44 protein-coding genes (2 of these 44 cut by a window edge) are annotated in these 57,671 nt (G+C 43.3%); 27 read left to right on the top strand and 17 right to left on the bottom strand.

Going from position 1 to position 57,671, the window contains the following annotated elements:
- Together PQO05_RS12020 and PQO05_RS12015 are read right to left on the bottom strand one after the other, a co-directional pair.
- Positions 1–260 carry the 5' portion of a hypothetical protein gene (locus tag PQO05_RS12020; RefSeq protein WP_273633159.1) on the bottom strand. Its footprint begins 847 nt before the window's first position, so 260 of the gene's 1,107 nt are visible here — the first part of the coding sequence; its start codon is at positions 258–260; the stop codon falls past the left edge of the window.
- 260 nt (positions 261–520) lie between these two features.
- Complete coding sequence (locus tag PQO05_RS12015) at positions 521–1,063, bottom strand: hypothetical protein (protein ID WP_273633158.1); 543 nt, start codon at positions 1,061–1,063, stop codon at positions 521–523.
- Positions 1,064–1,164: 101 nt separating this feature from the next.
- Here PQO05_RS12015 and PQO05_RS12010 point away from each other — a divergent pair, with 101 nt between their 5' ends.
- Positions 1,165–1,569 (top strand): DUF1761 domain-containing protein, encoded by a 405-nt coding sequence (locus PQO05_RS12010; RefSeq protein WP_273633157.1) that lies wholly within the window; start codon positions 1,165–1,167, stop codon positions 1,567–1,569.
- 67 nt (positions 1,570–1,636) lie between these two features.
- On the opposite strand, the gene PQO05_RS12005 is transcribed toward PQO05_RS12010, so the two are convergent.
- Complete coding sequence (locus tag PQO05_RS12005; protein ID WP_273633156.1) at positions 1,637–2,491, bottom strand: aldo/keto reductase; 855 nt, start codon at positions 2,489–2,491, stop codon at positions 1,637–1,639.
- A gap of 116 nt (positions 2,492–2,607) precedes the next feature.
- Positions 2,608–2,898 carry a YciI family protein gene (locus PQO05_RS12000; RefSeq protein ID WP_273633155.1) on the bottom strand — a complete coding sequence of 97 codons (291 nt, stop codon included), beginning with the start codon at positions 2,896–2,898 and terminating at the stop codon, positions 2,608–2,610.
- Between the two features lie 147 nt (positions 2,899–3,045).
- Here PQO05_RS12000 and PQO05_RS11995 point away from each other — a divergent pair, with 147 nt between their 5' ends.
- The 4 genes from PQO05_RS11995 (at position 3,046) to PQO05_RS11980 (ending at position 6,257) form a co-directional block, all read left to right on the top strand.
- A complete protein-coding gene (locus PQO05_RS11995) occupies positions 3,046–4,203 on the top strand; it encodes a galactokinase (protein WP_273633154.1) in 1,158 nt (385 codons plus the stop codon).
- A gap of 2 nt (positions 4,204–4,205) precedes the next feature.
- Positions 4,206–4,739, top strand: coding sequence for an RNA methyltransferase (locus PQO05_RS11990; RefSeq protein ID WP_273633153.1), 534 nt, complete (start codon positions 4,206–4,208; stop codon positions 4,737–4,739).
- A gap of 12 nt (positions 4,740–4,751) precedes the next feature.
- Positions 4,752–5,411 (top strand): YdeI/OmpD-associated family protein, encoded by a 660-nt coding sequence (locus tag PQO05_RS11985; protein ID WP_273633152.1) that lies wholly within the window; start codon positions 4,752–4,754, stop codon positions 5,409–5,411.
- A 636-nt stretch (positions 5,412–6,047) separates the two neighbouring features.
- Positions 6,048–6,257, top strand: a complete 210-nt coding sequence (locus PQO05_RS11980; RefSeq protein ID WP_273633151.1) for a hypothetical protein — start codon at positions 6,048–6,050, stop codon at positions 6,255–6,257.
- 56 nt (positions 6,258–6,313) lie between these two features.
- Here PQO05_RS11980 and PQO05_RS11975 read toward each other — a convergent pair whose 3' ends face one another.
- Both PQO05_RS11975 and gltB read right to left on the bottom strand, forming a co-directional pair.
- The gene (locus tag PQO05_RS11975; RefSeq protein WP_273633150.1) at positions 6,314–7,792 is read right to left on the bottom strand and encodes a glutamate synthase subunit beta; all 1,479 of its coding nucleotides are present in this window, start codon (positions 7,790–7,792) and stop codon (positions 6,314–6,316) included.
- A gap of 2 nt (positions 7,793–7,794) precedes the next feature.
- Positions 7,795–12,321, bottom strand: a complete 4,527-nt coding sequence (gltB, locus tag PQO05_RS11970; protein WP_273633149.1) for a glutamate synthase large subunit — start codon at positions 12,319–12,321, stop codon at positions 7,795–7,797.
- A 501-nt stretch (positions 12,322–12,822) separates the two neighbouring features.
- On the opposite strand from gltB, the gene PQO05_RS11965 reads away from it, so the two are divergent.
- The 12 genes from PQO05_RS11965 to PQO05_RS11910 all read left to right on the top strand — a co-directional run bounded on the left by PQO05_RS11965 (position 12,823) and on the right by PQO05_RS11910 (position 24,478).
- A complete protein-coding gene (locus PQO05_RS11965) occupies positions 12,823–13,317 on the top strand; it encodes a D-glycero-alpha-D-manno-heptose-1,7-bisphosphate 7-phosphatase (protein ID WP_273633148.1) in 495 nt (164 codons plus the stop codon).
- A 14-nt stretch (positions 13,318–13,331) separates the two neighbouring features.
- A complete protein-coding gene (locus PQO05_RS11960) occupies positions 13,332–14,852 on the top strand; it encodes a hypothetical protein (RefSeq protein WP_273633147.1) in 1,521 nt (506 codons plus the stop codon).
- A 210-nt stretch (positions 14,853–15,062) separates the two neighbouring features.
- Entirely contained in the window at positions 15,063–15,914 is an 852-nt protein-coding gene (gene hisG, locus PQO05_RS11955) for an ATP phosphoribosyltransferase (protein WP_273633146.1), read from the top strand.
- Positions 15,915–16,023: 109 nt separating this feature from the next.
- The gene (gene hisD, locus PQO05_RS11950; protein ID WP_273633145.1) at positions 16,024–17,313 is read left to right on the top strand and encodes a histidinol dehydrogenase; all 1,290 of its coding nucleotides are present in this window, start codon (positions 16,024–16,026) and stop codon (positions 17,311–17,313) included.
- A 160-nt stretch (positions 17,314–17,473) separates the two neighbouring features.
- On the top strand, positions 17,474–18,520 hold the full coding sequence (gene hisC, locus PQO05_RS11945; RefSeq protein ID WP_273633144.1) for a histidinol-phosphate transaminase: 1,047 nt from the start codon (positions 17,474–17,476) through the stop codon (positions 18,518–18,520).
- Positions 18,520–19,668 (top strand): bifunctional histidinol-phosphatase/imidazoleglycerol-phosphate dehydratase HisB, encoded by a 1,149-nt coding sequence (hisB, locus tag PQO05_RS11940; protein ID WP_273633143.1) that lies wholly within the window; start codon positions 18,520–18,522, stop codon positions 19,666–19,668. The genes hisC and hisB overlap by 1 nt, the downstream gene beginning before the upstream one ends.
- Before the next feature lie 98 nt (positions 19,669–19,766).
- Positions 19,767–20,357: an imidazole glycerol phosphate synthase subunit HisH gene (gene hisH / locus PQO05_RS11935; RefSeq protein WP_273633142.1), complete on the top strand. Its 591-nt coding sequence runs from the start codon at positions 19,767–19,769 to the stop codon at positions 20,355–20,357.
- 3 nt (positions 20,358–20,360) lie between these two features.
- On the top strand, positions 20,361–21,110 hold the full coding sequence (locus PQO05_RS11930) for a 1-(5-phosphoribosyl)-5-[(5-phosphoribosylamino)methylideneamino]imidazole-4-carboxamide isomerase (RefSeq protein ID WP_273633141.1): 750 nt from the start codon (positions 20,361–20,363) through the stop codon (positions 21,108–21,110).
- A 139-nt stretch (positions 21,111–21,249) separates the two neighbouring features.
- Positions 21,250–22,002 (top strand): imidazole glycerol phosphate synthase subunit HisF, encoded by a 753-nt coding sequence (gene hisF / locus PQO05_RS11925; protein WP_273633140.1) that lies wholly within the window; start codon positions 21,250–21,252, stop codon positions 22,000–22,002.
- 64 nt (positions 22,003–22,066) lie between these two features.
- Positions 22,067–22,654 carry a bifunctional phosphoribosyl-AMP cyclohydrolase/phosphoribosyl-ATP diphosphatase HisIE gene (hisIE, locus tag PQO05_RS11920; protein WP_273633139.1) on the top strand — a complete coding sequence of 196 codons (588 nt, stop codon included), beginning with the start codon at positions 22,067–22,069 and terminating at the stop codon, positions 22,652–22,654.
- A gap of 15 nt (positions 22,655–22,669) precedes the next feature.
- Positions 22,670–23,560, top strand: a complete 891-nt coding sequence (gene bla, locus PQO05_RS11915) for a class A beta-lactamase, subclass A2 (RefSeq protein ID WP_273633138.1) — start codon at positions 22,670–22,672, stop codon at positions 23,558–23,560.
- Positions 23,561–23,575: 15 nt separating this feature from the next.
- Complete coding sequence (locus PQO05_RS11910) at positions 23,576–24,478, top strand: WD40 repeat domain-containing protein (RefSeq protein WP_273633137.1); 903 nt, start codon at positions 23,576–23,578, stop codon at positions 24,476–24,478.
- Here PQO05_RS11910 and PQO05_RS11905 read toward each other — a convergent pair.
- Positions 24,475–25,233: a C40 family peptidase gene (locus PQO05_RS11905; RefSeq protein ID WP_273633136.1), complete on the bottom strand. Its 759-nt coding sequence runs from the start codon at positions 25,231–25,233 to the stop codon at positions 24,475–24,477. The two genes, PQO05_RS11910 and PQO05_RS11905, sit on opposite strands and share 4 nt — an antisense overlap.
- A 241-nt stretch (positions 25,234–25,474) precedes the next feature.
- Between PQO05_RS11905 and PQO05_RS11900 the strand changes: the two genes are divergently transcribed.
- The 8 genes from PQO05_RS11900 (at position 25,475) to PQO05_RS11865 (ending at position 40,059) form a co-directional block, all read left to right on the top strand.
- Positions 25,475–27,112 (top strand): M28 family peptidase, encoded by a 1,638-nt coding sequence (locus PQO05_RS11900; protein ID WP_273633135.1) that lies wholly within the window; start codon positions 25,475–25,477, stop codon positions 27,110–27,112.
- A 63-nt stretch (positions 27,113–27,175) separates the two neighbouring features.
- Complete coding sequence (locus PQO05_RS11895; protein ID WP_273633134.1) at positions 27,176–28,372, top strand: threonine synthase; 1,197 nt, start codon at positions 27,176–27,178, stop codon at positions 28,370–28,372.
- A 348-nt stretch (positions 28,373–28,720) separates the two neighbouring features.
- Complete coding sequence (locus PQO05_RS11890) at positions 28,721–31,531, top strand: TonB-dependent receptor (protein WP_273633133.1); 2,811 nt, start codon at positions 28,721–28,723, stop codon at positions 31,529–31,531.
- A gap of 11 nt (positions 31,532–31,542) precedes the next feature.
- Entirely contained in the window at positions 31,543–32,949 is a 1,407-nt protein-coding gene (locus PQO05_RS11885; RefSeq protein ID WP_273633132.1) for a hypothetical protein, read from the top strand.
- Positions 32,950–33,034: 85 nt separating this feature from the next.
- On the top strand, positions 33,035–34,378 hold the full coding sequence (locus PQO05_RS11880; RefSeq protein ID WP_273633131.1) for a histidine-type phosphatase: 1,344 nt from the start codon (positions 33,035–33,037) through the stop codon (positions 34,376–34,378).
- A 235-nt stretch (positions 34,379–34,613) separates the two neighbouring features.
- Complete coding sequence (pta, locus tag PQO05_RS11875; RefSeq protein ID WP_273633130.1) at positions 34,614–36,707, top strand: phosphate acetyltransferase; 2,094 nt, start codon at positions 34,614–34,616, stop codon at positions 36,705–36,707.
- A gap of 21 nt (positions 36,708–36,728) precedes the next feature.
- Positions 36,729–37,928, top strand: coding sequence for an acetate/propionate family kinase (locus PQO05_RS11870; RefSeq protein ID WP_273633129.1), 1,200 nt, complete (start codon positions 36,729–36,731; stop codon positions 37,926–37,928).
- Positions 37,929–38,154: 226 nt separating this feature from the next.
- A complete protein-coding gene (locus tag PQO05_RS11865; RefSeq protein ID WP_273633128.1) occupies positions 38,155–40,059 on the top strand; it encodes an AAA domain-containing protein in 1,905 nt (634 codons plus the stop codon).
- A gap of 197 nt (positions 40,060–40,256) precedes the next feature.
- Here the strand turns inward: PQO05_RS11865 and PQO05_RS11860 are convergent, their stop codons facing one another.
- The 4 genes from PQO05_RS11860 to PQO05_RS11845 form a co-directional block, all read right to left on the bottom strand.
- On the bottom strand, positions 40,257–40,952 hold the full coding sequence (locus PQO05_RS11860; protein WP_273633127.1) for an arylesterase: 696 nt from the start codon (positions 40,950–40,952) through the stop codon (positions 40,257–40,259).
- 10 nt (positions 40,953–40,962) lie between these two features.
- Positions 40,963–43,521 (bottom strand): ABC transporter permease, encoded by a 2,559-nt coding sequence (locus PQO05_RS11855; protein ID WP_273633126.1) that lies wholly within the window; start codon positions 43,519–43,521, stop codon positions 40,963–40,965.
- Positions 43,514–44,206, bottom strand: a complete 693-nt coding sequence (locus tag PQO05_RS11850) for an ABC transporter ATP-binding protein (RefSeq protein WP_273633125.1) — start codon at positions 44,204–44,206, stop codon at positions 43,514–43,516. Before PQO05_RS11850 ends, PQO05_RS11855 begins: the two co-directional genes overlap by 8 nt.
- Before the next feature lie 261 nt (positions 44,207–44,467).
- The gene (locus PQO05_RS11845) at positions 44,468–45,865 is read right to left on the bottom strand and encodes an alkaline phosphatase (RefSeq protein WP_273633124.1); all 1,398 of its coding nucleotides are present in this window, start codon (positions 45,863–45,865) and stop codon (positions 44,468–44,470) included.
- 387 nt (positions 45,866–46,252) lie between these two features.
- Between PQO05_RS11845 and PQO05_RS11840 the strand changes: the two genes are divergently transcribed.
- Together PQO05_RS11840 and PQO05_RS11835 are read left to right on the top strand one after the other, a co-directional pair.
- Positions 46,253–47,569 (top strand): DUF5690 family protein, encoded by a 1,317-nt coding sequence (locus tag PQO05_RS11840; RefSeq protein WP_273633123.1) that lies wholly within the window; start codon positions 46,253–46,255, stop codon positions 47,567–47,569.
- Positions 47,570–47,589: 20 nt separating this feature from the next.
- Complete coding sequence (locus PQO05_RS11835) at positions 47,590–50,157, top strand: phosphocholine-specific phospholipase C (protein ID WP_273633122.1); 2,568 nt, start codon at positions 47,590–47,592, stop codon at positions 50,155–50,157.
- On the opposite strand, the gene PQO05_RS11830 is transcribed toward PQO05_RS11835, so the two are convergent.
- The 6 genes from PQO05_RS11830 to PQO05_RS11805 all read right to left on the bottom strand — a co-directional run.
- Positions 50,154–50,594, bottom strand: coding sequence for a GNAT family N-acetyltransferase (locus tag PQO05_RS11830; RefSeq protein ID WP_273633121.1), 441 nt, complete (start codon positions 50,592–50,594; stop codon positions 50,154–50,156). The two genes, PQO05_RS11835 and PQO05_RS11830, sit on opposite strands and share 4 nt — an antisense overlap.
- 53 nt (positions 50,595–50,647) lie before the next feature.
- On the bottom strand, positions 50,648–51,472 hold the full coding sequence (locus tag PQO05_RS11825) for a tyrosine-protein phosphatase (protein WP_273633120.1): 825 nt from the start codon (positions 51,470–51,472) through the stop codon (positions 50,648–50,650).
- 73 nt (positions 51,473–51,545) lie between these two features.
- Positions 51,546–53,153 carry a SusD/RagB family nutrient-binding outer membrane lipoprotein gene (locus tag PQO05_RS11820; RefSeq protein WP_273633119.1) on the bottom strand — a complete coding sequence of 536 codons (1,608 nt, stop codon included), beginning with the start codon at positions 53,151–53,153 and terminating at the stop codon, positions 51,546–51,548.
- Positions 53,154–53,178: 25 nt separating this feature from the next.
- Positions 53,179–56,517, bottom strand: coding sequence for a SusC/RagA family TonB-linked outer membrane protein (locus PQO05_RS11815; protein ID WP_273633118.1), 3,339 nt, complete (start codon positions 56,515–56,517; stop codon positions 53,179–53,181).
- Positions 56,518–56,855: 338 nt separating this feature from the next.
- The gene (locus PQO05_RS11810) at positions 56,856–57,608 is read right to left on the bottom strand and encodes a metallophosphoesterase family protein (RefSeq protein ID WP_273633117.1); all 753 of its coding nucleotides are present in this window, start codon (positions 57,606–57,608) and stop codon (positions 56,856–56,858) included.
- 3 nt (positions 57,609–57,611) lie between these two features.
- Positions 57,612–57,671, bottom strand: the end of a protein-coding gene (locus tag PQO05_RS11805) for an alpha-D-ribose 1-methylphosphonate 5-triphosphate diphosphatase (protein WP_273633116.1). 1,137 nt of this gene lie beyond the right edge of the window; 60 of the gene's 1,197 nt are visible here — the last part of the coding sequence; the start codon falls outside the window, past its right edge; it ends in the stop codon at positions 57,612–57,614.

Here is a 57,671-nt window from a genome sequence, read left to right as displayed (position 1 = left end):
TGGTTAATTACATTGGTACCTTGCTCAATACGTTGTTTTTGTTCTTGTGTACCAATAAAATGGCGGAATGACCTATAGTAACGGCTATTGCTGTTAAACAGCCAGCTACCATTGTTAGTAGTACTATCGGGATGCTCATCCATGGTACATAAGCCACCTGTGCTGCGGATAGCCACACAACCCTGTGCCGAAACTTTGTTAGTATATAATGCGCTGATAAACATTGCAGAAACTGCAAGAACTTTTAAAGTAAATTTCATCTCAAATAGTAGTAATTGAATTGTTGTTAAACCAAACTGATAAATAGTACCGGAACAGACGGGCAGGATGCGCAACATAACGGCGGGCTTACAGGTATAAAAAACACCTGCATCAAATAATATATTACAACACTAAATATTAGCGCCTAATACATAACCGGTAAAGCGAAACTAAGGGTCTGTGTAAGCTGATGGAAAATGTAATTCCGCACACGATTATACGGCTGCAAAAAGCATTAGATCAGCAAATAAAAAGGAGTTTAACAACTGAAATTGGGTGGTTGCCCACGTGTTTCTACAAATGGGTTCAGCAGGCTGGAATACGCATTAATATATTCCTTTTTAAGCAGCACAGGAGTGGCCGTAAACTGGTAATTCAATGCTACATACTCATAAGGTGCATCAATAGATTTTTTACTGGTGTCATGAGCTTTTTTACCCATTGGCACATCGTTAATCTCTTTAGCCATAATTACGTTAGCCCTAACCAGCCTTGTTTTTGCTGTATTTGGGATACAAAGCATGGCCAAAGTATCGGGGCTCATTTTAAGCCTCACGTAATTATAATAGGTACCTTTAAGTTCTATCTGGCCCTGTATTTTTTCGTAACGCGGCCAGGCATGCATACCGGGTAAGTGTACCGGTATTTTTATCTCGATCAGCTTTTTATCGATCTTGTTATCGTAAACCTCTTTTACAATTTGCACATCAGATTGATGGATAAAATACTCAAATACGATAGAGTAACCGCCCGTTGTAAACAGGTGTATACCTAAAAGTAATATGGCAATAAATCGTCTCAATTGAAGGGAATGAGCTTGTAATTGGTTACAGGGTGAATATAGGTACTATATCTTAATAAATAAAAATATAATTTATATTTACTTATATAATTATAAACCTCATGAATTTTAGCACAATTAACTGGCTTGCCATAGTAGTGGCGGCATTAAGCGCATTTATGGTTGGTGGTTTATGGTACTCCAACATCTTATTCGGTAAAGTATGGATGGCCGATAGCAACCTCGATACCGAAACCATACGCGCAGGAAACAAGGGCAAGATATTTGGTTTCACAGCTATATTTTCGCTGATAATGGCAGCCAACCTCGCCATGTTTCTAAACGACCCGAAAACAGATGTGCAATGGGGTACTATAGCCGGGTTACTGGCAGGCGTTTGGGCATTTAGTGCAATAGCAATCCACAGCTTGTTCGAACTAAAATCGTGGCGATATATTTTGGTTAATGGCGGTTACAGTATTGTATCGCTTACCATTATGGGTGCCATATTAGGTGCCTGGAGATAAAACATTGTATAAAACAAAAGAGGTGCAAACTGTTAAGCCTGCACCTCTTTTATTTTAGGAATAGATTTTATGCTGATAAACCATCCAGGTCTTTCAGATCTTCCTCTGTTAATTCAACATCGGCAGTTTTAAGGTTATCTTCCAGGTGATCAACGCTCGATGTGCCCGGTATCAATAAGATGTTATCGGCATGGTGCAACAACCAGCTTAAGGCAACCTGGTGTACAGTAGCATTGTGTTTATCGGCTACTTTTTGCAAGGCAGTTAAAGCATCAGTATTACCTCCGCCAAGCGGGAACCATGGAATAAAGGCTATGTTCTGCTCTTTGCAATACTCTAACACGGGCTCCCATTTGCGGTTATCAATGCTATACATGTTTTGTACCGATACCACTTCGAAAAACTGCTGTGCATGTTTAATATCATCTACACTAACTTCCGATAGGCCGATGTGTTTAATTTTACCTTCCTGCTGCGCTTGCTTTAAAAACTCGAAAGTTTTTTCGGCAGGTACTTTTGGATCGATACGGTGTAATTGATATAAGTCGATCTGATCCAGTTTCAGGCGTTTTAAGCTGCCTTCCAATGCTTCCTTCAAATGCTCGGGGCTCGAATCAACCGGCCATTGATCAGGACCGGTTCTTAGTAAGCCGCCTTTTGTACCAATTACCAGGCCTTCAGGATATGGATATAAAGCTTCGGCGATCAGTTCTTCCGATACATACGGGCCGTAGCTGTCTGCGGTATCAATAAAATTAACGCCCAGTTCAACAGCGCGTTTTAAAACTTTTATGGCTTCATCTTTATCTGCAGGTGGGCCCCAGATACCTTTACCTGTAATACGCATTGCGCCATAACCTAAGCGGTTAACAGTAAGATCGCCACCTATGGTGAAGCTTTTTTGAAATGTTACGTTACTCATTGGATTGATGTTTAAAGATTAAAAACACCCGAAGTACGGGGAATGTTTAGTAATAACAGTAAGCCAATTGTAATTTATGGGTTAACAAATTGTTGCGTAGACAGCAAAGCAAGTTTTTACAATTGCGCTACTTTAAAGGGTTTAATATCGACGGTTTCCCACACTTTTTGGGTCATGTATGGGTCGCTATTTTTCCAGGCTTCCAGTTCTTCTTCTGAGTTAAACTGAACAATCATAGTTGAGCCGATCATTTTGCCATCTGCATTGAGCATGGCCCCGCCTAAAACATAATTGCCTTTTTCCTTTAATTCACGCACACCATCCAAATGATGCGGGCGTACATTGGCACGTCTTTCAAAAGCTTCTGTATCTGTAAAATCGTATGCGGTAATAAGATATTGATTCATGATCTTTTTTTTAGTTTGTTATTGTAATGAACAAGTATAACAATTGTTTCGTTTGCAGTATTTTTCAAACAAAAAATAGCATCTCCGAATAACTGTAATTTTTACATTATTTTTTACATATTTGTTACTCTTGAGTACAATCAATTTATGATCCAGAATCTACACCAGCAATTTAAATCTCTATTCAATACCGAAGCTACTAACGCTTATTTTTCACCAGGCAGGGTAAACCTTATTGGCGAACATATAGATTATAACGGCGGTTTGGTTATGCCATGCGCTATCACTTTCGGCACTTATTTGCTTGTTGCGCCAAACAACGAAGGTAAATTTCGTTTCAGAAGTATCAATTTTGAAGATCGGGCTGATATCCAGTTACAAGACTCTTATACCAAACAAGATAAATTCTGGTTCAACTATCCGCTGGGTGTTATCACGCACTTTTTGAAAGATGGCCATCAGCTGCAAGGTTTAGATATGTTGTATTATGGTGATATTCCTATTGGTTCAGGCCTCTCCTCTTCGGCATCTATCGAAGTGGTGACTGCGTTTGCATTAAACGAACTATTTAAGGCAGGATATAGCAAGCTTGATCTGGTTAAATTATCAAAATGGGTAGAGAACAGTTTCATCGGCTTAAATAGTGGTATTATGGATCAGTTTGCGGTTGCCTTCGGCGAAGCAGAAAAAGCGCTGAAGCTTAATTGCGATACTTTAGATTATGAAGCTGTAGATTGTCATCTGGGCGAATATTTATTGGCGATCATCAACACCAATAAACCCCGTAAACTCGCAGAATCTAAATACAACGAACGCGTACAGGAATGCCAGCAAGCTTTAGCCGCATTGCAAACCGAACTAGATATTCAAAACTTGTGCGATATTGACGCTGCTACTTATAAGCAATACGAGCACTTAATTACTGATCCGATAGTTAAAAACCGTGCTCAACACGTAATTGAAGAAAACGATCGTGTAAAACTGGCAGCCAAAGAACTGGCTGCCGATAATTTACTGGAATTTGGCAAGCTGATGTATGCCTCGCACGACTCATTAAGTAAGCTATACGAAGTAAGCGGAGTAGAACTGGATACCATTGCAGAATACGCTAAAACTGCCCCAGGTGTAGCCGGAGCACGTATGACCGGCGCCGGATTTGGCGGCTGTGCCATTGCTTTAGTAAAAAAGGATGCTTTTGATGAATTCACCAAAGGAATTACCGAATTTTACACCCGGAAAATAGGCTACGCCCCTTCCGTATACAGTTCGCTGATCGGGCCGGGTGTTGGCTTGTATAAGGGATAAACATGCGTAAATTAAAATTGGACGAGCTAAACCGTCCTTCGGTTTCTGAATTTAAAGCCCAGGATAAATTGCCTGTGGCTGTGGTTATGGATAATGTACGGAGCATGCACAATGTAGGTTCTATCTTTCGCACCAGCGATGGTTTTGCGGTTGAACAGATTGTACTTTGTGGCATAACCGCCCAGCCCCCACACCGTGAAATTGAAAAAACTGCTCTCGGAGCCACACAATCAATCGACTGGAGTTTTGAAGAAAGCACCGTTACTGCCGTTGAAAAACTGCGCGAGCAAGGCTATACAATTATCGCGGTAGAGCAAGCCGAAAATAGCATAATGCTCAATACTTTTGAACCCGAGCAGGACAAAAAATACGCATTGATATTCGGTAACGAAGTAAACGGTGTGAGCGATGATGTAATGGCCTTGATTGATCATTGTATCGAAATTCCTCAATTTGGCACCAAGCACTCATTTAATATAGTTGTATCGGCAGGTATTGTACTTTGGGATTTTTTCGCGAAATTGAATCTTCAATAGATTTAAATCGCTATGAACCCGATTGCCAAAAAACTGCTCATTAAACCCGGAACCAACTGGTTATTTGTAAACGCGCCCGAAGACTATCTGGCGTATATAGATCCCCTACCCGATAATGTGCATGTAAGTTTTGAAAGCAGCGATAAAGTTGATGGTTTGCAGCTATTTGTGAAAAACAAAGCGGAACTGACAGCAGAGCTAAAGACTATCCAACCAGCATTAAAACCCGATACCATTCTCTGGATCACCTACCCTAAAAAGAACACCAAAATCCCAACCGATCTGGCCATGATGGATAGCTGGGACGAAGTGAAACAATATGGTTTAGATACCGTAGCATCGGCCGCCATTAATGATACCTGGACGGCATTACGCTTCCGTCCCAAAAATCTCGTTAAAACTTCACCAGCCAAGTTATCCGAAATCCCCAAAAGCGATTTCTCTGAATATATAGACGTTACCAACAAAAAGGTAACTCTTCCACCCGATGTACTCGAGGCTTTAAAAGAAGCGCCACAAGCATTGGATACCTTTACCCGACTGGCATGGTCGCACCAAAAGGAATATGCGGTTTGGATATTGGGTGCCAAGCAAGAGAAAACAAGGGTTTCGAGGGTAGAGAAAATGGTAGAGATGTTGGTGAATGGCAAGAAGAATCCATCGGAAAAGTAATCGTCACTCTCCTCTCCCACGTCATTGCGAGGTACGAAGCAATCTCAGACCGATTAGCACTACCTCAAATACCGCAGAAGCTTTTATGAACGAGTTGTAGTACTATTAATGTCAGTCCCGCTCAATCGCCGCGGGTAGGCTGTTACTTTGGGGCGCCAAAGTAACCAAAGCGCTCATCGACAAAAGGCTTCTTTACACACAAAGCCATGCCGCACAGCGTTCAGAACAACACAGGACGGGATCTTTTGCCCCAGTCACGTTCGTACAATCCAGCCCTTCTGCAAAATCTCCAATGCCTCTTTCCAGCGCACAAGCCACCATTTTGTTCTGCCCGCTTGGGCCGAAGCTGCTTGCCGATTGAAAAGAAAATTATCTAAATTTTATCATTGCGAGGAGGAACGACAGCCTGTCCCGATGATAATCGGGATGCAATCTCGTCGCCAATCCATTCCCCCCAACACGTCATTGCGAGGTACGAAGCAATCGCGAACCTTACAGAGCCGCTCTGTAGATCGGGGATTGCTTCGTACCTCGCAATGACGTGCTTTTTCGTTCATAAAAACATCGACAAATTACCGAATCAACAAATTGACAAATTAAAAACCAACCTTTCCCCCTCCTTCCTGTTATACTCCCATGGCAAATTTCATAGAACTATTAGACAAAAACGACCGCAACACATTAATTAATGTGGACAATATAACCTCAATTGTAATTTATAAAGACCCGCAGGAAGAAGTAAGGATCTATCTGATCGGCGATAAAGAATCATATATCACCGTAAAAGAATCGTACGAGGAATTGAAGGGAAAACTCCAGGACTGGATAAAAATAAACCTGCGATAGCCGGGACGGCCTACCGCAGGTACTGATCTATTTAGAGTGATTTGTTAAATCCGTGGTTAAAAAGCTTGTTCGTAGAAGTTCACAGCGTCTTTGCTTTCTAACAGGGTATGTCCTGTTAAAAATTCATCGACTTTGCGGGCAGCTTCGCGACCTTCTGAGATGGCCCAAACTACCAGTGATTGTCCGCGGCGCATATCGCCGCAGGCAAATACTTTGCTCACGTTAGTACGATAAACGCCTTCTTTGGCTTTAACGTTCTTGCGTTCGTCAAGCTCTACGCCCAGTGCTTCCAGCATACCGTTGTATTGCGGATTAACGAAGCCCATAGCTAAGAATACGCGCTGGCAAGGTATTTCGCGCTCTGATCCTTCAATCTCCGAGAACTTAGTCGGGCGACCTAAAAAGTCGGTTTCCCAGCTTACGTCTGTTACTTTAAGCGCACGCAAGTTACCTTCCTCGTCGCCTAAAAACTCTTTGGTGTTGATACCGAAATGGCGTTGGCAACCTTCCTCATGCGAGCTGGTTGTTTTTAACACCATTGGGTAACTTGGCCAGGGCATAGCAGCAGTACGCGAAGTTGGTGGCTGCGGCATAAACTCAAATTGCAGGATAGATTTTGCACCGTGACGGTTTGATGTACCCACGCAATCAGAACCGGTATCGCCACCACCAATTACCACAACATCTTTATCTGTAGCCCAGATATCTTCAGTTGTGATCGGGCTGTTGCCTACACGTTTGTTTTGCTGTTTCAGGAACTCCATTGCAAAATATACACCTTTAAACTGGCGGCCAGGGATAGGCAAATCGCGTGGGATGGTTGAGCCACCGGCCATCACAACGGCATCATAAGCACGTACCAGTTCTTCGGCAGCAATGTGTTTACCGATTTCTGTATTGCAGATAAATTCAACACCATCTGCTTCCATAACCTGGATACGGCGGTCTATCACCCATTTCTCTAATTTGAAATCTGGGATACCGTAACGCAATAAACCTCCCGGTTTGTCGTCGCGCTCGTAAACAGTTACTGTATGGCCGGCTTTGCTTAGTTGCGCAGCAGCAGCCAAACCCGCAGGGCCCGAACCTACAACCGCTACTCTTTTACCGGTTTTAATTAACGGCGCAACAGGTTTAACGAGGTTCTTTTCGTAAGCTATCTCGATAATATGTTTCTCAATTTCCTCGATAGCAACAGGTGGCTTGTTGATACCTAACACACATGCAGATTCGCAGGGCGCAGGGCAAATACGGCCTGTAAACTCAGGGAAATTATTGGTTGAAGATAATATTTCATAAGCTTCAACCCAGTTTTTGCGGTATACTGCATCGTTAAACTCGGGAATAATATTACCGAGCGGGCAACCAGAGTGGCAAAAAGGTATGCCACAATTCATGCACCGTGCCGATTGTTCGTTCAGTTTATCAGCAGTGTACAGGCCAACAAACTCGTTATAGTTTTTCACCCTTGCGTCGGGTGCTGTTTTACCAGGAAGTTCTCTGTTAAACTCCTGAAATCCGGTAGGCTTTCCCATAATTATTTGCTGACAGCTTGATATTCTTTTTCTTGTAAAACTCTTTTGTACTCTTTCGGGAACACTTTAACAAAGTTCAGTTTAGCGGCATCCCATGTGCTTAATAAGCGTTTAGCAACCTCACTTTGAGTAAGGTTAGCATGCTTTTTAAGCAAGGTTAAAATTTGCTCTTCGTCTTTTGGTGAAAGCGGATCTAAATCAACCATTTCCGGGTTGCAGTTTTCGGCAAACGTATGGTCTTCGTCGTATATCCAGGCTAAACCACCGCTCATACCTGCGGCAAAGTTGCGGCCTGTTTTACCGAGAATCAGCGCACGTCCACCGGTCATGTACTCACAACCGTGATCGCCCACACCCTCTACAACCGCAGTTGCACCAGAGTTACGTACAGCGAAACGTTCGCCTGCCATACCACGTGCAAACAGCTCGCCCGAGGTAGCGCCATACATGGCTACGTTACCGATGATAATGTTATTCTCTGGCGTAAAGGTTGAGTTAGCAGCCGGATAAATAGCCAGCTGAGCACCAGATAAACCTTTACCTACATAGTCATTCGCTTCGCCTTCTAATTCAAACGAGATACCTTTTGCGGCGAAAGCACCAAAGCTTTGTCCGGCAGAACCTTTGAATTTATAGTTAATGGTGTTGTCCGGTAAACCGGCAGAACCATATTTTTTAGAGATTTCGTTCGATAATAAGGTACCGATGGTACGGTCGATGTTTTTCACATCAAACGTTGCAAATACCGGTGTTTTATCAGCCAAAGCCTGTTGCGCAGCTTCTAATAGTTTCCAGTCGATAATCTCGGCCATACCGTGATCCTGGCTTTCGCTATTGTAAAGCGTTAAACCTTTCTGGTTAGTTACCGGGTGTAATATGCCCGATAGATCAACTTTTTTAGCTTTCCAGCTTTGGATGTTATCTCTTACTCTTAAGAATTGTACACGGCCAACCATTTCCTGTATGGTACGGAAACCAAGTTCGGCCATAATTTCGCGCATGTCCTCAGCCAGGAAGCGGAACAGGTTAACAATATGCTCTGGCTTACCGCTGAACAGTTTACGCAGTTCAGGATCCTGAGTAGCCACACCAACCGGGCAAGTATTTAAATGACACTTACGCATCATGATACAACCACCGGCAACAAGGGCTGCAGTTGCAACCCCCCATTCTTCGGCACCCATAAGGGCAGCAATAACCAGGTCACGACCGGTTTTCATCTGTCCATCGGCCTGTAACACTACGCGGCTGCGCAGTTTGTTACGTACCAGGGTTTGATGTGCTTCGGCCAAACCAAGTTCCCAAGGTAAACCAGCATGTTTGATAGAGCTTATTGGCGATGCGCCTGTACCACCATCGTAACCTGCAATCAGGATCACGTCGGCATGTGCTTTGGCAACACCGGCAGCAATAGTACCTACACCTGCTTTTGATACCAACTTAACGTTGATACGTGCAGCACGGTTAGCATTTTTAAGGTCGAAGATCAGCTGGGCTAAATCTTCAATCGAATAAATATCGTGGTGAGGTGGCGGAGATATTAAACCTACGCCCGGAGTTGAGTGACGGGTTTTAGCAATCCATTCATCAACCTTGTGGCCCGGCAGTTGTCCACCTTCGCCCGGTTTCGCACCTTGCGCCATTTTAATTTGCAACTCGTCAGCATTAGTAAGGTAGTTTGAAGTTACCCCAAAACGTGCCGAAGCAATTTGCTTAATGGCCGAACGCATGGAATCGCCGTTCTCCATTATTTCGTAACGCATTTCGTCTTCACCACCTTCGCCGGTATTGCTTTTACCGCCAATGCGGTTCATAGCAATAGCCAGTGTACTATGCGCCTCGTGCGAGATAGAACCGAATGACATAGCACCTGTGGCAAAACGCTTCATGATGCTTTCTACCGGTTCAACTTCTTCTATCGAGATCGCCTCGCGGTGATGTGTAAAATCTAACAGACCCCGGATGGTGAAATGTTTCTCAGTTTGTTCGTTAACCAGTTTTGCGTAGTTTTTGTAAACTGCAAAATCATTGGTACGGGTTGCATGCTGCAGCAAGTGAACCGTTTGCGGGTTAAACAAGTGCTGCTCGCCACGGCGTTTCCACTGGTAGATACCGCCTTCTTGCAGTAAGCGGGTTTCACCTTTCGAATGGTTAAAGCCCATGGCGTGTTTACCCAATGCTTCGCGTGCAATTTCGTCAAGGCCTAAACCTTCTATACGGGTAACCGCGCCGCAGAAATATTTATCAACTACAGATTTGTTCAATCCAAGGATCTCAAACACCTGAGAACCATGGTACGATTGCAGTGTAGAAATTCCCATTTTAGAGAAGATCTTCAATAAGCCATCGCAGATTGATTTAACATAGTTATAGAAAAGTTTATCAGTCGGTAAATCTGTTTCCAAATCACCGCTAACTTTTAAGTTTTCGATAGTCGATAGCGCCAGGTATGGGTTGATAGCACTTGCACCAAACGCCAGTAAAGCAGCAAAGTGGTGTACTTCCCAAGCATCGCCGGCCTCAACAACCAAACCTACCGAACCTCGGCAGCCTTTTTTGATCAAATGGTGATGTACAGCAGATACCGCCAGTAACGACGGGATTGGCGCGTGCTCAGAATCGATAGCACGGTCTGACAGGATCAATACCTCGAAACCATCTTCAACTGCATCTTCGGCATAACGGCAAAGCCTTGCTATACCTTTTTCCATCGAACCCGGCTGACCATCGGCCTTGAAATAAGTTTGTAATGTTTTGGCGTGGAATAAACCGGTATCAATACTGCGTAATTTTTCCAGATCGTGGTTATTCAGGATCGGATGTTTCAGCTTTACGCAATGGCAATGCATTTTATCCTCATCCAACAGGTTACCGTTGTTACCGATAAAGGTAGCTAAGCTCATCACCAAACGCTCGCGGATAGGGTCTATCGGCGGGTTAGTTACTTGGGCAAAGAACTGTTTAAAGTAGCTTGACAGATGCTGCGGCTTATCAGACAATACCGCCAAAGGCACATCGGTACCCATTGAGCCAATTGGCTCTTTACCATCAACAGCCATCGGTTTAATAATAACCTCGATATCCTCGCGGCTATAACCAAACACCTGCTGGTAACGGAAAACAGAATCAGAAGAAAGACTTGCGAAAGCCAAACGAGGCTCGGCCAGTTCTTCCAAACGGATCTGGTAGTTATCTAACCAACGACCATACGGCTGTTGTGAAGCAATTTCTTGCTTAATTTCTTCGTCTTTAATGATCTTACCTTTTACGGTATCGATCAACAACATTTTACCCGGTTGTAAACGGCCTTTGCTGATTACAGTACTTTCGTCGATAGTTAATACACCGGCTTCTGATGCAGCAATAACACGGTTATCGTTAGTTACAACGTAACGTAAAGGGCGCAGACCGTTACGGTCTAACAAAGCACCAACTAATCTACCATCGGTAAACGAGATAGCCGCAGGACCATCCCAAGGCTCCATAATGGTAGCGTGGTATTCGTAGAACGCCTTTTTAATCGGATCCATGTGCTCGTTGCCATCCCATGCTTCAGGTACCAGCATCATCATTACGTGTGGTAATGAACGACCAGAATGAAGTAACACTTCAATGATGTTATCCAGACAGGCTGAATCTGATTGGTTGTTATCGATAACCGGTAACAACATCTCCATTTCTTCGCTGGTGAAGTATGATGATGCTAATGATTTAACACCTGCATAGAACCAGTTTAAGTTACCGGTCAGCGTGTTGATCTCACCATTATGCGCAATCAAACGGAATGGCTGGGCCAGTTTCCATGAAGGGAAAGTATTGGTTGAGAAACGTGAGTGAATCATGGCAAAACCCGATGCCACACGTGAATCTGCAAGGTCAGTAAAGTACTGGCGTAACTGGTACGTAGTTAACTGACCTTTGTATATAATAGTTTTGCTGGATAGTGAGGTAAAGTAAAAATGCTCACCAGCCTGCGCAACAGTTTCTAAAACTGTTTTGTTAATATATCTTCTTAATACAAAAAGTTTGCGTTCAAAAGCCTCGGCAGTGGTAATGCTGTGCGGCTTTAAAATAAACAGCTGCTCTGCATCAGGTTCTGCTTCACGTGCAGTTTCGCCAATTACAGTATTATCAACAGGTACTTTACGATAGCCCAGAATATGCAGGCCAAGTTTTTCAGCAGCGCTGCCGATAATATTGCGGCAAGCCTTTTTTAACACAGAATCCTTCGGAAAAAAGATCATACCTACCCCGTAATCGCCGGGTTCGGGTAAGCTCATTTCCAGGTTCGAGCATTCTTCCATCAAAAACTCATGGGGCAGTTGAATGAGGATACCTGCACCGTCACCGCTATCGGGGTCACAGCCGCAAGCACCACGGTGCTCCATATTTTCGAGAATAGTGAGTGCGTCACGGACAATCTGGTTAGATTTATGTCCGTTAATGTTAGTTATAAACCCTGTACCACAAGAGTCATGTTCAAATTCGGGCCGGTACAAACCCTGCTGGGGGCTATCAGTTAAATCCATATTAAAAGAACCAATTTGAAAAAGGTGTAATAACGAAATTACGTTTTTTGAAAAACAATTTGAATAGTGACAGAATTTTTAAAAAGGTGGCAACAAATCCTACAGAAGAAGTCGTTTTAATGAAATATTGTTAATATTTATCTCTTTTATGTAAAAATTTCTCAATCAAAATAGCTTACATTGCTCATATCTGTTAATAATAAAGCCCGGGTTAAACGCCATTTTTATTGTTTGGGTAACAAATAACAAGGCCACAGATAAAAACTAAGTGTTTCGGTAAAATTACCACATTGTTAACTACCTGTCATTTTACGCAATACATTAAGTCAAGAAATTTTAGCCCCACCTAAATCCTCCCCGGGAGGGAGGACTAAAAAAATGAAAGCGGGAAAAAGTAAAGTCTCCCATACCGGGGGAGATTTAGAGGGGGCTTTATACCTGCTTATTTACGTTTGCGGCATTAAATGATTAAGCTATTTTTGCAGCTTAATTATAAAAAGCATGTCAGAAAAAAATAAAGCTGTTTTTTTAGATCGCGATGGTGTTCTGAACCAGGAGATGGGCGATTACGTTTGCAAGTTTGAAGACTTTCACGTTCTCGAACATAACTTCGCCACGCTGAAAGAACTGCAAGACCGTGGTTATATGCTGATTGTGGCCACCAACCAGGGCGGTATTGCCAAAAGCTGGTATACCGAAGAGCAGCTGGCCGAAATGCATGCACACCTGCGCAAACTTTACGCCGAACACGGTGTTGAGTTTACTGATATATACTATTGCCCGCATCATCCTAACTTTACCGGCGATTGCGATTGCCGCAAACCTAAACCGGGTTTACTGTTAAGAGGGATTGCAGAGCATAATATCGACCCGGCTAAATCATACTTTATTGGCGACCGTGAGCGCGATGTAGAAGCAGGTACAGCCGCAGGCGTAAAAGGTATCCTGATTAACAGCGATCAGCCGATTAGTGAGATACTTGATCAAATAGCTTAACCTTAATATATAGCATGAAACTAAGCAGCTACTTAAAAAATATCGATTCGGTTATTGCGGCGGCCATTGGTTATTATGCTATATATCTATACACTAAATACAATGGTATAGGTATTTCGCCCGATTCTATTATGTATACCAGCGCTGCGCGGAGTTTCCACAACACCGGCTCCCTGACTACATTTAACGGACATGCCATTGTTGATTTCCCGGTCTTCTACCCTGTTTTCCTCGGGCTCACTTTCTTCATTAGCGGGATTGATCCTGTAGTTGCCGGGCCTGTTATCGATGGTTTGTTATTCGCCGGGGTGATCCTCATCAGTGGTTTGCTGATGCAGCATTTCGCATCCAAGAGCATTATATATAAGTGGTTGGTTTTGGGTGCGATAATATTGAGCCCGGCGTTGTTGCAGATCTATACCTATTTATGGTCGGAGACGCTGTTTATATTTTTGGTATTTGCGTTCTTCATCACCTTTTCGCAATATCTAAAAACTCATACCTATATAACACTGGTAGTTGCTGCACTTGTGGCAGGCATTAGTTGTATAACCCGCTATGCCGGGATAACTGTAATTGGCACCGGGTGTTTATTATTATTGATTGAAAGTACCTTTCCTTTTAAACAAAGGTGGAAACGCATTTTCATCTTCGGTGCTATATCCTGTTCTTTATTAATAGCCAACCTTATTCGCAACCATTTGGTAAGCGGCACGGGCACCGGCCCGCGCGAAGCATCGATAACCGGTTTCTGGCAAAATATGATCTATTTTGGCGGCACCATTGTAGATTGGGTTACCATACCAAGCGAAGCTGATTTTGTAGCACTCGCAGTAGGTATCCTCACCATTGTTGGATTAATGATTGCACTATGGTTCCATACCTTCCGTAAAAATCTGAATAACTATCTGGTTATCGCCATCACCTTTTCATTGATCTATGGATTATTCATCGTTATATCTTCTACCTTTTCGCGTTATGAACGGATCAATGACAGGCTGCTGGCTCCTATGTACATTCCCACCATCTGGGCTTTAACCTGGTGGATTATCCATACACCCAAACGCTGGTCGCAGGCTATTAAAATACCTATTTACGTATTCTTTGGGCTTTGTGCTTTGGTGATAGAATATCGTTTATACAAAGTAGACTATCAGCGTTGGGACGATCAGCGCGATTACGGCAACCCCGGCTATGCCGATGACGACTGGAAAGACTCTGGCATGGTGAAGTTTATGCGCAGCAATGATGCTTTCTTTAAAACCGATGCACCTATTTATTCTGATGCGCCGGAGGCCGTTTACTTTTTAGGCGGGCACGCAGGCATTAAATTGCTGCCACATCGCTATTTCCCTAAAACGGTAGAGAAATTTCTGGAGCAGAAACATTACTACCTCATCTGGTTTGATAACCTCGATAACCCGGAGTTGATCAACCTGAAATATATTCAGCAGAAAAAAAATCTGAAAAAATTACAACAATTTGGCGACGGCAGCATTTATGAGTATAACGAGTCAGATCAGCCCGCAAAATGATAAACTACTCATTCTGTATAAATTGATTTTGATTTTATAAATAACTCTATATATTTGCATCGCTCACCACAAGTTAGCTATAGAAATGAAGGTTTTCACTTTACATCATTTGCATCTGCACCATCGCCACCATGTGGCGATCAAATAATGATGTTTCTACGTGAAATATTGCAACCTCCGTTTATCTTATAGTATAATTAATTCCCAGCTTTGAAAACATTAAAAATAGCGATCCAAAAATCGGGTCGGCTCAACGAAAAGTCCGTTGAACTGCTTAAAAATTGTGGCTTGAATTTCGAGAACTACAAAAGTTCATTGATCTCGCCGGTGTCTAACTTCCCCCTGGAAATCCTTTTTCTTCGCGATGACGATATCCCCGAATACGTACAGGATGGCATTGCCGATCTGGGTATTGTGGGCGAAAACGTGATCCAGGAAACTGAGGTTGAGGTTAACTACCTGCAACGTTTAGGTTTTGGTAAATGCGCATTAAAAATTGCCATTACCAATAGCAGCGATATTACCGATCTGCAACATTTAAACGGCAAATCAATAGCCACCACCTACCCTGCTATTTTGGGTAAGTTTTTAAAAGAGAATAAGATCCAGTCAGAGATCCGTAACATTTCAGGCTCGGTGGAGATTGCTCCGGGTTTGGGATTGGCTGATGCCATCTGCGATTTAGTATCAACCGGTGGTACATTGAAAAGCAATGGGTTGAAACCTTTTGCTGATGTGATGTCGTCTGAAGCAGTTTTAATTGGCCGTAACGGTGATGAAGACAATGTTTTGATCCAGGAGCTGATTCAACGCATTCAATCTGTATTACGTGCTAAGGAAACTAAATACGTGGTATTGAATATCCACCGCGATAATTTGCCTAAGATTATGAATTTGCTACCGGGTGTAAAAAGCCCTACTATAGTACCATTGGCCGAGGCTGACTGGGTAGCAGTACATACCGTAATCCCCGAGCGCGACTTTTGGGACCGCATTAGCAGCCTGAAACAAGCCGGCGCCGAAGGTATTGTGGTGATGCCGATAGAAAAGATCATTCTATAACCAGAATTTACTGAATTTGGGAATTCTCAGAATTTGCCAGATTCATCAATTAACAGAATTTCACATTAAAAAACTCCCTCTCCATTGGAGAGGGCTGGGGTGAGGCGATATGTTAAGAATATATAATTATCAGGATTTAAATACTGATGACCTGCAGCAACTGGTTCAGCGCAATGTTGACCCTGCTAACGAGATCCGCTCGATTGTTGAAACGATTATTGAAACAGTGCGCGAGCATGGCGATAATGCCCTGCTGGATTATGCACACAAGTTTGATAAGGTTAAACTCGACAAGCTTTACTTAGATAAAGCCGAACTAAGCGAACTGGCCAACGCCCTGCAGCCAGAGCAGAAAGAAGCCCTTAAAACGGCCTATAATAACATCTACAAATTTCACCAGGCTCAATTAGGTAAAGAAGACAAAATTGAAACCATGCCCGGTGTAACCTGCTGGCGCGAATTAAGACCGATTGAAAAAGTTGGCTTGTATATTCCCGGTGGCAGCGCGGTTTTACCGAGTACATTTTTAATGCTGGGTATCCCCGCTCGTATTGCAGGCTGCAAAGAGATTGTAGTTTGCTCGCCGCCACAAAAAAGCGGCAAGGTGAATGCCTTTATAGCCTACGTTGCCGAACTGCTGGACATAGACCGCATTTACTTTGCCGGAGGTGCACAAGCTATTGCAGCCATGGCTTACGGTACCGAAAGTATTGCTAAGGTTGATAAGATCTTCGGTCCCGGTAATCAATTTGTAACCAAGGCGAAGACGATTATCCAATCAACAACCACCACGGCCATCGATATGCCGGCCGGTCCATCAGAAGTATTGGTTATTGCTGATGAAACTGCCAACCCCATCTTTGTAGCTGCCGATTTACTGGCACAAGCTGAGCATGGTAGCGATAGCCAGGCCGTACTGGTAACCACATCTGAGCAAATGGCCGAAGCTGTTATTGTAGAGTTAAACAAACAACTCCCTGTATTACCACGCGCTGAAATTGCCGGGCAAGCCATAGCAAACTCTTACGCTGTTATTGTGAGCAGCCTTAACCAAGCCATGCAGTTCAGTAACCTGTATGCGCCAGAGCATTTGATATTGGCAACTGAAAGCTGGGAGCAGATTACCGGTGATATTATCAACGCAGGCTCTGTTTTCTTAGGCAACTTAACGCCGGAGAGTGTGGGCGATTATGCATCGGGCACTAACCATACCTTGCCTACCAGTACCTATGCAAGGGCTTACTCGGGTGTTTCGGTTGATTCTTTTGTGAAGAAGATCACGTTTCAGCATATCAGTCCGCAGGGTATTGGTAATATTGGCCCGACTGTGGAAATACTAGCTGAGTTGGAAGGTTTGCATGCGCATAAGAATGCAGTGACGGTGAGACTTCTGAATTAGAAGCAAGAGCCGAGAGACAAGAAACAAGACGATAACTTAACCGTCTTTGCGAGATATAAAACTTTGTCATGCTGAGCTCCGTCGAAGCACGACTATACAGAGCTGCTCTGTATACTACGAGATTGCTTCGTACCTCGCAATGACAAATAGATAAAAAGACATGTTCGACATTAATAAAATAATTCGACCAAATATTAAAAACCTGGTTCCCTACTCATCAGCACGTGACGAGTTTAAGGGCGAAGCCAGCGTATACCTGGATGCTAACGAAAACGCATTCGGTTCGCCGTTGGATAAAGCATATAATCGCTATCCCGACCCGATGCAGTACCAGGTTAAAATGCGCTTAAGCGCCATTAAAGGTGTACCTGCCCGCAACATCTTTCTGGGTAATGGCAGTGATGAAGCTATCGATATCCTGTTCCGCGCTTTTTGCAATCCCGGTGCGGATAATGTGATCCTGGTACCTCCTACTTATGGCATGTACGAGGTTTCGGCCAATATCAATGATGTAGAAACCCGCAAGGTTTCATTAACAGAAGAGTACCAACTGAATGTTGAAGGTATTTCTGAAGCCATCGATAAAAACACCAAATTGATCTTCATCTGCTCGCCCAACAACCCAACAGGTAACTCCATCAACCGCGATGATATTGAAACCCTGCTGGCCAATTTTAATGGCATTGTGGTGGTTGATGAAGCTTATATCAACTTCAGCCGTCAAAAAACCTTTATTCAGGAACTGACTGAATATGCTAACCTTGTGGTTATGCAAACGCTCTCGAAAGCATGGGGATTAGCGGGATTACGCATCGGTATGGCCTTTGCCAGCGAAGAAATTATTGAGGTGATGAATAAGGTTAAACCACCTTATAACATCAATGAAGCGTCGCAGCAGTTAGCGCTCCAGGCTTTACAAAATACTGATCTGGTAAACCTCTGGATCAAAGAACTTCTGGCTGAGCGCGATAAACTGGTTTTAAAACTGAAGGATATGGATTTCGTGCTGGATATTTACCCATCAGATGCCAACTTCATTTTAGTTAAAACTACTGATGCTAACGGGATATATGACTTCCTGGTACAGCATGGCATCATTGTGCGTAACCGTACCAAGGTTGAATTGTGCGAAGGTTCGTTACGAATTACGGTAGGAACACCTGAAGAAAACCAAAAATTATTAGAAACTTTACAGCAATACAAATAATGATCGGCCCGCAAAAAATATTGTTTATAGATAGAGATGGTACTCTGATTAAAGAGTGTGCCGACGAGCAGATAGATTCGTTCTATAAGCTCGAGTTCTACAACAAAGCCCTGCAATACCTGCCACGCATAGCTGCCGAGCTTGATTTTAAGCTGGTAATGGTAACCAATCAGGATGGTTTAGGAACAGTAAGCCACCCCGACGAGAACTTTTTCCCGGTACAGGATCTGGTCATCAAAACCTTTGCTAACGAAGGTGTAGTATTTTCTGCTGTACACATCGACCGCACATTTCCTTACCAAAACGCCCCTACCCGAAAACCGGGTACTGGTATGCTAACTGAATATTTCGATGCTGAAAAGTATGATCTGCAAGGATCATTCGTAATCGGCGATCGTAAAAACGATGTGCTGCTGGCTAAAAACCTGGGCGCAAAAGCTATATGGTTAAACAATCACTCAGGCTTAGGTGCAAAGGAATTTACGGAAGAAGAAAACGCAGCAGTTAAAGAAACTGTAGCCTTAGAAACTACCGATTGGCAAAAGATTTACGAGTTTTTAAAATTGGGTGAGCGTGTGGCAGAACGCCGCCGCACCACCAAAGAAACTGATATTTTTATCAAAATTAATCTGGATGGTACAGGTGAAGCGAAGATAAATACTGGTTTGCATTTCTTCGATCACATGCTTGATCAGATTGCCCGCCACGGCAGCATCGATCTGGAAGTTGATGCCAAAGGCGATCTGCATATCGATGAACATCATACGATAGAAGATACCGCCATCGCTTTAGGCGAGGTTTTTGCGACAGCATTGGGCGATAAACGTGGTATTGAGCGTTATGGTTTCTGCCTGCCGATGGACGATTGCCTGGCGCAGGCGGCGATAGACTTTGGCGGCCGCAACTGGCTGGTTTGGGATGCAGATTTTAAACGCGAAAAAGTGGGCGATGTACCTACAGAGATGTTCTTGCATTTCTTTAAGTCGTTCTCAGATGCATCAAAATCAAACCTTAACATCAAAGCCGAAGGCCAGAACGAACACCACAAAATAGAAGCAATATTTAAAGCCTTTGCCAAAGCAATTAAAATGGCCGTTCGCAGGGACGCAAATAATATGGTTTTACCAAGCACCAAGGGGATGCTTTAAAAGAGATGCAAGAAACCAGAGCCAAGAGACAAGATAACATGGCACACTTTGCTTTTTGTCTTGTCTCTTGTTTCTCGGCTCTTGTCTCTATATAGAATATGATAGGAATAGTACGTTACGGTGCGGGGAACATTTTCTCCTTGACTTCGGCATTAGACAGGCTGGGCATTGCCTATGGCATGATCAATGAAGAGGCTGATTTTGACCAATTTGATCGCTATATTATCCCCGGAGTAGGACACGCCGGTGCAGCTATGACCAAACTGGTAAACACCGGGCTTGTGCCAAAAATTAAAGCACTTCAAAAGCCAACTTTGGGTATTTGTGTAGGTATGCAGCTGCTAACCGAGCATTCTGAAGAAGGAGATTCTGAACTCCTGAATATCATCCCCGTAAAAACCCTTAAATTTAAAGAAGAGCCCGGTTTTAAAGTCCCGCACACGGGCTGGAACAATGTATTTGCGCAGGAAGGCAACCCACTTTTTGAAAATATTCCTGCGGGCGCTCATTTTTACTTTGTACATTCATACTATATTGAATATAATAACGCTTATACTTTAGCGTCAACCAATTATATCAATAATTTTTCGGCATCAATTTGGCATAACAATTTTTTTGGCGTGCAATTTCATCCCGAAAAATCGGGCGAGTACGGCGAAACATTACTTAAAAACTTTTCAAATATTTAAAAGATGTACATAATCCCTGCCATCGACATACTGGACAAAAAAGTGGTTCGCCTTCGTGAAGGTAACTACGAGCAGGTAACTCATTACGATGTTACACTGGAAGAGATGATCGAAAGGTACCAATCAAACGGCACAAACTTCATCCACGTTATCGACCTGAATGGAGCTAAAAACGACTTCTCGAACCAGGAATATCTGTTCAACGTGATCAGAAAAACGGATATGAAAGTGCAATACGGCGGCGGCGTGCGCAGCATTGATAAAGTGAGAGAGCTTATTGATGCCGGTATTCACCGCGTGATTGTAGGTACACAAGCTATTACCAATCCAAGCTTCCTGGAAGATCTAAGCAAGGCCATTTGTGGCCAAGATCGGTGCTCAGATCAGGTTGTAGTTGCCATCGATGTGCTCGATGAGGTAATCAAATACTCTGGCTGGATGGAAAGTTCACCCATTAAATTAATGGACTACGTAGATAAATGCCTGGCTTTAGGCTTTTTCCGTTTCTTGTGTACCGACATCAACAAAGACGGTAAACTGGGCGGCGCAGGTATCGAACTTTACAAAAAACTGCTGGATCATTCCCCTTTCATTAAACTGATCGCTTCCGGCGGTGTAAGCTCCATGAAAGATATCGAACAGCTCAGCAAAATAAAGGTAGAATCTGTTGTAGTAGGCAAAGCCATCTACGAAAATCTGATCTCTATCGAAGAAATTAAAGACTGGAATTTACAGGCTTTGATGTCAATTTAGTCTGGCCGAAGGCCATTCCAATGCCCGTCATTGCGAGGTACGAAGCAATCCCCTACTTACAGAGCCGCTCTGTATAGTTGAACTGCACAGCTGGGGATTGCTTCGTACCTCGCAATGACGATCAAATTTACTATCCCCAATGCTCGCAAAACGAATTATCCCCTGCCTTGATGTAAAAGATGGCCGTACGGTTAAAGGTGTAAACTTTGTAGACCTGCGCGATGCCGGCGACCCGGTTGAACTGGCCTGGAACTACTCGCGCCAAGGCGCCGATGAACTGGTTTTTCTGGACATAACCGCCACGCACGAACGTCGCAAAACCATGATTGAAATGGTGAAGGCTGTAGCACGTCAAATCAATATACCGTTTACTATTGGTGGTGGCATTGTAGAAATTGCCGATGCTGATGCTTTACTTAGCGCCGGTGCCGATAAAATTTCAATTAACTCTGCTGCTGTACGTAATCCCGGTTTTATTGATGAACTGGCTAAAGCCTTTGGTGTGCAGTTTGTTGTGGTTGCAGTTGATACCCGTCATGATGGTAACGCCAACATTGTGCACTTAAACGGTGGACGAATCCCAACCGAAAAAGAAACTTTAGACTGGATTTTAGAAGCCGAAAGCCGTGGCGCAGGTGAGATTTTGCTTACTTCAATGGATCATGACGGCACTAAAGCAGGTTTTGATAATAACTTACTAAAAGTGGTTAATGATGCTGTGAATATCCCGGTTATTGCTTCGGGTGGCGCGGGCAGTGTGCAGCACTTTGTGGATGTATTCCAAAAAACTAATGTAGATGCGGCTTTGGCAGCTTCTGTGTTTCATTACGGACAGATTTTGATCCCTGATCTGAAATCGGAATTAAGGAAACAGAACATTAACGTACGATAATATAATATTTAGCTTTAGGGCTATATTTGCAAACCACTTTAAAAGTGGTTTTTACTAAAGAAAAATGGAAATAGATTTCGATAAAACCGACGGACTGGTTCCGGTTGTGATACAGGATGCACAAACCCTTGAGGTGTTGATGCTGGGCTACATGAATGCCGAAGCATACCAGAAAACCATCAAAGAAAATATAGTTACTTTCTTTTCCCGCTCAAAAAACCGTTTGTGGACTAAGGGCGAAACCAGCGGTAATTTCTTACACGTACAAAGCGTGCATATTGATTGCGATAAAGATACGGTGCTGATTAAAGTACGCCCGCAAGGCGTTACCTGCCATACCGGCGCGCGCAGCTGCTTCGATACTGCTTACAACCAAAACTTCATTCTGGAGCTGGAGAACATCATCCGCAACCGTTATGAAGAACCGCAGGAAGGATCGTATGTTAACAAACTCCGCAAAAAAGGCCTCAATAAAATAGCCCAAAAAGTTGGAGAAGAGGCTGTCGAAACTGTAATAGCTGCTTTAGCTGAGACCGAAGTGGATATGATCAACGAGTCATCAGACCTTGTTTTCCACTTATTAGTTTTGCTGCGCGAAAAAGGCTTATCGTTAGAAACCATCGCCAAAAATCTGGAAGCAAGACATAAATAGTTTACTGTTGAAATTATGCTGAAGAGTATCTTTGCCAATGCCTTGCTCATTTGTGCTGTTGGTGTTTTCGCCTGCAATGCGCAGTCTGTAGCACTTAGAAATAACATTGCCGAAATTGCAAAGGAATCTAAAGGCAAGGTTGGTGTTTCTATGCTTAATCTCGAAACGGGTGATAAATTGTCACTTGCAGGTCGCGATCATTTTCCGATGCAAAGCGTAATGAAGTATCCTATTGCAATTACTGTTTTGCACGAAATAGATAAAGGACATTTCAAGATTGATCAGTTAATCCATATCGATAAAGCCGACTACTTCGATACCTACAGCCCACTTAAAGACAAGCATCCCGAAGGTAATTTCGATATTTCGATAAGGGAATTGTTAAGCTATATGGTTTCATTGAGCGATAATGTAGCTTGCGATGTGCTGCTTAAAACGCTTGGCGGCCCCAATAAAGTTACCGCTTACATGCACAGCATCGGTATTAAAAATATAGCTGTGGTAGCTTCAGAATACCAGATGGCACAAGCCTGGGATGTGCAATTTACCAATTGGGTGCAACCAAGCGAGATCATCCATTTGCTTAAGGTTTCGTTTAAGTCCGATTTTCTATCTCCGGCAAGCCATGCTTACCTGTGGAAAATTTTACAGGAAACTTCTACCGGGCCCAAGCAAATCAAAGGCTTATTACCTGCGGGCACTATAGTTTATCATAAAACCGGTCGTTCGGGTACCAATGAGCAGGGTATCAGCGCTGCAACTAATGATATTGGCATTATTACCTTGCCTAACGGTAATCACCTTGCAATTGCAATATTTGTTTGCAATTCACCGGCAGATATGGCCACCCGCGAGTCGGTAATTGCGCATATTGCCAAAGCTGCTTACGATGAAGCTGTTAAATAAGTTGACGAACCCAAGATGAAAGCAGAACAAGCATTTGAACTTACCGGGCATCAAAACCCCATTTTTTCGGCCGAGCTATCTCAAAAACCTGGTTTACTATTTACAGCCGGTAATGATAAAGGTTTAGTTGAATGGAGTTTAACCAAGCAGGAATTCATCAAGGTAATGTTCCCGGTGCCGGGTTCTGTTTATGCTATCCATTGCCCGGTTGGGTTTCCATTAATGTTTGCCGGTATGCGTAACGGGCAGGTTTTGGTTTTCGATTTCATTGAGCAAAAAATTATTACCACATTAAAGCAGCACAGTAGGCCAATCTTTGATATTAAATCAATCCCCAATAAAAGCGAACTCCTGATCGCATCAGAAGATGGTTCTGTTTCCGTTTGGAACCTCAAGGATCTTGGTTTACTGCATACCATTAAAGTATCATCTGATACCGTTCGCTCTATCGCCATATCGCCTAATCAGCAACAAATGGCCTTGGGTTGCAGGGATAACAGTGTAAGGGTTTATAACACGGAAGATTATTCGCCGGTAACTACACTTGCAGATCATACCATGGCTGTATTCACCACCGAGTACACCAAAGATGGCCGCTACATTTTATCCGGTGCGCGTGATGCCCAAATTAAGGTTTGGGATACTACTACTTTCGAATTGGTGAAAAATATTCCGGCTCACCTGTTTGCTGTGAATCATATTCTATCGCATCCTACCCGCCCGTATTTTGCCACAGCAAGTATGGATAAATCAATTAAAATTTGGGGTGCCGATGATTTTAAACTGTATAAGATCATCAGCCGCGAAAAAGGTTACGCATGCCACCTCCTATCCATCAACAAACTCGCCTGGGATGGCGATCAACTGATCTCTGTTAGTGACGATAAGCGCGTGCTCGGTTGGGATATCGCTTTTTAAAGGAATCTTTTAATAATACGAAGTTTGTGGGTATAGCGTTTAAACTCTTCCGAATAAATACCCTGCCCATCCATCCGTTCAATTTTTACCCTGCCTGATGCATGGATAATCTGCTCATTATTCATCATAATGCCTACATGAATAATCCGGCCTTCATCGTTATCAAAAAAGGCAACGTCGCCCGGTTTAACTTCGGGTAAAAAGTCAACTGCTGTACCCTGCTCTGCCTGTAGATAGGCATCCCGCTTTAAGTTAATCCCCATTTGGCGAAACACCGCTTGTACCAGCCCAGAACAATCGATACCAAAATGTGTACGGCCACCCCAAAGATAAGGCGCATTTAAAAAAGACTGCGCCAGAGCCAGCATACCCACCCCTGCCGAAGTATTATTATTAATCTCGTAACGCTCTTCTCCTATCCTCAATACACTATCAGTAACGCCGGGAAGCGAGCTACCAAAAGGAATGTATACCAGCGTACTATCAGATTGTTTTACAACTGCGCTGATGGCCTTGTTGGTAAGTAAGTTATCGGCAGCAAACTTACGGTATTCATCTTCTGTAATATTGGTGATCTGGTTAAAACTAATCCAGCCTTCATATCCATCATGTGCGGCAATAATGCGTGCCCATTTTTCGGTACGCTCCATAATTTCATAAACTTCGCCAAAAAGCAGTTGCGAAACCATTTCACTTTGCTCGCGGGCTTCTTTCCGCATAGCGATAATTGCCAGATTACTGATACCGTATTCCATAGTAAGAGCGAATATATTCTATTTAAGAGTGAGAGGCAAGAAACAAGATACAAGAATTGAGACTTTACATTAAATACAAAAACAGAAGTCAAGATGAATATATTAAACCCAATATATTCTACAAAATCCAGTATGTCGTTCCGGTAACATTATCGCTAAAAACTTGTTGCTAAAAAAGGGAGTTAATACCTTGGCATTAATATTTCGCAATATTATTTTAACCCCGTATTAACATAAAATTATGATTAAACTTTACAAGCAGTTAATCCATATTTCGCTCATATTTACTGCGACTACAAGCTTTGCCCAACAGGTAAAATTAAGCGCAAATGTTGAGCAGGCTATGCAACAGGTCAGCCCCGATGATATTAAGGCACATATTACCTATTTGGCCGATGATAAACTGAAAGGCCGCGGCCCGGGTACAGAAGGCTACCAGATGGCGGTTGATTATGTAGTTGGCCAGCTTAAAAGCCTTGATGTTAAGCCCGCAGGCGAAAACAATACCTGGCTGCAAACCGTAAGGCTGCGTAAGGCATTTATTGGCGATGCAAACCTGTCAATCTCAAATGGCCCTGCCAATAGTACTACTATTACAAAAGGTAAAGATTATGTGGTTTACCCAAATCCATTATTGCCGCAGGTGAGTGTAAACCCTGCCCAACTGGCGTTTGTAGGTTACGGCATCAGCGAACCTGCTTTAGGTTATGATGATTATGCAGGCATTGATGTTAAAGGCAAAATTGTGATCATTACCCGCGGTGCGCCCGATAAATTTTCATCTTCGGTTTCGGCGCATGTGATGAACGCTTCGCAGATATTGAAAGTGGCTGCACAGCATGGTGCGGTTGGTGTAATTATGGGTTCTGCGGATTCTGCTGCACGTGTGGCCAATATCAGCCGTGGTGTTTATAGTATTATGGACGATAAGGGTGCGGTTTCTGTATCACGTACTTTTTATTCAAAACAACTAAGCCTGTACGCCAGCATTAACTATGCTTTGTTTAGCTCGTTATTAGAACAGGCAGGAAAAAACCTGAAAGAAATATTGCCGCAACTAAAAGCAGGTCAACCGTCTTCTATGCTGTTAAAAGCAAGTGCGGGCGCATCCTTAACCTCAACTTACCAAGACATATTGAGCTATAACGTAATTGGTAAGATTGAAGGATCAGACCCTAAATTAAAAAATGAATATGTAGTACATAGTGCGCACTTAGACCATCTTGGTATAGACAAACCCGTGCAGGGTGATTCTATCTATAACGGCGCGCACGATAATGCATCTGGTGTGGCGAGTGTGATCAGCATTGCCAAGATCTATCATAGCATCAAAGTAAAACCTAAACGTTCTATTTTAGTGGTACTGGTTACAGGTGAAGAACTGGGCGATCTTGGTTCTAACTATTTCGCCAAACACCCAACCGTGCCCGTTAAAAGCATGGTGGCCGATGTAAATACCGATATGCCGACTATCATCGCACCACTATTATCTATCACCGCTTTAGGTGCCGAGCATTCATCCTTAGAGAAAAATGTAGCACAGGCAGCAGCCTATATGGGCCTGGATGTTGAACCCGATCCTGAACCTAAACAAGCCCGTTTTACCCGCAGTGATCAGTATAGTTTTGTGCTCGAAGGTATCCCTGCCCTGCACATTAAATATGGCGCTAAAACAGCTGATGGCAAAAACAATCTGAATGATTTTGTTGCTACCTGGCGTGCCAAATACTACCATAAACCTCAGGACGATATTAACGGGATCTTTGATTTTGAGGCTGGTAAAAAATATGCACAGCTTAATTTCCTGATCGGTTACCTGGTTGCACAAGACCCGGCATGGCCAACCTGGAACCCCGGCGATATATTTGCCACTAGATAATTTCAACAACTAGCAACTCCAGGCGTTTTTATAGCGTTAGTATAATATATAATTTGTGTTTTGATGAATACCCCGACTGAAACTGAAACGGATTCCCTGCTTATAAATTTAACCTGCCCCGAATGCGGCAAAGTACATGATGCTGCCATTGTAAATACGGTTTGTACAAATGAGGATTGCAAGTCTACCCTGTTTGCGCAATATGATTTGTCGACAGGTATCAGTAAAGATATTCTGAATGGCCGACCGGCAACCATGTGGCGCTATAAAGAGTTTCTGCCGGTTATGGACCAAAAGTATATAGTAACGCTGGGCGAAGGCTTTACCCCTATTATCCCTATCGAAAACCTGAAAAGTTTTATAGGTGATAATGAGGTTTTCTGGAAAGATGAATCGGGTAACCCAACAGGCTCATTCAAAGCCCGGGGAATAAGCGCGGCAGTATCAAAAGCTAAAGAACTGGGTATCGAAGCCATTGCCACACCTACTGCCGGTAATGCAGGCGGTGCTTTGGCTGCTTATGCAGCACGTGCAGGCGTCAAAGCCATTGTGTACATGCCCAAACAAACACCACAAGTTTTTAAGGATGAATGCCGCCTGTATGGTGCCGAACTGCTGGAGGTTGACGGTAACATCAGCGATTGTGGCAAACTGATTAACGAACATGCTTTGCTTAATGGCTGGTTCCAGGTATCAACCCTCAAAGAACCTTATCGCCTTGAAGGCAAAAAAACCATGGGTTACGAAATTGCCGAACAGTTTAATTGGCAGCTCCCCGATGTAATATTTTATCCAACCGGCGGCGGTACAGGCCTCATAGGCATTTGGAAAGCCTTTGATGAAATGGAACAACTGGGTTGGATCGGCAGCAAACGTCCACGTATGGTTGCCGTGCAATCGCAAAGTTGTGATGGCATTGTTTCGGCATTTAATGCCGGTCAGCGTGTATCAGAATTTGCTGATGGCGGTTTTACCATTGCCAACGGTCTGCGCGTACCCAAACCTTATGCCGATAAACAGATACTAAAAGTGCTTCGCGAAAGCAATGGCACAGCCCTCACCATCAGTGATGCCGAAATGAGCCAGGCCCTCAAAGAAATTGCCCGCCACGAAGGTATGCTCATAGCACCGGAAGGCGCTGCACTTTGGCAGGCCTATAAAAAACTGAAAGCCAGCAACTGGGTTAAACCCGGCGAGCAGGTATTGCTGATTAATACAGGCAGCGGGTACAAATACCTGGAGAATATAGTTGTGGAGTGAGTGGTTGATTAGGCTGTAAACAAGGGATGTCATGTTGAGCTCCGTCGAAACATGGTGGGCAGGCCTCTACACCATCCTTCGACAGAGCTCAGGATGACACCCAAATTTTCCGGCATGCCCCATTGTAAAATTACTATTACCTAATATTAAGCCACTTACCCATATAATTAATCCAAAATTTCTCCAAAATGTGTCTGTATAATTGTTGCAGATCATTATTTTTCATAAACCACACCTCAAGGTTGTGAATTGGGCTACCTGCGCCCATTCGTCCTTTACAATTTGTTAATATTGAGTTAATATCGTTATTATACGATTGGGGTTCCTTTGCGCTAAATTATCGCGTAGATGAAAAAACTTCTCCCCTTCTTAATTCTATTGTTTTATTCTGCTTTCGTTTTTGCCCAGGGCACTGCCACGGTAAAGGGCTTAGTAGTTGATAAACAGAATGGTGAACCCATGCTTGGCGCTGCGGTTACCTTAAAAAACAAATCGGGCTATAGCCGCTCAACAGGCACTGGTTTGGACGGTACCTTTACTTTCAAAAATGTGCCTGAGGGCGATTACGAAGTTGAAGTAAAGTACGTATCATACCAAAAATCTGAAACCAATTTTACCTTAAGGGCTAACGAAGTTCGCCCTGTAAGGATACAGATTGAAGCTAAAGTAAATAACCTGCAGGATGTTAGCGTTACAGCCCGCGCCAACCGCGAAAGCGACCAAAGCGCCCGCAAACTGGAGCAGCGTGCCGACCAGGTTTTAAACGCAGTATCAGCCAAAACCATTGAAGTATCGCCGGATATTACCGTAGCTAACGTTACCCAGCGTGTATCTGGTGTATCGTTAGAGCGTAGCAACAACGGTGAGGGCCAATACGCCATTATCCGTGGTATGGAGAAACGTTACAGCTATACGCTGATTGACGGCTATAAACTTCCAAGTCCTGATAATAAGAACCGTTACGTACCACTTGATATATTCCCTGCCGATATTATTGAGCGTCTGGAGGTTTACAAATCACTAACCCCATCAATGGAAGGCGATGCAATAGCGGGTGCCATCAACATGTCGCTTAAAAATGCACCAGATGACTTTACTGTAAAAGTGAACCTGGGTACAGGCCTTTCGCAAAGTGTTGCCGATAACGGCTTTACCAAATTTGGCAACAACAATGTTGAGCTTCGCTCGCCACGTATTAACAACGGCGATAATTATATTGCCAACCGTGGAGATTTCTCAAATAATGGCCAGCACTTTAGCGACTCTAAATTACCATTGGGTTTAATTGGCGGTTTAAGCATTGGCGGCCGTACAAAAGATAAAAAGTTTGGTGCCCTGCTTGCAGGAAGCTACCAGGATACTTATAAGGATACTAAAGGTACTTTCTTCGATACCGAGGTTGATGCAGTTAGCAATTTACCTAAAGTTACCGATATACAAGCCCGTACTTACAGCACAGAGCAACAACGCACAAGCGTATTGGGCCGTTTCGATTATAAATTCGACACCCGCAATATTGTAACTTTAGACGCTGCATACATCGATTTGGCTCAAAACCAATATCGTTATGTATCAGATACCAGCTTAACACTGGCACGTACCGGCATTGGCCAGGGCCGTATTACAGAGCAGCCAAGAAGTATCCGTAACGTGCAAAAGATCTATAATTTTTCTTTACACGGCGACCACCAGTTAGCCGATAACTTCCGCATTAACTGGACCGGTATTTACTCAAAAGCTACAGCTAATGAGAACCGTTACACTTTAAATCTGGTTACCTCAAATACCCTGCAATCAAACGGAACAGTATTACAGGCACCGCTAACTGTTGATGCTTCTAACGGTTTCGCGCAAGCCTTCGCCCATAACTCGGATGAGGATAAAAGCGGTTATGTAAACTTAATTTTCACGCCAACCATTGCCAATACCAAGGTTGAGTTTAGTGCCGGCGGTATGTACCGTAATAAAACCCGTACCAGTACTTTTGACAACTATATTTTAACCCTGCCTATTACCAACGCTACCCAGGTATATAACGGTAATGTAGATGCCATTAACTTCGAGCTGGCCAACAACAGGCAAGGTACACCGGGCGACGCATTGAACTATGACTTCACCGAAAACATTGGTGCAGCTTATGGTCAGTTTAAATTTACTGTAGGTAAATTACAAGCCGTGGGTGGTGTACGCTATGAGCATACCAACCAAAGCTGGTTAGATGCCGAGCCGATTACACAGCCGGGTAAAACAGGTTCAATCAAATATTACGATTTCCTGCCGAGCCTGAACTTGAAGTACATGCTTACTGATAAACAAAATTTACGTTTATCATACTATTCTGCTATTAGCCGCCCTAACTTCTACGAGTTGGTACCACATACCAGCGGTGACCCTGATGAAGATTATCAGGAAGTTGGTAACACTAATTTAAAACGTGCTACTGCCGATAACTATGACCTGCGTTATGAGTTCTTCCCTAAACCATTGGATCAATTCTTAGCAGGCGTATTCTATAAACGCATCCAAAATCCGATAGAGTACGCTTTGGTAAACTCAAACTCATATAAAGACCTTGTTTTAGAGGCGGGCAACTTTGGTACAGCTACCAACTATGGTTTAGAGCTGGATGCAACCAAGTATATTAACCACTTCGGTATCCGTGCCAACTACTCGTTTACAGAGTCGCGCATTACTACTTCAAAACAACAGGCTTATAAGGATGCTAACGGTAACAACACCATCAGAATGGTTGATCAAACCCGCCCGTTACAAGGCCAGTCTAAAAATCTGGGTAATTTATCGTTTTTATACAAAGACGCTAAAAGTGGTTTAGATGCACAATTATCAGCAGTTTATACCGGCGAGCGTATAAACCGTGTATCTGTTTACTTAGATAATGATATTTGGCAAAAAGCATTTGTGAGCTTAGACTTCTCGGCAGAGAAACGTCTATATAAACAACTGTACATTTATGCTAAAGCCACAAACTTATTAAATACACCATACAAGTTATTTATTAAACTGCCATATCCTCCGTTAGCCCCTGCCGGTTCAAGCGGTCAGGCTATTGAATACCAGGAAGCAGGTAAAGACACCTTTGTAAGAAGAGACGAATACGGCCAGTACTATATACTTGGTTTACACTATAAATTCTATTAATCCCGGTAAAAATGAAAACGATATTAAACAAATTAATGGCAGTTTGCGCACTGGGTATTATGCTGAGTGCCTGCCACAAGGCAGAGGTTGTTAACATTTCGCAACCCTTTGTATCGGTAGCTAACGGTATCACTTCTGATACCTTAAAAGGTACTATTAAAGGCACCCTGCTAGCCGGTAAAACTTATTACTTTAAAAGTGATATTACCGTAAACGACGGCGATACCCTGTTATTGCAAAGCGGTGTGCACCTGATTGCTATTGGCGATGGTTTAAGCGCAGCTACCAGCCCCGAAATATTTATGCATGGTACCTTTATCAGCTTAGGTACTAAAGATGCACCCAACTTTATAACTGTTAAAAACGCAGCCGATTTGCATACCCAGGCAGCGGCACAAAACTATACCAATGTATTTTTTGGATGGTGGGGCGGTATAAACTGTACCCCTGCGGCGGCAACAACAGCTAACCCAAGCCCTAAAGGTGGTGATGCCATTATTAAATGGACACACATTGAATTTGCAGGCGGCCCGGCCGGTGCAAATGATAACACCGCTATTTATCCTTCAGGTTCTCCGCGTTATAATATCTACTTTGGTAACGTTACTAAAAACCTGATCATCGAAGATTCATGGTTCTTTGGCGCTAAAGATGATAACATCCAGGTAGGTGGCGGCCACATCAGCATTATGCGTAACACTTTTGAGTTGTGCGGTGGTGTTGGCGGCGAGTTCTTCAACATGAAGACCGGTACTTTGGGCGATATTGCTTACAACGTATTTATCGGCTCGGCAACCAACGCTACCAAAATTTCAGATTCTGGTACTTCGGGTATCCAATGTACGGCGGCTGTTTATAATAACACCATGATTGATGGTGGTTTCCGCCAAACAAAATCTGGCCGTGGTGGCTCTATCGATTTTGAAAAAGGTGCCCGCGGCCGCGCTTACAACAACCTGATTGTTAACTGCCGTTTCGGTTTACGTATTACACCAGATGCCGATTTTACTAACGTAGCTTACGGTAATCAATATTTTTACGGTTATTCACCGGCTATTGTAGCCCAGTTTTACTCTGCCGATGGTGCACCAAGCGTAACCGCAAATAAAGCAGCAAGTGATATTTACTCAACAACACCGCAAGCCAATAACCCAATGTTTTATGCTTTCGATGTTAATCAGTATAACTTCACAGCTAATCCAGGCCCGTTAAGCGCCAACGTGCAAACCTATCCAAGCGTTGCAATAGGCACAAGCAACTTAAAATTACAATCAGCATCACCAGGTTTGGGTAAAGGTAAAACAGACTTTTCGCCATTGGGTTCGGTAACTGCTACCGGTACTTATGGTACTACTATTACCCCTCCGGGTAAAGATATTGGTGCCTACCAAAATGATGGTACAGGTAACCAACACTAAATAAAACTACTAAACTAAAATACAACCCGGGATCATTAAAACGTTCCCGGGTTTTTCATAAATGCTATATTCGAAATTGATCAGCATGAAAACATTAAAAGCACTTCTTTTTTGCAGCACCATTAGCACGGCTGTATTGGCTCAAAACTGCCCGGATAACTTCCTCGGCACTAAAACCCTATACCCAACTCCGCACGAAAAATATGCGCCGGTACCCGCGGGTTATAGCCCGGTATTTATTAACCATGTAGGCCGCCACGGCGCAAGGCATTTAACCAAAGAAGTTAAGATTGCCTATGCTTACCAATTACTACAAAAAGCAGATAGCGCCGGTGCGCTTACAGAAAAAGGCCAGCTGCTCAAAACGATGATTTTACGTTTGGAGAAGGTGGAGGGAGTAGATACCAAATCAATCTCGGACGAAGGCCGTACTGAACTACAAGACATTGCCCGCCGCATGTACGCACAAAACAAAAACGTATTTGCAAATACGGTAAACCTCAATGTAGGCATCACCAAAGAAATCCGTACCAAACAAAGTGCTGATGCATTTTTGGGCGGATTGAAAGACGGTTTAAAGTCTCAGCCAACCATCAACCAATATAACGACGATACCAACCTGCGTTTTTACGATACTGCACCTGCCTACAAAGCCTTTGAAGAAGCTGGCCCTTACTCTCCAATAATGGAGGCGTTAGAGAAAAGTGAACACATTACTGATGTAAATAAAGCCTTAGCCAATCGCATATTCAAAGCTGATTTCACGGCCAAACGTTCAGCTCAACAACTGGATAAATTTACCAGTGATGTTTTCGGTTTTACCACCATTGTATATTCATTAAAAAGTGAAATTGCACGCGCCGGTTTTAATACCGAAGAGCTAAACTTCAAATCGTTTTTTACCTGCGATGAGCTATATCATTTAGGCCAGGTTGATGTGGCCGATGATTTCTATAAGAAAGGCCCCGGCATGGACCTGAATGGAATCCAGGTGCGTATTGCTGTTCCCTTACTCATCAACTTCATTAAAACCACCGACGAGTTTATTGCAGGCGGCAAATACACTGCTCAGCTGCGCTTTGCCCATGCCGAAACCATTATACCTTTTAGCGCATTATTGGGTATCGAGGCAGCCAACAAATCGACGAAAGATCTTACCCGCATTAACAAAGACTGGCAGGCGGCACAGGTTGCCCCGCTCAGCTCAAACATTCAATGGATTCTTTATAAAAAAGCCAATAGTTCAGATTATCTGGTGAAGATATTATTGAACGAAAAAGAAGCGCGCATCGCAGGCTTAAAAACCGCAACTTACCCCTACTATAAGTGGGGTGATTTGAAAGCTTTCTACACCAAAAAACTAAACGATTATGGTGTTAAGATGGATGATGACATGAATAAGTATTTGAAAGAAATAGCTCAGAAATAATCATTTCTAATCTCTGATAAGCCGAAGCAAAACTATTTGTTTCGGCTTTTTTATGTCTGCCAATCATCATACTGATTTAATTTTGTTGACGATTTAAACCGTAGTGGGTAACTTGCGCCAATCTCAACAAATCGACAATAATTTCAATCCTGAGCGCTGTACTCAAACAACAATCGGCCTAATGATATTATATCGGTGAAATCAAAAACACAATCAGTGTAACCAACAAAATACGATGATTAAAACCGTTTTTATTGCCAGTACAGAACCGCACAGCGGGAAATCAATCATATCTATCGGCCTTGTAAATATGCTTTTGGGCAAAGCGCAAAAAATAGGCTATTATAAGCCCATCATCAGCCACGACCCTGCCTTATACAAAGAACATCATAGCGATGCCATTATTAGTCACTTCGATCTGCCGATGCAGCCAGAGGATACCTACTCTTTTACCTGGGAAGAAGCTACCCACCAAATGGAAAGCGAACGCCGCGGCGAAATGATTGATACCATTATCCGCAAATTTAAGCACCTCGAAAACCAGAACGATTTTACGGTTGTAGAGGGTACCGACTATTTGGGTGAAGGCGCTGCGTTTGAGTTTGAGATTAACGTACAGATTGCCAAAAACCTGCGTGCCCCGGTAATCATCGTGATAACAGGTGAAGATAAAACTACGGCACAGGTTGTAAATGGGGCATTAAACTCCATCCGTAACTTCGACGAGCGTGAGGTACAGGTGCTGGCCTTGGTGGCCAATAAAGTGAAGCCAGAACATGCGAAGGATATTGAGGAACTATTAAAAGAACAATTATCATCTGATATCCTTTTGGCCGTTATCCCGCGCGACCCAAGCTTGTACAGCCCAACCATGAAAGAGATTAACCAGAAACTAAATGGTAAACTACTCTTCGGCGAAAACCAGCTGAGCAACCTGGCCGATAACTTTGTGACCGGCGCTATGCAGGTACCCAACTTTTTAAACTATCTGAAAGAAAATACACTCATTGTTACCCCTGGCGACCGTGGCGATATCATCATCAGTGCGTTGCAAGCTAATCTTTCTACCAGTTATCCAAAAGTAGCGGGCATTATCTTAACAGCAGGATATGAGCCCGAAGAACCTATTATACGATTGATAAACGGTTTGCAAACCATTGTACCGATTATAGCTGTTGAAACCGGGACTTTCCAAACCAGTAACGAGGTGGGTAACATCCGTTCAAAGATCACTTCAGATAATACCAAGAAGATCCAACTGGCGATAGATACCTTTAACCGCTGCATCAACACTGTTGAGCTGGATAAACGTTTGGTAACCTTTAAACCATCAGGCATTACGCCGCGCATGTTCCAGTACCAACTGACCGAGTGGGCCAAAAGTTCTAAAAAACACATCGTACTACCAGAGGGTAATGATGAACGCATCCTGAAAGCGGCTGCACGTTTGGTAAACCAAGGCATAGTTAACCTCACTATTTTGGGCGATGTTACTGAGATCACAGCGATCATTAATCGCCTCGATATTAACCTCGATCTTAACGCTGTACAAATTATTAACCCCGCCAGCAACGAGCATTACGAAGACTATGTAAACACACTTTACGAACTCCGTAAAAACAAGAACGTGAACCTCGAAATGGCGCGCGATTTAATGACCGACGTATCATACTTCGGCACCATGATGGTGTATAAAGGCCATGCCGATGGGATGGTTTCGGGCGCGGTACATACCACCTTGCACACCATCAGGCCTGCATTGCAGTTTATCAAAACCAAGCCGGGCATTTCGGTGGTGTCGTCTATATTCTTTATGTGTTTGCCGGATAGGATCTCCGTTTTTGGCGATTGTGCCGTTAACCCCAACCCTACTGCCGAGCAACTGGCCGAGATTGCCATATCATCAGCAGAAAGCAGTCAGCGTTTTGGCATTGAGCCACGCGTGGCAATGCTATCCTATTCATCAGGCACATCGGGTGAGGGTGAGGATGTAGAGAAAGTTCGCCGTGCTACGGAGATCGTTAAAACCAAACGCCCGGATTTGAAAGTAGAAGGCCCTATCCAATATGATGCTGCCGTTGACCCTGTTGTGGGTAGCAGCAAGTTACCAGGATCGGAAGTGGCTGGCCGCGCAAGCGTGCTAATTTTCCCGGATTTGAATACCGGTAACAACACCTACAAAGCCGTACAGCGCGAAACCGGTGCACTGGCCATTGGCCCAATGCTGCAAGGTTTAAATAAACCCGTAAACGATTTAAGCCGCGGTTGTACAGTAGACGATATATTTAACACCGTTATTATTACGGCCATACAATGCCAGGACAAGTAGTAAACTAAAACCTTTTTAACAGTGAATATTTTTGTAATTAACTCGGGCAGCAGCTCTATCAAATATCAGTTATTCCAGATGCCGTCAACCAGCCCTATTTGTGTGGGTTTGATTGAGCGTGTAGGCTATGGCGATGCCACCATTACCCATAAAACTTACATTAATGGCGAAGAAAAGCTAATTAACGAAACCATGCCCATACCCGATTACGAGACCGGCCTGAATGAAGTTAACCGCCTGTTGACCGATCCTGAAATTGGCGTAATCCAGAATACATCGGATATTGCTGCCGTAGGCCACCGCGTTGTACACGGCGGCGAACGCTTTACCGAGCTTACCCAAATTACCCCAGAGGTAAAAGAAGAGTTAAAGCAAACTTTTCAGTTAGCCCCACTGCACAATCCATCAGCCTACAAAGGTATTGAAGTGGCCGAGCAAATCTTTACCAACGCTACTCAACTGGCAGTTTTTGATACCGCTTTCCATCAAACCCGCCCGGCAAAAGCTTATCGTTTTGCTTTGCCTCAATCTTATTATACAGAGCATCATATCAGGGGTTATGGTTTCCATGGCACCAGCCATAAATATGTGTCAGAGCAAGCAGTTGCTTACCTCAGAAAGCCTGATGCCAAGCTCATCTCTATTCACCTGGGCAATGGTTGCAGCATGACGGCTATTCAAAACGGACAATCGCTGGATACCAGTATGGGCTTTGGTCCGCTTAGTGGGTTGATTATGGGTACCCGTACCGGCGACATTGACCCTACCGTGATCTTCTACCTCGTAAACGAACTCGGTTACGATATTAACCGCGTAAGCGACCTGGTAAACAAACAAAGCGGCATGCTTGGCCTTACAGGTTTCAGCGACATGCGCGACATTACCAAAGCCATTGAAGCAGGTGACGAAAACGCCAGACTGGCCTACGATATGTATGCCTACCGCATCAAAAAATTCATCGGCTCTTACGCAGCTGTACTTAACGGTATAGATGCCATCATCTTCACCGCAGGTGTTGGTGAAAACGATGCCCAAGTGCGTCAACTGGCTTGCGACGACTTGCAGTATTTAAATATCCATATCGACCGCGAAAAAAACTATACCCGTCAGCCTGGTATTCGTGAGATCAACACCCATTATTCACCTGTTAAGATTTTGGTGGTGCCAACTAATGAGGAGCTGGAGATTGCGAATCAGTGTTATGCGCGGTTGAAGGGATAGACAGAAGGACGAAAAGACAAAGGATAAAAGATAAAGAAAAAGTGGCTTGACTTGCGCGCGATTGCATCGCGTGCTTAATACTTCACGGCGATTGCATCGCCATTCGGGCGCTACAAACGCAAAAAAATGTTAAGCACGCGATGCAATCGCGCGCAAGTACACATTCTTTCGGACTTCCGGACTTTCCGTCTTCCGGACTATCCCGACTAAAAACTACCTTTGCCAAATGGACTATTTCAAAAAGCTGTTCGACTTACTCAAAATTGAACGTGATGAAGACAAGCGTGCTTATCAAAAATTAACCGAAACCGCCTCTGTTGCAGATCGCCGCATGGCCGGTGTTACCTGGTACCCTATCGCTATTCGCGGGACAGAACCCAGCCGTGGCGATTATATTAGTGTTGAGGTTGAACGCACTACACATCAGGATGTAAGCCACCAGTTGAGGTTTGGTGCTTCGGCAGCTTTGTTCTCTAACCACGACCCTAAAAAAGACCGGGTTGATGGTACAGTAACTTTTCAGGGTGGCAATAAATTAAAGATCACTTTACTTACTGAAGAATTACCTGACTGGGCACGAGACGGTAAACTGGGTATCGATTTATTGTTTGATGATAATAGTTACGATGAAATGCAAAATGCCCTTAAATTGGGTAGTTTGTTGGCAGAGAAACCCGAAGAAGGCCGGTTAATCCAAATACTAACGGGAGATAAATCACCGTCTTTTAAATCAGAAATACTCCATAAAAAACCTGCAGGCTTAAATCCATCGCAGCTATCAGCAGTCGAAAAAATATTAAATGCCGATGAACTGGCCGTAGTACACGGCCCACCGGGCACGGGCAAAACTACTACGCTGGTGCAGGCTATTAAAGCACTATCTGCCCAAAATAAACAACAAATTCTGGTAGTAGCACCAAGTAATACTGCGGTTGATTTGCTGAGTGAAAAGCTTTCGATAGAAGGGTTGAATGTATTACGCATCGGTAACCCTGCAAGGGTATCGGATAGATTAACGGCCTTGACTTTAGATAGCAAGATGACCGACCACGCCATGACCAAGGAGATCAAGAAGCTCAAAAAACAAGCATCAGAATATAAGAACATGGCGCACAAGTACAAACGCAGTTTCGGTAAGTCTGAACGCGATCAGCGCAAGGCCCTGTTTGATGAAGCCCATAAGATAATGCGCGATGTGGAGAAAACCGAGCAATACATTATTGATGATGTGGTGGCCAAATCACAGGTAATAACAGCCACTTTGGTTGGCGCAAATCATTATACCATCCGCAAATTAAAGTTCCATACGGTAGTTATTGACGAAGCCGGTCAAGCCCTGGAACCTGCCTGCTGGATTCCGATACTAAAATCTCAAAAAGTAATTTTGGCTGGAGATCATTGCCAGTTGCCGCCAACCATAAAATCGGCAGAGGCTGCACGTAGCGGTTTGAGTACTACCCTGCTCGAAAAATGCGTCAACCTGCATCCCGAGGCCGTTGTATTGTTGGATGAGCAATACCGGATGAACGAAAACATTATGGGTTTCTCGTCCAGAATATTTTATGATGATAAGTTAAAGGCCAATGATTCAGTAGCCAAACAGTTATTATTTGCCGATGATCAGCCATTAAATTTTATCGATACCGCAGGCTGTGGTTTCGACGAAAAACTGGAAGGCACCAGCAGTACCAATCCCGAAGAAGCAGCTTTTACCTTGAAACATTTAGATCGTTTATTTGGCATCTTGGATAAACATTATACTGCCGAAAACATGCCTACCGTTGCCGTGATTTCGCCTTATAAACAGCAGATCAGTATACTGAAAGAACAGTTGCCCGACTTCCCACTACTGCTTTTGCACCAGGATAAAATCACTGTAAACACAATTGACAGTTTCCAGGGACAAGAACGTGACATTGTATATATCAGCATGGTGCGGAGTAATACAGATGGCGAGATCGGCTTTCTGTCAGACACCCGCCGCATGAACGTAGCCATGACCCGCGCCCGCAAAAAACTGGTAGTAATTGGTGACAGTTCAACCCTTACACGTCTGCCTTTTTATGCCGATTTTGTGAGCTATGCCGAGCAACTCAATGGTTACCAAAGCGCATGGGAATATGTGGATTAATTTGTCAATTAGATAATTCGGCAATTTGTCGATTTGTCAATGCCTAAGCAAGTTTGTTAATTCGACAATTTGTCTATTAGCTAATGCTAATTAGATCATTGACTAATCGACAAATTGGCTAATTGAGCTTTCATTGACAAATTACCGAATCAACAAATTAGCTAATTGGACTTTTCATTACCGAATCGACAAATTGGCTAATTGACAAATTGTTTTAACTCTTTCCAAACATTTTCGGCTACTATTTTTGCTCCTGCCGGGGTTGGGTGGATACCATCAGCCTGATTCAATTTAGCGATACCGCCTACGTTCTCTAACAGAAACGGCACCAGTCCGACATGATTTTTAGCCGCCAGATCGGGGTACATTTTTTTGAAATCATTAACATATTGCTGGCCCATGCTTGGCGGTACCTGCATGCCTAAAAGGATAATTTTTGTGTTTGGATACTTGCTCTTTACCTTATCGATAATTGCCTGTAGATTGCTGATAGTTTGCGCAACCGAGTTCCCACGCAGGCCATCGTTAGCGCCTAATTCGAGCAAAAATATATCCGGCTTTTGTTTCAAGATCCAGTCGATACGGCCTAAGCCACCGGCTGATGTTTCGCCGCTAACACCGGCATTAACTACATTGTAAGGTAATTTCAGCGAATCGATCTTAGCCTTAATCACGCCGGGGAATGCTTCGGATGGGTCATCCAGTCCATAACCCGCAGTTAAGCTATCGCCAAAAACTAAAATCGTTTTCTTGCTTGTTGGTGTAGTTTGCCCCGCCAAATCAGATTTATTGGCGAGGGTGTCTGCTATGGTATTATTGTTCTGCTTTTTATCACTGCAACTCACAATGGCGAGTGCAAGCAGCAAAGAAGCGCTTTTTTTTAATAGATGCATATTATTCAATTTACGAATCGCCTCTTAATATTTCCAAAGGAGGCTTATTCAACACCCCACGGCTATTTAACAGACCAATGGTAATGGTTAATACAGTAATAGCTAAAAATATGCCAGCAGCAGGCGTTACATCTGCCGAAAACGGAATATCGAAACTAAACTTAGCCAGTAGCCAGCTTCCTATAAAAGCAATGAGTGTACCAGTTAAGGCTGATAATGTGCCCAGGAACAGGTATTCTAACGCGGTAATGGTCAATATCTGCCTGCGGCTTGCACCCATTGTTCTTAATAAAACACTCTCTTGTATACGCTGATATTTACTGATGCGTACCGAAGCAATTAATACTACAATCCCGGTAATAATGCTGAATGCACTCATAAACTTAATAATGTCGCCCAGCTTGTCCAGTAATTCATCCAGCACGCTTAGCACTTGCCCCAGGTCAATCATCGAAACATTCGGAAACTGCTTCACCACCGCCTGCTGGTATTTAGCTGATACCTGCTTAGATGGCACGTGCGTTAACATAGCGTAAAACTGCGGTGCATCTTCCAGTACCCCTTTAGGGAATACGACAAGGAAGTTAGTCTGCATCTTATTCCAGTTCACGGTACGGATACTGGCAATAACCGTTTGCACCGGCGAACCTTGTACATTAAACTCAATATGGTCGCCTACTTTCAAATGGTTATGTTTAGCAAAACGGTCTTCTATCGAGATCGGCACATCGGCACCCGTTATGGCTTTGCCTTTCCACTCGCCACCTACAACCTTTTCAGTCGGCGTTAAAGTGTCACGGTAGGTAGAGCGGTACTCGTTGCTGAACACGTGTGATGATACCTGTATCGTGGTATCTTTCTTTACCTGTGCAGCGGTTTTACCGTTCACCTTGTCAATTCGCATGTTTACCACGGGTACTTGTTGTATCACCGGTAAATGGAATTGTTCGGTTAAGCCTTCTACCCCTTTTTTCTGGCTCGTTTGAATATCAAATAAGATCATATTCGCACTATTAGTCGTGGCCGAAATACTAACCTGTTTAACCAACATACTTTGGATAAAAAACAGTGTGCAGATAAACGTAGTACTTAAACCAATGGAGACGATGAGGATGATAGTTTGGTTATTAGGCCGATACAAATTAGCAAAACCTTGCCGCCATAAATAGCTCCACGAATTGCTGAGTATCGCCTTTGCCAATCGCATTAATAACCTGGCAATTAAAGTCAGGATCATGAAAGCCACCAAGATGCCAATAGTAAAGAAAATACTTGCCGGCCAGCTACTCAGTTGGAAATAGCTGAACACCACGATAAAGCCAACAATTAACGTATACACTAACCAACGCAAAGGATCGCGCAGCAGGTTAATGTTTTCATACGACATGCGCAGCGTATTCAGCGGTGATATATTACGAATTGCGATCAATGGAAGTAAAGCAAATAATACCGATATTACTACACCCAGTAATAACCCCTGCCCTATGGCCATCCACGAAATAGCGGTAGAAACCGTGATCGGCAGAAAATCTTTAAATACCAGCGGCAACACATGCTCTATCGCACTACCTAAAGCAGCGCCAATGATAGAACCGATTAGTCCAATACCAATAATCTGAATTAAATAAATCAAAAATGCCTGTGTTGATCGCACACCCAAACAACGCATAATAGCGATAGAAGCAATTTTTTCGCGAATATAAATATGGATAGCACTGGCTACGCCTACACAGCCCAATAATAAAGCAATGAACCCAACGAGCGACAGGAATCTTGTTAAATCTTCAAAACTACGACCGGTATTTTCTTTACGCGTATCAATAGTATCGTAGTTCAGGTTAGCTTTTTCCAGTTTGGTTTCCTGGCCTTTAATCAACTTAGTAACGTTTACATCGTGGTCGTATTTGTAATAGTAATTGTAATTAATGCGACTACCTTTTTGCATTAACCCGGTTTGATCGAGGTATTGCAACGGGATGTAAACAATAGGCGCAATACCTGCCGAAATACCGGTTTGTCCCGGTGCTTTGTTCAGGATACCGTCAATTAAAAAAGTAACATTACCAACCTTGATCGAGTCGCCAACTTTGGCGTTAAATTGCAGCATCAGGGTTTGGTCAACCAGTGCTTTTTTACCGTTCTTAAAATCAGTACCGGCAGCGGTCGGTGTGGTTTCTAAAGTTCCATAATAAGGAAATTCGCCCTGCAAAGCACGCACTTGTACCAAACGTGTTCCGTTTCCTTTTGGGAAATAGATCATGGAGGCAAAGCTCCGTTCTTCCGATTTACGGTCGCCGAATGAGTTAAGGATCGGCTTGGTAGTTTCGTCAGCGGGCTTATTGGAGAATATAGCCAAATCGGCACCAATCAGCGTAGCTGCCTGGTTATCTACATCCTTTTTTACATTATAGCCAAAGGAATAAATAGTCACTATTGCGGCAATACCGAATATGATAGACGAAATAAAGAGGAACAAACGCGAACGGTTTTTACGGCTATCGCGCCAGGCCATCTCGAAAAGCCACGCTAATTTAAGCGGTGGTTTTTCCAGTTGATTGGTCTCAGACATTGACACTCGTTTTTTCGTCCGACACCAGTTTACCGCCCTTGATCCGAATAATGCGCTGCGTTTTAGCCGCCAGTTCCAGATCGTGTGTTACTACCACTAAAGTAGTTCCAGCTTCTTTATTCAGGTCGAAGATGAGTTTAATAACCTTTTCGCTCGTTTCCGCATCCAGGTTACCCGTAGGTTCATCGGCAAATAATATTTTAGGCTGGTTGCTGAACGCCCTCGCCAGCGATACCCGCTGCTGCTCGCCGCCCGAAAGCTGGGTTGGGTAATGGTGGCTGCGTTCGGCCAGTCCCACTTTATCTAACAGATCAAGCGCGCGGGCTTTAATATTACGTTCGCCGCGAAGCTCTAATGGAACCATCACATTCTCTAAAGCAGTTAGCGTAGGCAGCAGTTGGAAATTCTGAAATATAAAACCCACGTACTGGTTACGCACCTGCGCACGTTTGTCCTCGCTTAAGTTACCGAGGTTAATGCCGTTCAATTCTACAATACCCGAACTCGAACGATCCAGTCCTGCGCAAAGCCCAAGCAAGGTGGTTTTACCACTACCCGATGGACCTACAATAGCATTGGTTGAGCCTGCGGTAACCGAGAAATTAATATGATCGAGCACGGTTAGGGTACGACCGGCGCTCTGGTATCTTTTGCTGAGATCAGCAATATGAAGTATGTTTTCCACTCGTTATTCTGCGTTTTTGTTTTGGATGATAAGCTACGCCATTTGTTACGTAGTTAAGTTACAGAAAGAGTGAATGAGCGTGTTTGTTTGGAGATTATGATTTGGGGGTGACAGAGCGCACTTTGCTTTTCCGCCTTACTTTGTCATTCTGAGTGCTAACGAAGAATCTTCTTCGCCTTGTAGAGCGGCAATGCACATCGAAGAAGATTCTTCACTACGTTCAGAATGACAAAAAACAATTACAAAATAAAATGCTAATAATTATATCATCCCTGTAGCATGCAGCATCAAGTTGTGCAAATCAGTATTCTTAACAAAAGGTTTCAGCAAATTACTACCCGGGCCAAACATGGCCAGCTCAACATAGTCGGCAGAGTGCTCCATTGAACCAAAGCCTACAAAAGTATATTTCTGCTGAATTTCGGCCAGTTTACGGAGGGGTAAGTTAGCTTCGTTATAAAGGCCTTCCTCACTAACTGAGTTATAATATTTTAACAGGTCATTGGCCTCTGCCTGGGTAATAGCGATGTGCTGTGCATCAGCAATTTGCTCGACAACGCGGCTGGCGGTATCTCCCTTGCGAATCTGTTTTAGCACCCACTCATTGGTATGCTTAAAGTTCTGGAAGTTATCAAAATCGGCATTAGCCATATCGCTGTAAAACAGGCCGGGGTTGGCGTTGCCGTGATCTGTGGTCATAATTACTAAAGTATTACCATCTTTTTCAGCAAAGGCTAAAGCTTCGCCAACGGCTTCATCAAAAGCCATCTGGTCATAAATTAAGGCCGGGGCATCGTTACCGTGAGCAGCCCAGTCAACCTTACCACCTTCTACCTGTAATACAAAACCTTTGCTGTTCTTGTTCATAATGGAGATAGCCGTTTTGGTCATCTCGGCTAGCGTAGGCACAGTGTCCTGCAAGGTGTTATCCTGGTTGCGATCAAGCGTGTAAGGCAAACCATCATCGGCAAATACACCCAAAATAGGTTTGCCGCCTTTTTGGGCCAGCATATCGGTGCGGTTCTTAATAACGGTATAACCATTCAGTTCAAACTGCTGGTACATATCTTTAGCATCCTTGCGTTTGGCCGCACTAAAGTAATCGTTACCGCCGCCCATCATAACATCAAATTTGAGCGGCAGGTATAGTTCGGCAATTTTAGATTGATCGCCCCTGCTACCCAAATTTATGCAGAACCCCGCCGGGGTGGCGTGGGTAATAGGTACAGTAGTAACACAGCCAACAGCTTTGCCAGCTTCCTTAAATTTCTGTAAAATAGGTTTATGTTCTTTACCATCGGGGCCAACATTTAATGCACCATTGTTAACGCGTACACCGCCGCCCCATGATGAGCTACCTGCGGCCGAATCAGTAACCAGCGAACTGGCCGACGCGGTATCCATCAATGCCCTGGTACCCCGGCTTTCGCGATACAAACCTAACCAATTGCTCGAGCGGCCATATTTACGGTTCAGAAACATATCGGCCATGTTTAGCGTCCCGGTGCTCATGCCGTCTGCTACCATAAATATAATGTTTTTGGCTTTGCCGCTCGTTGCAATTGGGTTCAGTACGTTTGCTACCGAACTAAAGGGGTTAAATAATGTTGCCCCTAAAGTTGCCAGGGTACCATTGCGAAAGAACTCTCTTCTTTTCATATTGATGTTTATGCGAAGTAACGATTTGCTGTTTACCTGACGGTTAATTTAGTATTAAGGTTGGGGTTATTCTTAACCTTCCCGTCATGCCGAACTTGTTTCGGCACCCCACGGGACAGGTATACGGCCATACATATTCGCTTAGCAAGTGGGATCCTGTGGAGACTTCATATTGCAGATTACCCCTCCCTGCCATTTCACATCCAACCGCGCCCCTTCCCCAAGGAGAGATGCTTTCCCCCTCACATTAAATTCATATTACGCAAGGGTTTCTTTTCATCCTTAATTTAAGCTTAACCTGCGGTTGGTTTGGTATTTATAATACTGGCTTATCATTGATTTAACTGTATAGCAACAATTAAACACCTGCTAATCAGACTAAAGCAAATGACATTAAAAGATAAATTAAGGGCAAGAGTGGCCACATGGCCTTATGCAGTGCTGTCTGTAATGGCTGGTGTTTCGGCATTTGGGGCTTATACCTGTATGTACTCGTTCCGTAAGGCATTTACGGCAGGTACATATACCGGGCACCAGTATTTGCATGTTGATTATAAAGTGTGGCTGGTTATAGCGCAAATTATTGGGTATACGCTTAGCAAGTTTTATGGCATTCGTTTTATTGCCGAGGTAACGCATGGCAACCGGGCCAGAAGCATTCTGTTGTTCATCGGTGTTTCTTGGTTGGCTTTGCTGGGTTTTGCGTTGGTTCCGGCCCCTTACAATATTATATTTCTGTTTGTTAACGGTTTACCGCTGGGGATGATCTGGGGACTGATCTTCGGCTATATCGAAGGCAGGCGCGCAACCGAGTTTATGGCCGCGGTAATGTGTATCAGTTTAATATTTGCATCGGGTTTTGTGAAAACAGTTGGGCGTACGTTAATGAGCGTATTTCATATCAATGAATACCACATGCCTTTTGCCACAGGCGCTGTATTTGCGATACCTCTACTTCTTTTCATTTTTTGCCTTGAGCTGCTACCACCACCAAATGATGAGGATAAACTGCTCCGCGCCGAGCGTGTGCCGATGAACAGCGCCGATCGCAAACGTTTTATCCTGCGTTTTTTACCCGGTATTATCCTGACGGTGATCAGTTATATTTTGCTGACGGTAATGCGCGATGTACGTGATAATTTCGAGGTAGAGATATGGGCGGGTATGGGCATTAAAACCACTTCTATCTATGCCAGTATCGATTCATTGATTTCTGTCATCGTATTGATAATTCTGAGTTTGCTGATCCTTATCCGCAAAAACTTGTTTGCCTTTAGCGTTATCCATTTTTTAATTATCGGCGGCTACTTGTTAGTAGGCGGCGGCACTATTTTGTTTAACCTGCATTTAATTGGCCCCGTAGCCTGGATGACGATGGCCGGGCTTGGCCTTTACCTTGGTTATGTCCCTTACAACGCGGTGTTTTTTGAGCGTTTAATAGCCGTATTTAAATATAAAAGTAATGTTGGCTTTGTAGTTTATGTGGCCGATGCCATTGCTTATTTAGGCAGCGTAAGCGTTTTATTGATCAAAGAATTAAACGGTGGTGCCATCAGCTGGCTGGCGTTTTTTAACAAGGGAACCATGATTGTTGCCCTTGTTGGGAGTATCAGTACCGTACTGTCGCTCCTGTATTTTATGCAGAGCGCCAACAGCAAAAAGACCAAAGCAATAGATGTTTTGCAGGTAAACCTGCAGCAATAATTTCCGATATTACAACCACGATGGATAGCAGAAGAGACTTTTTAAAGAAAGCATCATTACTGGCCGGCGCAGCAGGATTAACCGGTACCTTACCCGCCTCTATAGCCAAAGCAATGGCCATTAATGCAGCCGAAGGCAGTACTTTTATGGATGCCGAGCATGTGGTTTTACTAATGCAGGAAAACCGCTCATTCGATCATTGTTTTGGTACTTTGCGTGGTGTACGCGGTTATAACGACCCTCGTGCTATTCAACTGGCTAACCGGAACCCGGTTTGGCTGCAAAGCAACAAAGAGGGCGAAACTTATGCGCCTTTCCACCTCGACATTAAGAATACTAAAGCTACCTGGATGCACTCATTGCCCCATTCATGGGCCAATCAGGTAAATGCCCACAATGATGGCAAGCACGATAAATGGCTGGACGAAAAGCATTCGAGTACCAAAGAATACAGCCACATGCCTTTAACACTGGGCTATCATACCCGCGAAGATGTACCTTTTTATTACGCCTTTGCCGATGCTTTTACGGTATGCGATCAGCACTTCTGTTCATCGTTAACCGGCACTAATCCCAATCGACTATATTATTGGACCGGTACCGTACGCGAAGAGCAAAATGAAAACTCACGTGCACACGTGTGGAATGATGATATGGATTATGGCACACTCAACTGGGCAACCTTCCCCGAGCGTTTGGAAGATCATAACATTTCCTGGAAATGCTATCAGAATGAGATGAGTATCGATGTGGGTTTCCAGGGCGAACAGGATCCGTGGTTATCTAACTTTCAGGATAACCCGCTTGAGTTTTTCGGTCAGTATAATATCCATTTGCATCAAAAACATTTAGATCAATTGAAAAAACGATCGAAAGCTTTGCCTGATGAAATAGCTGTTGTAGAAAAACAAATAGCTGCTTCGACAGATGATATGGCCGCTCCATTTAAAAAGGTTTTGCAGGCCAAGCAGGATGAACTAAAAGATGTTAAAACCAGGCTCGAGAATGCTGACCGTAAACCTTTCGACAGTCTGACTGCCCGTGAAAAAAGCATCCATCAAAAAGCATTTATCACCAATAGCAATGACCCTTACTACCACCAGTTAGCAGAACTGCATTACGAAGATGCAGGCCAGAAACGCACGATGCAAGCACCTAAAGGTGATGTACTGCATCAGTTTAGGGAAGATGTAAAATCGGGCAATTTGCCTACGGTATCATGGCTTTCGGCACCCGAGAGTTTCTCCGACCATCCTACCGCGCCCTGGTATGGTGCCTGGTACGTATCGGAAGTACTGGATATACTGACACAGAACCCGGAGGTTTGGAAGAAAACCATTTTTATACTCACTTATGATGAGAATGATGGTTATTTCGATCACGTGCCGCCGTTTGTTGCACCTCACTCGCATAAACCGGGCACGGGTAAGGTTTCAGAAGGTATTGATACCCGTGTAGAATTTGTAACCCTCGACCAGGAACTGGCCCGGAAGGATTTCCCGGAGAAATACGACCGCGAATGTTCGATAGGCTTAGGTTTCCGTGTGCCGATGGTGATTGCCTCCCCCTGGAGTAAAGGCGGCTGGGTAAACTCAGAAGTATTCGACCATACTTCTACCCTGCAATTCCTCGAGAAATTTCTGTCGAATAAAACAGGTAATAAAGTAACCGAACCCAATATATCAGACTGGCGACGTACTGTTTGCGGCGATTTGACATCAGCATTCCGTCCTTATCATAGCGATACCATCAGCGTGCCTCCATTTGTGGTGAAGGATGCGTTTCTGGAGGGTATCCATAAAGCTAAGTTCAAGAAGCTGCCTAACAATTATAAATTGCTCTCGAAGGAAGAGATTACTGAGATCAACCAGCACCCGCACTTATCTCCTTATTTGCCGCAACAGGAAAAAGGGATCAGGCCGTCATGCGCACTGCCTTATCAGCTTTATGTTGATGGTAAGTTAAACGCAGATAAATCGGCATTTGAAATTACTTTCCAATCAGGAGATGAACTGTTTGGCAAAAATGCTGTTGGTTCCCCGTTTAATGTGTATGCAATCGGCAATTACCAGAGCTTTAAAGATGCTGCGCAGTTTGATCCGTTAAGAAGCTGGTCGTACGGTGTAAAAGCTGGTGATACACTTGCTGATGTATGGCCGGTACAATCTTTTGAAGATCAGCATTATCACCTCCGGGTTTATGGGCCGAATGGCTTCTACCGCGAGTTTAAAGGTAACCATGCAGACCCTGCCATTGAAACCGGCTTTGAGTACCAGCGCAATATGCTCAATAAGAAATTATTGACAGGTAATATTGCCTTGAAGATCAACAATACTGGTAACCAGCCTCAAACGGTTACATTGGTAGACAATGCCTATAAAAGCGGAACAAGAAAGAAAGTATTAACCGCTTCGGGAACATCTGCATCACAATCAACTTTTGTTATAGAACTGGCCAAAAATCACGGATGGTATGATTTCAGCATTAAGGTTGATGGTGTAAATGGCTTCGAGAAAAGGTATGCCGGCCGTATTGAAACCGGCAAACCAGGTTATAGCGACCCATTAATGGGTCGGGTAATTGTTTAAAGCTGCTTAATAAACCCCGACGATTTGATCTCGTAGCCCAATCCCTTGTAAAAGTGGTGGGCTCCTATCCTTTCGTCGCGGTTGCCGCTGCTTAGTATTACAGCGTTGCAGCCCAGTTCTACGGCCCAATCTTCAACTGATTTTATCAGTTGCTTGCCTACGCCCTGGCCGCGGTATTCTTCGTTCACTACAAAAGCGAGGATGCGTACATAAGTGCCATTCTTTTCGTACCAAAAGCCTTTTACCAAACCGGCCATACCAATTACGGCATTGCCATCGATAATTACCAGGGTACGGTAATCGGAGTTTTGACTAACGCTATCAAAGCGGATTTGTACTTCCTCTCCCGTGCATGGGTAACCCAATTGGGTAATTAAAGTACTTAATTGCGAAACGTCTTCGGTAATAGCGTCTCTAACTATAAATTGATTGGACATGTTATGGTATAAAAACCCGGACGAGCAAGCCCGTCCGGGATGGGTATTATAAGCTATTGCAAATATTTTGCTTTCAATGTTTTGTAATCCTGGTTGGTTAAACCAATTTGTGTTCTCAAAAAGTTATCAACCGAACCATATTGTTGCTTAATGGCAGCAAAGGTAGCGTCTAAATATTCCTTCTTGGCAGACATCATTGCTTTAGCAGCATCAGGGTTAATGTTCATCATTTTAGTCATACCTGCAATTGCTTTAACATTTTCGTCTTTACGATAATAGTTGGTTGCAGTATAATCATCAACAATGGTATTGTAGGGTACGCCTAAGCTGTATAAAAACAAAGCAGCGCCGATGCCGGTACGGTCTTTACCGGCAGTGCAATGGAACAGCAGGCTTTGGTCATCCGGTAAATTAATCAGTTTATCAAAAAAAGGCTTATAGCGGTCTTTCAGATATTTGGTGTTGATATAGAAAGAAGTAATCAGCGAATCGCCATTGGCTTTGTGTCCCATCATACCTTTCATCATCGAGTTATTCAGGCTATCGCTGCCGGCAGGGCAAAGGATGTAATCGGTATTAGGGTTCATCCTATCCGGCGCAGCTGCAGATTCCTGGTGACCACGGAAATCAACATCGGTAGCAATGTGCTTGTCTTTCAATACCTGTAAATCGGCATCAGTAAGTTTGCTGATATCGGCACTGCGATAAACCTTGCCCCACTTAACTTCACGGCCATCTTTGGTTTTGTAACCACCCAAATCCCTAAAGTTAGCCGCACCTTGTAATACTATATGGCGTTGTGTACTATCTGCAACCTGTGCAAACCCGGCGTAACTAAACGACGTTGCAAGCATCAACAATAATATATTCTTTTTCATTTTTGTATTTAATTAAAAAACAGGAGCCGCATCGCGCAGCCCCTGTTGGTATAAAAAATTGAACTGAAAAATCTTATTTATACAACCACATATCTTTGGTCGGATCATCAGAACCACCATATTGTGATGATAACGCAGCTTTATAATTAGCAGAGTTATAAGCACTTTCTGATGCAGGATATATCCAACGGCGTGGTATTGCGCTGTTAGGTGTACCAATACCAGGGCCGCCTTGTAATAAAGCAGGCACGCCGGTACGCAGGTAAGTGTAAAATGCTTCCCAACCAGAGTTGTTAAACATAGCCACATATTTCTGTGTTAAGATTTGATTTAAGCCTGTTGCAGGATTTGCAGAGTAAGCAACTTTAGCTGTAAACTGTGGAATATTTGCAACCGCAGTACCTAACGTTTTACCAGCTAAATCGCCAATTGTAATGGTTTGGCCATTGGTTAATGCATCTACACCAAATGAAGCAGTGATACCATTGTTGTACCATGTAGCGGCACTAGCGGTTATCCAACCTCTGTTAGCAGCTTCTGCAATGTTAAAGCATAACTCAGGGTAACCGATAAATACAAACGGCTCTGCGTTAGCACCAATGTTAGAAGTATAATAACGGTTAAAGTTTGCAAATGAATATGCACCCTGGCTGTTAGTAGGGCTACCCGCACTTGAATTACTTAGTAATGTACCTTGTGATAAGTTTGGATCAGAACCTACGTAAGCTGTAAAGTCGCTAACCGATTTGCCGTTAACTATCTGTATAGGAGCTGGTGTTGCCGACAAATAAGTACGCGGATCTAAATTTGCAGTGGTGATGTTTAAGTAAGATGCACCGATGTTAGCAAAGTTATTGTACGGGTTGTAGTTTAATGAGAAAATAGAATAACGAGATACAGTAGTAGATTTCAGGATCAGGTTATCGCTGTTAGACGTCATGATCGGGTACTGTGTTGGGTTACCGATGATGGTTGCAAACTGTTGTGTAATTTGCAGGTCTGCATTGTCTGTAGCACGTTTGCTTAAGCTGATTAATACGCGTAAACGGTAAGTATTAATAACTTTTTGCCATTGCAGGTAAGTAAGCCCGAAGATATCACCAGCATCAATTGCTGTGTTTGCCAGTGCAGGGGTTGCTGTAATTAAATTGCCGATTAAAGTATTGGCATTATCCAGCATAGCAAGTGCACTCTTATAAACATCGTGCTGGGTATCATACTTAGGCGTTAAATTGTTTGGATCTCCTGCTTGTGAAAACGGGATATCACCTACACGCTGAGTTAACCAGATACCTGCATAAGCTTTAAAAAACTGGGCAAGTGCATAATATTTGTTAGTTGAGTTAGCCTGTTGTGCAATTGCTTGTTGTTGCAATTTAAGGGCATACTTAAGGATATCATAGCTATCTGTAGTGTTACCAAAGTTATAGCTGTTAGAGCCCCTGTAATATGAATAGTTAGAAACTACATATTGTTCGGCAACTGCTGCAGAACCCCAAGGCAACTCACTCTGGCGTATTAAAGTAGAAGTAAGTGCGTTAAGCAATAAAGGAGTTGGCACAAGTGCAGATGCACCCGATACGTTGGGGTTATCTATCAGATCGCCCTTCTGACAGCCGGTGAAAGATACCATGCCTGTAATGGCTAAGGCAAATGGAATAATGTATGATCTTATTTTCATAATATTTTTTGTAATTGATGATCAATTAGAATGTTAAATGGATGTTGAAACCGTAACGACGTGCAGTTGGGCTTTCCAGGTCGCTACCACCATTGGTACCTACGATGGTACGGTCTGATGCATTGTAACCAGAAGCATATTGATCAAGGTCAATGTCTTTACGAGCGGCGAAGTATAATAAGTTACGACCAACAAGTGAGAAAGTTGCTTTTCTGATAAATGTACCATTCAGGTATTTTGATGGTAATGAATAACCAAATGATGCCTCACGTAATTTAGCGTAAGAACGGCTGATCATGTAATACTCATCAAAGCTACCAGCAATACCGCTTGAGATATATGACTGAACGGTTTGAGGGGTAACGTTTTTAGCGAAAGTTAACTGGCTTAAGTTAGCAATCTGTCCGTTAACAAACACTGGCGTACCGCTTGTAATGTAAACACCCGGGCCAATGTATGATGGAGTAGCTGACTTTGTACCTTCGGCAGTACTGTTCCACTCTGCTAAACGTGCAGCACCGTAAGCGCCTGTAGCAGTTTCAAGATCTGTACCACCATTCATTGCCTGGTAGTAAGTTCTGTCATAGATTTTACCACCTATACGGCCATCAAACTGGAAGCTTAATGAGAAGTTTTTGTATCTGAACGTGTTGGTGATACCAAAAGAGAAATCAGGGTTGGCATGGCCTAAGAAACCATTGTTATTAATACCACCTGGCGATGTCATTGGCAAACCACCGCTGTTAACGATATTACCGTTACCGTCTCTTACAAATTTGGTACCGTAAATATCATCAAGTCTTTCGCCAATGGTGTAGTTATGGCCGTTTTGTTGTAATACTTGCTGCGTGCCATCAATTGATTTCAGCGTTTCTTTGTAGGTTGAGTAGTTAACGTTAACATCCCAGTTTAAGCCGTCAGGATTTTTTATTACAGAACCCATCAACTCAATCTCGATACCTTTTTTCTCAGTAGTTACACCATTGATCAACTGGTAAAGATCACCGGTTGAAGTTGGTACACCTAATTGGAAAATGTTAGGACCGTTGGTAGTTGTAAAGTAAGTAGCGTTTAAGCCCAATCTGTTTTGTAAAAACTTAGCATCAAAACCAGCCTCGTATGATTTTACGCTGTATGGTTTAATGTTAGGGTTTGCAATAGTATTTGATAACGATACAGAAGAAGTACCATTATAATAAGTAGCCGGTGCAGATGGCGACTCGTTGATATATGTAGGGCCGTTATATGGTGTATAAAGCTCAGTACCATAACCCAATAAGCCGGTTACCGGTTTAGAGTTCCAACCTGTACCTAATGCTGTTGAGTTTAAAGCGTTATAAGCTGTACCAATAGTAGGTGAAGTTAAACCACCTTTAACATCGGCAAATGAACCACGTACTTTTAAGAAAGAGATAAACTCAGGCAATTTGATGTAATCGCCAACCACGCTGCTTAAAGATACAGATGGGTAAAAGAAAGTATTGTTACCATCAGGCAATGTAGAAAGGTGATCCACACGACCGGTAGTACTTAAGGTAAAGTAGTTTTTGTACCCGATATCAAATGAGTAGAAAGCACTGTTTACCTGCATTTTTGAATCGAAGTTGTAAGCATAAGGCTTAGCTGCAGAGTTAGCCAGGTTATATACACCCGGAGTAGCTAAACCCTGAGTGGTAGCATAATCAGAGCTGTAAGTAAATGAACGCTCATTAGCACCTGCTAAAGCAGTAATATCCCAGTTACCAAACTTGTGGTTATAGTTCAGGATCGCGTCTGTATTGTTCTCTAACAGGTTACGCTGATCTTGTCTGTAATCACCATACCAGCCAAAAGTATACCATGGTAAATAGGTATTTAAGTTGGCACTTGCCGGTACATCTTCTGTATTAGTTTCGTTATAAGTATTTAACGATGTACGTACAAATAAATTTAAATCAGGAGTAAATTTGTAAGTCAGTTTTAACGAACCGTTGATGGTTTGTTTAGTTCTGCCTTTTAACCATTTATCAGCCACGAAGTAAGGGTTGTTCAAACGACCATATTCTGCAGAATATTGTGTTAAACCCGGTACACCTTGTGGGCCCTGATAGTAGTTTTTCATGCTGCGAACGTCATAATCTGCCGAACCGTAAACCTTAAACATGTAAACATAACTTTGCGGGCTATAGTCAACATCAGGAATGTTTGGAGAGTATTGCTCGTTCAGGTTGATATCAGCATCCATACGTAATTTAGGAGTGATATCGTAACCAGCAGCTAATTTAAAGTTATCGATGTTATACTTAGTGTTAGGGAAATCACCTTGTTGGAAAGTGTGGCCATAAGAAGTATGGATATCATAGTTTGATCCGCTGGCTCCTAACGATAAGGTATTTGTTGAAGTATAACCTGTTTGTACGAAGTTATCGAAGTTGTTTGCACCACGGGCTAACCAAGGTGTTTTTTGTCTGATGCCTGTTGTTGGATCATAAGGGCTATCATACTGTTGAGTTTGGAAGATACCATCAAAACGTGGACCCCATTCTGGTAAACGTTGTGTGTTATCATATAATACGTTACCGTAAGTATAACCAAAGTTGGTACCACGTCCGTATTCGGTCTGGCTTTTTGGCATTACAATAAAGCCTTTTTCAGCTTCGTTGGTGCTGTTGAAATCAACTTGCCAGCCTTTTTTGTCTTTAGTTCCTTTTTTAGTAGTAATAACGATAGCACCGTTAATACCTCTGAAACCGTAAAGTGCCGCAGCGTTAGGGCCTTTTAATACAGTGTAGGTATCTACGTCATCTGCATTGTAGTCATAAGTGTCCGAGTTTACCGGCTCACCATCAACTACGTAAAGGATGTCTTTGCTACCACGTAAAACAACAGTTGGCGCGCCACCAAACTCGGCATTGGCACCAATGTTTAAACCGGCAACTTTACCGGCCATTGAGTTAAGCGGGTTAACATCACGTGCTGTAGTTAACTCATCGCCTTTAATTTGCGATTGTGAGTAACCTAATTTCTTTACTTCTTTTTTAACACCTAACGCAGTTACTACAACCTCGTTTAAGTTTTTGCCTTCCGGCTTCATTTGGATCGCTAAGGTATTTTCGGCACCAATCACAATCTCTTGTTCTTTGTAGCCTAAAAACTTAACTGTTAATGTTTGACCCTTTTGAGCAGAAATGGTAAACCTACCACCATCATTGGTTGTGGTACCCTGGCGTGCGCTGTTAAGCAAAACACTTACCCCGGGCATCGGCTGATTGTTTTCATCAGTAATGATACCCCTGATCACATTCTGGGCATAAAGATTGCCGCATGCCATCGTTATTACGATGCACATCAACAGCCATTTTAACTTTGGTAAAACTTGTTTCATGTATTAACTTTTTGTGGCAAAACTACCCGGCACTTGTTAAGAAAATGCGTATTATTCAATAACAATACTTTACCTTATCATAACAAAGCGCGTGTATTATTTAGATATTGTTAATATTATAGCACAATAATAGCAATAGAGAAATTTTGTAATTTTTGGTTAAATGGAGATTTTAACACCAAAAACTTTTTTTGGGAACAGTGCGTTAGTTGCGCCGCCCAACTATGAGAAAAAACAATTTACACGGCGTAAATTGTGGAGAAAGAACAAAAGCAAAAACACTCAAAAGCAATAAAAAACTCACACTTTACTAATATTTCGCTAACAAAATATACTAATCAGGAAATAGTCAATGCTTCTACCTCCAGCACTTCCGGATCAAAAATAAGCAAGCCATTTGTGAACGAGCAACGGGCTAAACAAGGGCCATAAAGCCACTGCAGCTTATCTTCTAAATAATATTTACCAAAATTATTTCTCGAAATATTATTTACATCACAAATACTTACCCCTTCGAAGTGCATGTGACCAGAAAAGCCGATGCTGCTATTATTCTTTGCAATAAATTGCAGATGCTCATGATAGTCTTCAGCCATTTTGGGGAAACAGGTTTTCATACCCGTCATATCAGGATAAGCGAAGTGCGAGAAGAAAATATTTTTATCGCCGAATGTGCGGGTAGTATACTCAGGCAACGACTCCAGCCAGGCCGTATCTGCTTTGGTTATCAAGGCCGGCAGTTGTACATCCTCATACAAAAACACCTTATCGCCGCCTGATTGTTTACGCTCAAAAAAATCGAGATCGTACCAGTTATCCGGAAACTCAAACCCGCCCGGGTGATACTCGGGGTTCTTCCTCACCTGGAACAGATCATTATTGCCAATTACAGTTGTGCTGCAATTAGCCCTTATCATGGCAATACACTCGTGTGCATTGCGGGTATCAAGGTAATTATAGGTGGTTACTTTAAAACCAACAATATCGCCAAGGCATATTACCTCGGTACACCCCGCCTGCTCCAACAATTGGAACGCCTTTTTTAAAGAAACAATATCCTCGTGGATATCGCCTATGATACCAATTTTCATGTACTATTTGTATAATTCCCGCAATTGCGATTCTTCAACAACCTCAGTTGCAAGCGGGTTTAT

It is taken from the genome of Mucilaginibacter jinjuensis (assembly GCF_028596025.1).
GTDB lineage: Bacteria > Bacteroidota > Bacteroidia > Sphingobacteriales > Sphingobacteriaceae > Mucilaginibacter > Mucilaginibacter jinjuensis.
The sequence above is the reverse complement of the archived record's forward strand: the minus strand, read 5'-3'. Positions and strand labels throughout refer to the sequence as shown.

Excerpts from the sequence above, each read along its gene's own strand:
- PQO05_RS11830 (WP_273633121.1), bottom strand. The coding sequence starts at position 50,594 with ATGTCCAATCAATTTATAGTTAGAGACGCTATTACCGAAGACGTTTCG.
- PQO05_RS12010 (WP_273633157.1), top strand. The coding sequence starts at position 1,165 with ATGAATTTTAGCACAATTAACTGGCTTGCCATAGTAGTGGCGGCATTA.
- PQO05_RS11815 (WP_273633118.1), bottom strand. The coding sequence starts at position 56,517 with ATGAAACAAGTTTTACCAAAGTTAAAATGGCTGTTGATGTGCATCGTA.
- PQO05_RS11975 (WP_273633150.1), bottom strand. The coding sequence starts at position 7,792 with ATGGGAAAGCCTACCGGATTTCAGGAGTTTAACAGAGAACTTCCTGGT.
- PQO05_RS11855 (WP_273633126.1), bottom strand. The coding sequence starts at position 43,521 with ATGTCTGAGACCAATCAACTGGAAAAACCACCGCTTAAATTAGCGTGG.
- hisD (WP_273633145.1), top strand. The coding sequence starts at position 16,024 with ATGTTAAGAATATATAATTATCAGGATTTAAATACTGATGACCTGCAG.
- PQO05_RS11900 (WP_273633135.1), top strand. The coding sequence starts at position 25,475 with ATGATTAAACTTTACAAGCAGTTAATCCATATTTCGCTCATATTTACT.
- PQO05_RS11845 (WP_273633124.1), bottom strand. The coding sequence starts at position 45,865 with ATGAAAAGAAGAGAGTTCTTTCGCAATGGTACCCTGGCAACTTTAGGG.
- PQO05_RS11890 (WP_273633133.1), top strand. The coding sequence starts at position 28,721 with ATGAAAAAACTTCTCCCCTTCTTAATTCTATTGTTTTATTCTGCTTTC.
- PQO05_RS11840 (WP_273633123.1), top strand. The coding sequence starts at position 46,253 with ATGACATTAAAAGATAAATTAAGGGCAAGAGTGGCCACATGGCCTTAT.
- PQO05_RS11865 (WP_273633128.1), top strand. The coding sequence starts at position 38,155 with ATGGACTATTTCAAAAAGCTGTTCGACTTACTCAAAATTGAACGTGAT.
- PQO05_RS11995 (WP_273633154.1), top strand. The coding sequence starts at position 3,046 with ATGATCCAGAATCTACACCAGCAATTTAAATCTCTATTCAATACCGAA.
- PQO05_RS12005 (WP_273633156.1), bottom strand. The coding sequence starts at position 2,491 with ATGAGTAACGTAACATTTCAAAAAAGCTTCACCATAGGTGGCGATCTT.
- hisIE (WP_273633139.1), top strand. The coding sequence starts at position 22,067 with ATGGAAATAGATTTCGATAAAACCGACGGACTGGTTCCGGTTGTGATA.
- hisF (WP_273633140.1), top strand. The coding sequence starts at position 21,250 with ATGCTCGCAAAACGAATTATCCCCTGCCTTGATGTAAAAGATGGCCGT.
- PQO05_RS11930 (WP_273633141.1), top strand. The coding sequence starts at position 20,361 with ATGTACATAATCCCTGCCATCGACATACTGGACAAAAAAGTGGTTCGC.
- PQO05_RS11860 (WP_273633127.1), bottom strand. The coding sequence starts at position 40,952 with ATGCATCTATTAAAAAAAAGCGCTTCTTTGCTGCTTGCACTCGCCATT.
- hisB (WP_273633143.1), top strand. The coding sequence starts at position 18,520 with ATGATCGGCCCGCAAAAAATATTGTTTATAGATAGAGATGGTACTCTG.
- PQO05_RS11895 (WP_273633134.1), top strand. The coding sequence starts at position 27,176 with ATGAATACCCCGACTGAAACTGAAACGGATTCCCTGCTTATAAATTTA.
- PQO05_RS11980 (WP_273633151.1), top strand. The coding sequence starts at position 6,048 with ATGGCAAATTTCATAGAACTATTAGACAAAAACGACCGCAACACATTA.
- PQO05_RS11965 (WP_273633148.1), top strand. The coding sequence starts at position 12,823 with ATGTCAGAAAAAAATAAAGCTGTTTTTTTAGATCGCGATGGTGTTCTG.
- PQO05_RS11825 (WP_273633120.1), bottom strand. The coding sequence starts at position 51,472 with ATGAAAAAGAATATATTATTGTTGATGCTTGCAACGTCGTTTAGTTAC.
- gltB (WP_273633149.1), bottom strand. The coding sequence starts at position 12,321 with ATGGATTTAACTGATAGCCCCCAGCAGGGTTTGTACCGGCCCGAATTT.
- PQO05_RS11835 (WP_273633122.1), top strand. The coding sequence starts at position 47,590 with ATGGATAGCAGAAGAGACTTTTTAAAGAAAGCATCATTACTGGCCGGC.
- PQO05_RS11880 (WP_273633131.1), top strand. The coding sequence starts at position 33,035 with ATGAAAACATTAAAAGCACTTCTTTTTTGCAGCACCATTAGCACGGCT.
- PQO05_RS11885 (WP_273633132.1), top strand. The coding sequence starts at position 31,543 with ATGAAAACGATATTAAACAAATTAATGGCAGTTTGCGCACTGGGTATT.
- hisH (WP_273633142.1), top strand. The coding sequence starts at position 19,767 with ATGATAGGAATAGTACGTTACGGTGCGGGGAACATTTTCTCCTTGACT.
- PQO05_RS11960 (WP_273633147.1), top strand. The coding sequence starts at position 13,332 with ATGAAACTAAGCAGCTACTTAAAAAATATCGATTCGGTTATTGCGGCG.
- bla (WP_273633138.1), top strand. The coding sequence starts at position 22,670 with ATGCTGAAGAGTATCTTTGCCAATGCCTTGCTCATTTGTGCTGTTGGT.
- pta (WP_273633130.1), top strand. The coding sequence starts at position 34,614 with ATGATTAAAACCGTTTTTATTGCCAGTACAGAACCGCACAGCGGGAAA.
- PQO05_RS11910 (WP_273633137.1), top strand. The coding sequence starts at position 23,576 with ATGAAAGCAGAACAAGCATTTGAACTTACCGGGCATCAAAACCCCATT.
- PQO05_RS11905 (WP_273633136.1), bottom strand. The coding sequence starts at position 25,233 with ATGGAATACGGTATCAGTAATCTGGCAATTATCGCTATGCGGAAAGAA.
- PQO05_RS12000 (WP_273633155.1), bottom strand. The coding sequence starts at position 2,898 with ATGAATCAATATCTTATTACCGCATACGATTTTACAGATACAGAAGCT.
- PQO05_RS11990 (WP_273633153.1), top strand. The coding sequence starts at position 4,206 with ATGCGTAAATTAAAATTGGACGAGCTAAACCGTCCTTCGGTTTCTGAA.
- PQO05_RS11810 (WP_273633117.1), bottom strand. The coding sequence starts at position 57,608 with ATGAAAATTGGTATCATAGGCGATATCCACGAGGATATTGTTTCTTTA.
- hisC (WP_273633144.1), top strand. The coding sequence starts at position 17,474 with ATGTTCGACATTAATAAAATAATTCGACCAAATATTAAAAACCTGGTT.
- PQO05_RS11820 (WP_273633119.1), bottom strand. The coding sequence starts at position 53,153 with ATGAAAATAAGATCATACATTATTCCATTTGCCTTAGCCATTACAGGC.
- PQO05_RS11985 (WP_273633152.1), top strand. The coding sequence starts at position 4,752 with ATGAACCCGATTGCCAAAAAACTGCTCATTAAACCCGGAACCAACTGG.